The organism is Acidovorax sp., assembly GCF_046339755.1.
Classification (GTDB): domain Bacteria; phylum Pseudomonadota; class Gammaproteobacteria; order Burkholderiales; family Burkholderiaceae_C; genus Acidovorax.
Genome location: NZ_JBKDTZ010000129.1, coordinates 1 through 55,515 on the forward strand (window position 1 = coordinate 1; position 55,515 = coordinate 55,515).

At 68.4% G+C, this 55,515-nt stretch carries 51 protein-coding genes; 19 read left to right on the forward strand and 32 right to left on the reverse strand.

All coding sequences use genetic code 11. From position 1 onward, the window contains the following. Window positions 1-95 precede the first annotated feature (95 nt). Together ACK59X_RS10065 and ACK59X_RS10070 are read left to right on the forward strand one after the other, a co-directional pair. Entirely contained in the window at window positions 96-920 is an 825-nt protein-coding gene (locus ACK59X_RS10065) for an undecaprenyl-diphosphate phosphatase (RefSeq protein ID WP_409956996.1), read from the forward strand. Window positions 921-1,112: 192 nt separating this feature from the next. Beyond that, a complete protein-coding gene (locus tag ACK59X_RS10070; protein WP_409956998.1) occupies window positions 1,113-2,438 on the forward strand; it encodes a diguanylate cyclase domain-containing protein in 1,326 nt (441 codons plus the stop codon). A gap of 16 nt (window positions 2,439-2,454) precedes the next feature. Here ACK59X_RS10070 and ACK59X_RS10075 read toward each other — a convergent pair whose 3' ends face one another. The 8 genes from ACK59X_RS10075 to ACK59X_RS10110 form a co-directional block, all read right to left on the reverse strand. After that, on the reverse strand, window positions 2,455-3,960 hold the full coding sequence (locus tag ACK59X_RS10075) for an FAD-binding oxidoreductase (RefSeq protein WP_409957000.1): 1,506 nt from the start codon (window positions 3,958-3,960) through the stop codon (window positions 2,455-2,457). 105 nt (window positions 3,961-4,065) lie between these two features. Further along, the gene (locus ACK59X_RS10080) at window positions 4,066-5,871 is read right to left on the reverse strand and encodes a diguanylate cyclase domain-containing protein (protein ID WP_409957002.1); all 1,806 of its coding nucleotides are present in this window, start codon (window positions 5,869-5,871) and stop codon (window positions 4,066-4,068) included. Window positions 5,872-5,876: 5 nt separating this feature from the next. Next, entirely contained in the window at window positions 5,877-7,640 is a 1,764-nt protein-coding gene (locus tag ACK59X_RS10085; protein WP_409957004.1) for a diguanylate cyclase domain-containing protein, read from the reverse strand. A 246-nt stretch (window positions 7,641-7,886) separates the two neighbouring features. Next, window positions 7,887-9,623, reverse strand: a complete 1,737-nt coding sequence (locus tag ACK59X_RS10090; RefSeq protein WP_409957006.1) for a diguanylate cyclase domain-containing protein — start codon at window positions 9,621-9,623, stop codon at window positions 7,887-7,889. 91 nt (window positions 9,624-9,714) lie between these two features. After that, on the reverse strand, window positions 9,715-11,205 hold the full coding sequence (locus tag ACK59X_RS10095) for an oxygenase MpaB family protein (protein WP_409957008.1): 1,491 nt from the start codon (window positions 11,203-11,205) through the stop codon (window positions 9,715-9,717). After that, window positions 11,202-12,026, reverse strand: coding sequence for a carotenoid biosynthesis protein (locus ACK59X_RS10100; RefSeq protein WP_409957010.1), 825 nt, complete (start codon window positions 12,024-12,026; stop codon window positions 11,202-11,204). The genes ACK59X_RS10095 and ACK59X_RS10100 overlap by 4 nt, the downstream gene beginning before the upstream one ends. A gap of 227 nt (window positions 12,027-12,253) precedes the next feature. Then, window positions 12,254-13,072 carry an alpha/beta hydrolase gene (locus ACK59X_RS10105; protein ID WP_409957012.1) on the reverse strand — a complete coding sequence of 273 codons (819 nt, stop codon included), beginning with the start codon at window positions 13,070-13,072 and terminating at the stop codon, window positions 12,254-12,256. 56 nt (window positions 13,073-13,128) lie between these two features. Continuing rightward, window positions 13,129-13,956, reverse strand: coding sequence for a peptidase (locus tag ACK59X_RS10110; protein WP_409957013.1), 828 nt, complete (start codon window positions 13,954-13,956; stop codon window positions 13,129-13,131). 280 nt (window positions 13,957-14,236) lie between these two features. Here ACK59X_RS10110 and ACK59X_RS10115 point away from each other — a divergent pair, with 280 nt between their 5' ends. Then, window positions 14,237-15,448, forward strand: a complete 1,212-nt coding sequence (locus ACK59X_RS10115) for an alpha/beta hydrolase family protein (RefSeq protein ID WP_409957015.1) — start codon at window positions 14,237-14,239, stop codon at window positions 15,446-15,448. A gap of 43 nt (window positions 15,449-15,491) precedes the next feature. Here ACK59X_RS10115 and hpaR read toward each other — a convergent pair whose 3' ends face one another. Next, window positions 15,492-15,953, reverse strand: a complete 462-nt coding sequence (gene hpaR, locus ACK59X_RS10120) for a homoprotocatechuate degradation operon regulator HpaR (protein ID WP_409957017.1) — start codon at window positions 15,951-15,953, stop codon at window positions 15,492-15,494. Window positions 15,954-16,107: 154 nt separating this feature from the next. Between hpaR and ACK59X_RS10125 the strand changes: the two genes are divergently transcribed. From ACK59X_RS10125 to ACK59X_RS10160, 8 genes are all read left to right on the forward strand, one after another. Next, window positions 16,108-16,782, forward strand: coding sequence for a fumarylacetoacetate hydrolase family protein (locus tag ACK59X_RS10125; RefSeq protein WP_409957019.1), 675 nt, complete (start codon window positions 16,108-16,110; stop codon window positions 16,780-16,782). Then, entirely contained in the window at window positions 16,779-17,564 is a 786-nt protein-coding gene (locus ACK59X_RS10130) for a fumarylacetoacetate hydrolase family protein (RefSeq protein ID WP_409957021.1), read from the forward strand. Before ACK59X_RS10125 ends, ACK59X_RS10130 begins: the two co-directional genes overlap by 4 nt. A gap of 4 nt (window positions 17,565-17,568) precedes the next feature. Then, on the forward strand, window positions 17,569-19,026 hold the full coding sequence (gene hpaE / locus ACK59X_RS10135; RefSeq protein ID WP_409957023.1) for a 5-carboxymethyl-2-hydroxymuconate semialdehyde dehydrogenase: 1,458 nt from the start codon (window positions 17,569-17,571) through the stop codon (window positions 19,024-19,026). A gap of 2 nt (window positions 19,027-19,028) precedes the next feature. After that, a complete protein-coding gene (hpaD, locus tag ACK59X_RS10140; RefSeq protein ID WP_409957025.1) occupies window positions 19,029-19,946 on the forward strand; it encodes a 3,4-dihydroxyphenylacetate 2,3-dioxygenase in 918 nt (305 codons plus the stop codon). Between the two features lie 10 nt (window positions 19,947-19,956). Further along, complete coding sequence (locus ACK59X_RS10145; RefSeq protein ID WP_409957027.1) at window positions 19,957-20,412, forward strand: 5-carboxymethyl-2-hydroxymuconate isomerase; 456 nt, start codon at window positions 19,957-19,959, stop codon at window positions 20,410-20,412. A gap of 6 nt (window positions 20,413-20,418) precedes the next feature. Further along, a complete protein-coding gene (gene hpaH, locus ACK59X_RS10150) occupies window positions 20,419-21,222 on the forward strand; it encodes a 2-oxo-hept-4-ene-1,7-dioate hydratase (RefSeq protein WP_409957029.1) in 804 nt (267 codons plus the stop codon). 10 nt (window positions 21,223-21,232) lie between these two features. Next, complete coding sequence (gene hpaI, locus ACK59X_RS10155) at window positions 21,233-22,045, forward strand: 4-hydroxy-2-oxoheptanedioate aldolase (protein WP_409957030.1); 813 nt, start codon at window positions 21,233-21,235, stop codon at window positions 22,043-22,045. Window positions 22,046-22,153: 108 nt separating this feature from the next. Beyond that, window positions 22,154-23,137 (forward strand): Bug family tripartite tricarboxylate transporter substrate binding protein, encoded by a 984-nt coding sequence (locus ACK59X_RS10160; RefSeq protein ID WP_409957032.1) that lies wholly within the window; start codon window positions 22,154-22,156, stop codon window positions 23,135-23,137. An 18-nt stretch (window positions 23,138-23,155) separates the two neighbouring features. On the opposite strand, the gene mutS is transcribed toward ACK59X_RS10160, so the two are convergent. The 3 genes from mutS to ACK59X_RS10175 form a co-directional block, all read right to left on the reverse strand. Further along, a complete protein-coding gene (gene mutS / locus ACK59X_RS10165; RefSeq protein WP_409957034.1) occupies window positions 23,156-25,777 on the reverse strand; it encodes a DNA mismatch repair protein MutS in 2,622 nt (873 codons plus the stop codon). Between the two features lie 98 nt (window positions 25,778-25,875). Further along, window positions 25,876-27,402, reverse strand: a complete 1,527-nt coding sequence (locus ACK59X_RS10170; protein ID WP_409957036.1) for a carotenoid oxygenase family protein — start codon at window positions 27,400-27,402, stop codon at window positions 25,876-25,878. 28 nt (window positions 27,403-27,430) lie between these two features. Then, entirely contained in the window at window positions 27,431-27,889 is a 459-nt protein-coding gene (locus ACK59X_RS10175) for a DUF2141 domain-containing protein (protein WP_409957038.1), read from the reverse strand. Window positions 27,890-28,260: 371 nt separating this feature from the next. On the opposite strand from ACK59X_RS10175, the gene ACK59X_RS10180 reads away from it, so the two are divergent. Genes ACK59X_RS10180 through ACK59X_RS10190 form a run of 3 tightly spaced genes read left to right on the forward strand, consistent with a single transcriptional unit; the run spans window position 28,261 to window position 34,680 of the window. Further along, complete coding sequence (locus ACK59X_RS10180; protein WP_409957040.1) at window positions 28,261-30,837, forward strand: putative bifunctional diguanylate cyclase/phosphodiesterase; 2,577 nt, start codon at window positions 28,261-28,263, stop codon at window positions 30,835-30,837. Beyond that, window positions 30,834-33,404 (forward strand): putative bifunctional diguanylate cyclase/phosphodiesterase, encoded by a 2,571-nt coding sequence (locus ACK59X_RS10185; protein ID WP_409957042.1) that lies wholly within the window; start codon window positions 30,834-30,836, stop codon window positions 33,402-33,404. Before ACK59X_RS10180 ends, ACK59X_RS10185 begins: the two co-directional genes overlap by 4 nt. A gap of 37 nt (window positions 33,405-33,441) precedes the next feature. Continuing rightward, window positions 33,442-34,680 carry an FAD-dependent monooxygenase gene (locus ACK59X_RS10190; RefSeq protein WP_409957044.1) on the forward strand — a complete coding sequence of 413 codons (1,239 nt, stop codon included), beginning with the start codon at window positions 33,442-33,444 and terminating at the stop codon, window positions 34,678-34,680. A 5-nt stretch (window positions 34,681-34,685) separates the two neighbouring features. On the opposite strand, the gene ACK59X_RS10195 is transcribed toward ACK59X_RS10190, so the two are convergent. Next, on the reverse strand, window positions 34,686-35,039 hold the full coding sequence (locus ACK59X_RS10195; protein ID WP_409957046.1) for a MerR family transcriptional regulator: 354 nt from the start codon (window positions 35,037-35,039) through the stop codon (window positions 34,686-34,688). Beyond that, window positions 35,026-35,865: an ornithine carbamoyltransferase gene (locus ACK59X_RS10200; protein ID WP_409957047.1), complete on the reverse strand. Its 840-nt coding sequence runs from the start codon at window positions 35,863-35,865 to the stop codon at window positions 35,026-35,028. Before ACK59X_RS10200 ends, ACK59X_RS10195 begins: the two co-directional genes overlap by 14 nt. 126 nt (window positions 35,866-35,991) lie before the next feature. Between ACK59X_RS10200 and ACK59X_RS10205 the strand changes: the two genes are divergently transcribed. Beyond that, entirely contained in the window at window positions 35,992-36,453 is a 462-nt protein-coding gene (locus ACK59X_RS10205; RefSeq protein WP_409957049.1) for a hypothetical protein, read from the forward strand. A 32-nt stretch (window positions 36,454-36,485) separates the two neighbouring features. Here the strand turns inward: ACK59X_RS10205 and ACK59X_RS10210 are convergent, their stop codons facing one another. The 9 genes from ACK59X_RS10210 to ACK59X_RS10250 all read right to left on the reverse strand — a co-directional run bounded on the left by ACK59X_RS10210 (window position 36,486) and on the right by ACK59X_RS10250 (window position 44,344). Then, complete coding sequence (locus ACK59X_RS10210; protein WP_409957051.1) at window positions 36,486-36,614, reverse strand: hypothetical protein; 129 nt, start codon at window positions 36,612-36,614, stop codon at window positions 36,486-36,488. A 143-nt stretch (window positions 36,615-36,757) separates the two neighbouring features. Then, the gene (locus ACK59X_RS10215) at window positions 36,758-37,951 is read right to left on the reverse strand and encodes an MFS transporter (RefSeq protein WP_409957092.1); all 1,194 of its coding nucleotides are present in this window, start codon (window positions 37,949-37,951) and stop codon (window positions 36,758-36,760) included. A gap of 168 nt (window positions 37,952-38,119) precedes the next feature. Next, window positions 38,120-39,007, reverse strand: a complete 888-nt coding sequence (gene kynA, locus ACK59X_RS10220) for a tryptophan 2,3-dioxygenase (RefSeq protein ID WP_409957053.1) — start codon at window positions 39,005-39,007, stop codon at window positions 38,120-38,122. A 3-nt stretch (window positions 39,008-39,010) separates the two neighbouring features. After that, the gene (gene kynU / locus ACK59X_RS10225; RefSeq protein ID WP_409957055.1) at window positions 39,011-40,318 is read right to left on the reverse strand and encodes a kynureninase; all 1,308 of its coding nucleotides are present in this window, start codon (window positions 40,316-40,318) and stop codon (window positions 39,011-39,013) included. A gap of 27 nt (window positions 40,319-40,345) precedes the next feature. Further along, entirely contained in the window at window positions 40,346-41,002 is a 657-nt protein-coding gene (kynB, locus tag ACK59X_RS10230) for an arylformamidase (protein ID WP_409957057.1), read from the reverse strand. An 86-nt stretch (window positions 41,003-41,088) separates the two neighbouring features. Continuing rightward, the gene (locus tag ACK59X_RS10235; protein WP_409957059.1) at window positions 41,089-41,421 is read right to left on the reverse strand and encodes a YkgJ family cysteine cluster protein; all 333 of its coding nucleotides are present in this window, start codon (window positions 41,419-41,421) and stop codon (window positions 41,089-41,091) included. An 88-nt stretch (window positions 41,422-41,509) separates the two neighbouring features. Continuing rightward, on the reverse strand, window positions 41,510-42,190 hold the full coding sequence (locus ACK59X_RS10240; RefSeq protein ID WP_409957061.1) for a hypothetical protein: 681 nt from the start codon (window positions 42,188-42,190) through the stop codon (window positions 41,510-41,512). A gap of 11 nt (window positions 42,191-42,201) precedes the next feature. Next, window positions 42,202-43,110 (reverse strand): ornithine carbamoyltransferase, encoded by a 909-nt coding sequence (argF, locus tag ACK59X_RS10245; protein WP_409957063.1) that lies wholly within the window; start codon window positions 43,108-43,110, stop codon window positions 42,202-42,204. A gap of 37 nt (window positions 43,111-43,147) precedes the next feature. After that, window positions 43,148-44,344 (reverse strand): aspartate aminotransferase family protein, encoded by a 1,197-nt coding sequence (locus ACK59X_RS10250; RefSeq protein WP_409957065.1) that lies wholly within the window; start codon window positions 44,342-44,344, stop codon window positions 43,148-43,150. Window positions 44,345-44,564: 220 nt separating this feature from the next. Here ACK59X_RS10250 and ACK59X_RS10255 point away from each other — a divergent pair, with 220 nt between their 5' ends. Beyond that, a complete protein-coding gene (locus tag ACK59X_RS10255; protein ID WP_409957067.1) occupies window positions 44,565-44,900 on the forward strand; it encodes a DUF3579 domain-containing protein in 336 nt (111 codons plus the stop codon). Between the two features lie 175 nt (window positions 44,901-45,075). Here ACK59X_RS10255 and rpsT read toward each other — a convergent pair whose 3' ends face one another. Next, entirely contained in the window at window positions 45,076-45,375 is a 300-nt protein-coding gene (gene rpsT, locus ACK59X_RS10260) for a 30S ribosomal protein S20 (protein WP_007848982.1), read from the reverse strand. 285 nt (window positions 45,376-45,660) lie between these two features. Between rpsT and murJ the strand changes: the two genes are divergently transcribed. Together murJ and ACK59X_RS10270 are read left to right on the forward strand one after the other, a co-directional pair. After that, a complete protein-coding gene (gene murJ / locus ACK59X_RS10265) occupies window positions 45,661-47,226 on the forward strand; it encodes a murein biosynthesis integral membrane protein MurJ (RefSeq protein ID WP_409957069.1) in 1,566 nt (521 codons plus the stop codon). Window positions 47,227-47,289: 63 nt separating this feature from the next. Beyond that, window positions 47,290-48,141: a SirB1 family protein gene (locus tag ACK59X_RS10270; RefSeq protein ID WP_409957071.1), complete on the forward strand. Its 852-nt coding sequence runs from the start codon at window positions 47,290-47,292 to the stop codon at window positions 48,139-48,141. Window positions 48,142-48,183: 42 nt separating this feature from the next. Here ACK59X_RS10270 and ACK59X_RS10275 read toward each other — a convergent pair whose 3' ends face one another. Both ACK59X_RS10275 and ACK59X_RS10280 read right to left on the reverse strand, forming a co-directional pair. Then, window positions 48,184-49,029, reverse strand: coding sequence for a plasmid replication/partition related protein (locus tag ACK59X_RS10275; protein WP_409957073.1), 846 nt, complete (start codon window positions 49,027-49,029; stop codon window positions 48,184-48,186). Between the two features lie 77 nt (window positions 49,030-49,106). Further along, window positions 49,107-50,180 (reverse strand): transporter, encoded by a 1,074-nt coding sequence (locus tag ACK59X_RS10280; RefSeq protein WP_409957075.1) that lies wholly within the window; start codon window positions 50,178-50,180, stop codon window positions 49,107-49,109. Window positions 50,181-50,353: 173 nt separating this feature from the next. Here ACK59X_RS10280 and ppk2 point away from each other — a divergent pair, with 173 nt between their 5' ends. Then, on the forward strand, window positions 50,354-51,268 hold the full coding sequence (ppk2, locus tag ACK59X_RS10285; RefSeq protein ID WP_409957077.1) for a polyphosphate kinase 2: 915 nt from the start codon (window positions 50,354-50,356) through the stop codon (window positions 51,266-51,268). 145 nt (window positions 51,269-51,413) lie between these two features. On the opposite strand, the gene ACK59X_RS10290 is transcribed toward ppk2, so the two are convergent. From ACK59X_RS10290 to ACK59X_RS10315, 6 genes are all read right to left on the reverse strand, one after another. After that, window positions 51,414-51,794, reverse strand: coding sequence for a histidine kinase (locus tag ACK59X_RS10290; protein ID WP_409957079.1), 381 nt, complete (start codon window positions 51,792-51,794; stop codon window positions 51,414-51,416). Further along, complete coding sequence (locus tag ACK59X_RS10295) at window positions 51,791-52,318, reverse strand: GAF domain-containing protein (RefSeq protein ID WP_409957093.1); 528 nt, start codon at window positions 52,316-52,318, stop codon at window positions 51,791-51,793. The genes ACK59X_RS10290 and ACK59X_RS10295 overlap by 4 nt, the downstream gene beginning before the upstream one ends. A 62-nt stretch (window positions 52,319-52,380) precedes the next feature. Beyond that, window positions 52,381-53,385, reverse strand: coding sequence for a GlxA family transcriptional regulator (locus ACK59X_RS10300; RefSeq protein ID WP_409957081.1), 1,005 nt, complete (start codon window positions 53,383-53,385; stop codon window positions 52,381-52,383). Continuing rightward, window positions 53,367-53,996 carry a DJ-1/PfpI family protein gene (locus ACK59X_RS10305; RefSeq protein WP_409957083.1) on the reverse strand — a complete coding sequence of 210 codons (630 nt, stop codon included), beginning with the start codon at window positions 53,994-53,996 and terminating at the stop codon, window positions 53,367-53,369. The genes ACK59X_RS10300 and ACK59X_RS10305 overlap by 19 nt, the downstream gene beginning before the upstream one ends. A 34-nt stretch (window positions 53,997-54,030) precedes the next feature. Continuing rightward, window positions 54,031-54,813, reverse strand: coding sequence for a carbon-nitrogen hydrolase family protein (locus tag ACK59X_RS10310; protein WP_409957085.1), 783 nt, complete (start codon window positions 54,811-54,813; stop codon window positions 54,031-54,033). 17 nt (window positions 54,814-54,830) lie between these two features. Further along, window positions 54,831-55,388 carry an isochorismatase family protein gene (locus ACK59X_RS10315; protein ID WP_409957086.1) on the reverse strand — a complete coding sequence of 186 codons (558 nt, stop codon included), beginning with the start codon at window positions 55,386-55,388 and terminating at the stop codon, window positions 54,831-54,833. Window positions 55,389-55,515 lie beyond the last annotated feature (127 nt).

The following is a 55,515-nucleotide window of genomic DNA, read 5'->3' on the forward strand; positions in this document are numbered from 1 at the left end:
GTTGGTTATGGCGGTTTTTTGGGCGCGGGGCGGGGGGGGGGGGCCTGGTATAATCGGCAGCTTTTGACGGCCCTGTGGGCCAAAAGGACGCACGCGTGGACCTCGTTTTGCTGGCCAAGGCCGCCCTCATGGGCGTGGTCGAAGGCCTGACCGAATTTCTCCCCATCTCCTCCACCGGCCACCTGATCCTGGCGGGCTCCCTGCTTGGTTTCGACGATGCCAAGGCCAAGGTCTTCGACATCGCCATCCAGACCGGCGCCATCTTTGCCGTCATCCTGGTGTACTGGCAGAAGATCCGCGCCACCCTGGTGGCCCTGCCGCGCGAGCGCAGCGCGCAGCGCCTGGTGCTCAACGTGCTCATCGGCTTCCTGCCCGCGGTGGTGCTGGGCCTGCTGCTGGGCAAGGCGATCAAGGCGCACCTGTTCATCCCGGTGGTGGTGGCCAGCACCTTCATCCTGGGCGGTTTCATCATCCTGTGGGCCGAAAAGCGCCCGGCCACGGCAACCCGCGTCCACGAGGTGGACGACATGACGCCGCTCGATGCGCTCAAGGTCGGTCTGGTGCAATGCCTGGCCATGGTGCCCGGCACCAGCCGCAGCGGCGCAACCATCATCGGCGGCATGCTGCTCGGGCTGTCGCGCAAGGCGGCCACGGACTTCTCGTTCTTCCTGGCCATGCCCACGCTGATCGGGGCCGGGGTGTACAGCCTGTACAAGGAGCGCGCGCTGCTGTCGGCGGCCGACATCCCGATGTTCGCCACCGGGCTGGTGTTCTCCTTCATCAGCGCCTGGCTGTGCGTGCGCTGGCTGCTGCGCTACATCAGCAGCCACAGCTTCGTGCCGTTTGCCTACTACCGCATCGTGTTCGGCATGGTGGTGCTGATCACTGCCTGGGGTGGGTGGGTGCGCTGGGCCGAGTAGAGATGCTGGTGGTCATGCCGTGACCATGCCGAGGCCGGGAAGGTGATAAGCTGTAATGATGAGGGCGTGCCAACACTCCTTCCGCGGGGGGTGAAATGAATGTTGGCGCGCCATAGCGGTTGCGCTGTCGTGCAGCGCCGACCGCGCTTTCGCTTGGCCACCAGATGATCCTTGCCCCGGGACTTTCGCTACATGACGCCAGATGAGCCAGAAAGATTGCGCCGCCGTGCCAGGCACACCGACTGGTCCAAGGAAGAGTTGCTCGAACTGATCACGAAGAGTGCGGGTGCTACCCTGGCCGCCGTGGACCGGAACCTGCAGATGGTCTACGTGAACGAGGAGTATGCGCGCTGGTTCGGCAGCACACCCGAACTCCTGGTGGGCAAGACCATCATCGACCTGTATGGCGAAAGCGATGCGGCGCGTTTCATGCCCTTCGTCGAGCGCGTGCTCAGCGGTGAGCGGGTGCAGTACCAGCGGCTGCTGCGCACCCCCTACGGCTTCGACGAATGGCGCACCATCTGCCTGACGCCCTGGCCTGCACGCAATGGCGTCATCGACGGCTTCATCACGACCGCGCTCGATGTGCACGAACTGCAGGTGACCATGAACGCGTTGCGCGCCGCCAACCAGCGGCTGTCCTCGCACATGGAAAACAGCCCCCTTGCGGTGCTCGAAATGGACCAGGATCTGCGCCTGCTGCATTGCTCGCAGCGCGCGGTGCAACTGATGGGCTGGCTCCCCCTGGCACACCTGGAGGGGCGGTCGCTCACGCAACTGCTGGGCCACACTGCGGACGAAGGCCTGCACGAGGCACTGCAGCGCCTGCAGGAAGGCCAGGAAGCGCAGAACCGGGCGGAGACCTCCTTCACGCGCCAGGATGGTGCCGAGGTGCACTGCGAGTGGTTCAACTCCGCGCTGACCGACGCCGAGGGGCGCGTGACCTCCATCATGGCCCTGGTGCAGGATGTCTCGGCCAAGATCCAGATCGCGCGCCAGCAGCAGTACCTGGCCAACCACGATTCACTGACAGGGTTATACAACCGCGCCGCCTTCCACAGCCGCCTCGACCAGGCGCTGGCCCGGGTGCGCCACAACGCCGCAGGCTCGGTGGCGCTGCTGTTCATCGACCTCGATGGCTTCCAGCGCGTGAACGACACGGAAGGCCACCGTGCGGGCGACGAGGTGCTGCGCATCGTCGCCCGGCGGCTGGCCGCCACGGTGCGCGGCGAGGACACCATGGCACGGCTGGGCGGCGACGAGTTCCTGGTCATGCTCGACCGCGAGGTCACGCGCGACGTGACCGATGGCATCGGCCAGCGCATCATCAATGCGCTGCACGAACCCATGTGGGTGGATGGGCGCGCGCTGCACATCGGCGCCAGCATCGGCGTGGCAATGCACCCTCCGCTGGAAGGCGAGACCGACGCCCTCATGAACCGCGCCGACCAGGCCATGTACGCCGCCAAGCGTGCCGGCAAGGGGCGCCTGCACTACGCCCAGCCGGCGCTGCAGTGAGCGCCCGCACCCCGCCTTACCCCTGCTTTGGCAGGCGGATGCTCTGCTGGAACTTGAAGAAATTGCTCGGGTCGTACTCCTGCTTGGCCTGCTGCAGGTTCGGGTAGGCCGGGCCCCAGTAGGCATTCTCGAAGTCCTGCAGGCTGGCGTCGGGGTAGTTCTGGTACACGTGCCCGTTGAGGAAGGGTTGCACCAGCTGCATGAACCCGGCCAGCCAGGCCTCGGTCTGCGCGCGCTCGGCCGGGTTGCGCCAGAACACGTCGACCACCAGGTCGGCATCCACGCGGCGGTGGATGAAGGCGCTGGCCTCGACGGGATAGCGGTTGATCGCGCCACCGTAGGGTTCCAGATAGGCCAGCGACCACTGGTTGGGCGAGGTGAGGAAGTAGTCGATGATGGCCTGCCAGTCGGCGGTGGCCAGCGGGCTCGCGATGTAACCCGAGGCCTTGCTCTCTGCGATGCCGTCGGGCAGGTTCTCGGGCAGCGAGTAAGGGTGGTCCTCTAGCCAGACGTTCATGTCCGGGTAGGTGCCGGTCTGGTCCACCAGCAGCTGGGCGCTGGGTATGGCCATCAGCGGCGCGATGGCCTGAAGCCCGGCCTCGCGCGTACCGCAGAACATGCCCTGCACCATGGCCACCGGCTGCCCGTTGTGGTAGCCCAGGTTCATCATGTAGCCGAGGGCGTCGGGCGCGCCGCTCTGCATGTAGGCCTGCTGCATCATGGTGAGCACATTCGCACCCTGGCTGATGTCCCAGCCGATGGACCAGGCCCAGACCGTGTCCAGTGGCGCCATGCTGTAGGTCACCTGCAGCAGCACGCCGAAGTTGCCGCCCGTGCCCCCGCGCATGGACCAGTACAGCAGGGGGTTCTCGGTTTCGCTGGCCGTGACGATGCTTCCATCGGCCAGGGCCACCCGCAGAGACTCCACCAGGTCGCTCTGGATGCCGAAGCGCCGCGAGGTGTAGCCGTAGCCGCCACCCTGCACGAAGCCACCCACGCAGACACTGCCGCATGCGCCCGTGGGCACGTGCCAGCCGGTGTGGTTCATGGCGCCATTGAAATGGTCGAAGTCGGTGCCAGGCAGCACGTGCACGCGCGCGTTCGGCGGGTCGAGCACCACGCCCTTCATGTCGCTCAGGTCCACCACCATGCCGTTGTTGACCGAGTAGCCGGCCGTGCTGTGGCCGCCACAGCGCACGGCCACGGCCACCTTGTACTTGCGCGCCACGGCCAGGCATTCGAGCACGTCGTTTTCGACCGCGCAGTAGACGATGATCTTGGGAAACGACTGGAAAGCCGGGTTGGATTCCTGGCGCGCCGCGTTGTAGTCGGGGCTGGTCGGCAGCACCACCCTGCCGACCAGCGCGTGCTCGAGCTCGGCCAGCGCATGCAGCGCGACGGCCGGGTCCGCCGGGCCTTCTTCGGCCGCGCAGGACGGGTCGGCCACAGAGGCCGCAAGGGCGTGGAATTGCGCGATGCGCGCAGCTTTGGCGATGCGGGCGGGGCTTTTGCGATGGGCCATGGCACAGGGTCCGTTGGGGAGTTGCGAGACCTTCTGTGTAACTGAAGGCCTGCCTTTTGACCAGCAATGGATGTCCCCAGGCGCCACGGGATGGCGCGCACCCGGCTACGCCGAAGACAGGGCCAGGTCGCCGGTATTGCGGCGCAGGCAGAACTTGCCGCTTTGCTTGCCGTTGTACATGGCGGCATCGGCCAGCTTGAGCAGGCCGGCGGCATCGCTGCTGTCGTCGGGCGCGATGGCATAGCCCACGGTCAGGCCCACGTGGACCTGGATGCTGCCGAGCGAGAACGGCAGGCGGAAGGCGTCGAGCAGCTTGAGCCCCAGCTCCTGCGCCTGCTGCGCACTGCCCAGGTGGCCGGCCATCACCACGAACTCGTCGCCGCCCAGGCGTGCGACCACATCGCTTTGCCGCACATGGCCCTGCAGGCGGCGCGTGACGGCCACCAGCAACTCGTCACCGACATCGTGGCCATGCTGGTCGTTCACGGGCTTGAAGCCGTCGAGGTCCATCATGTAGACGGCCAGCAGGTCGTCCGGGCCGCTGCGCTGCAGGGCGGCCGCGAGGGCCATGTTCAGGCCCCGGCGGTTGGGCAGGCCGGTAAGGGGATCGGTGTGCGCCAGCGAGTGCATGGCGTCGCGCTCGCGGTTGGCGTGCAGCGCCTCCAGATGCAGGGCATGGGTGCGCAGTCCCAGCACGCGCATGAACAGCAGCATGTCGATGGTGGCACCGAACTGGAAGGAGTGCAGCGTCCAGAAGTTGACCGGTACCCAGCCGTTGATGACGCCGATCATCACCGCGGTGGTCACGAAGTAGATCAGCCACGCCGCCAGCAGGCTGGTGCCCACGCCGTCGCCTGCGAGGGCCTTGCGCACCGCGCCCGGGATGCCCATGAGCGCGGGCACCAGGCCCAGGATGCTGACGATGGCGGCAATGGCGCGGGTGCTCAGCACGTCCAGGCTGTAGGCAATGCCCAGCACCACGCACAGCACGGCGCCGCAGCGCATGGCGCGCAGGAAGCGGCTCTTGGGCCGGTCCCCCGCCAGGGCCTGGCTGATGAACAGGAAGGACCCGCAGGTGGCCAGCAGCGCCGACAGGCCTGCCGCATGCTCGGTGAACCACAGGCTGTTGCTCCACAGGTACTGCCGGCCAATGCCGAACAGGTGCAGCGAGAACATCAGGCTGCCCGTGATCAGCATCGCATAGAAGATGAACAGCGGCTCGCGCAGGCTGGTCCACTGGGCCAGGCTGTAGATCAAAAGGCACAGCGCCAGGCCCGTGAGCACGCCCTGCAGCATCTGTTCGTCCACTGCCGTGGCAAGCATGGCCGACGACTTGTTGAGCGTGATGGGCAGGATCATGGCCGCCCGGGTTTCCACGCGCATCAGCAGCTCGTAGGTCTGGCCGGGCAGGAACTCGAGCGCCACGGCGTGCGAGCGGCTTTGCAGCGGCCGCTGCGAGTACGGCTGCAGGCTGCCCAGCACGACGTGCCTGGTCACGTGGCCAGCGCTGAGAACGTAGATATCGACCCGGTTCAGGTCGGGGTGGTTGATGTCCAGCGTCCAGCGGCCGTCGGAGGTCAGGTGCACCGCCAGCGGCGCGCGCAGCCAGATGGCGTCCGAGCGCACGCCCAGCGTGGCGCCCCGGGAGGGCGGGGGCACGAAGTCATCGGCACGGGCCTGCACCTCCTCCAGGCCGAGCTTGAGCGTGGGGTCGGAGAGCATGCGCACCGCCGGCCATACCTCGATCGACGCAGCGCTGTCGTGCAGCACCAGGGGCTGCGTCGAATGGGCCTTGCCTGCGCCGGCCAGCAGGCCCAGCAGCAGCACCAGGCATGCAGCGGCCCTCCACCAGCTGCGCAGTGCGGGCAGCGGGTGGGTGTGGGTAGGGGTGTGGTGCAGCAGGGCTCGCATGGTCGTCAGGAGGCGAGGGCAACGGCGCCATCGCCACGCAGCAGGCAGTGCTTGCCGGTCTGCTTGCCCTTGTACATGGCGGCGTCGGCCTTGCCGATGAGCTCGCGCACATCCTTGCCATCGAAGGGGGCCAGCACGTAGCCGATGGTCAGGCCCACATGCAGGCGCAGGTTGCGCAGCGCGAACGGCTCGCTGAACGCATGCAGCAGGCCTTCACCGATCTCCCGGGCCTGCTCGGGCCGCGTGAGCTGGGGGGCCAGGATGATGAATTCGTCGCCGCCCGGGCGGGCCACCAGGTCGGTCTGGTGCCGTACGTTGGCCGACAGGCGCTGCCCCACCGCCACCAGCAGTTCATCGCCCATATCGTGGCCGTGCGTGTCGTTGACGGGCTTGAAGCCGTCCAGGTCCAGCAGGAACACCGCCACCATGCGCTCGGGCGCGCACTGCTGCAGGGCCGAGTTCAGCGCGATCTGCATGCCGCGGCGGTTGGGCAGGCCCGTGAGCGGGTCGGTGTGGGCCAGCGAGCGCATGGCATCGCGCTCGCGCAGGGCATCCAGCGTGGCCCGGCGCAGCTCTTCCGAGCGCAGTCCCAGCACGCGCAGGAAGAGCAGCATGTCCACCGCTGCACCGAACTGGAAGGCATGCTGGGTCCAGAAATTCACCGGCACCCAGCCCTGTACCAGGGCCGCCATCACGAGGGCCGCGATACCGTAGACGGTCCACGCCACCAGCAGCGTCGTACCGATGGGATCCTTACGGCGTGCCAGGCGCAGCGCGGCGGGCAGGCTCAGCAAGGTCGGCGCCATGCCGAACACACTCATGAAAATGGTGGCTGCCTTGACGCTCAGCAGGTCGAACGCGAAGGCCAGGCACACGACGGCTGTGAGTACGGCGCCGCCCTGCATGGTGCGGGCATAGCGGCCGTGCGGGGCGTCGCCCGCCATGGCGTGCCGGAGAAAGAGGAAAGAACCTGCCAGCGCCACCAGACCGAAGATGATGGCCCCGTGCAATTCCATCCACACACTGCCCGGCCAGAGGAACTGCACGCCGATACCGAAGAACTGCAGGGAAAAGCCGGCACTGCCCAGCACCACCAGCGCATAGCAGGCGAACAGGCGGTCGCGCTGGCCCACCCACTGGAGCAGGCTGTACAACAGCAGCCAGAAGGCCAGGCCGTTGAGCAGGCCCTGCAGCATCTGCTCGCGCAGCGCCATCTTCAGGCGGTAGGGGGCTTCGCTGACCGTGATCGGCAGGATCATCGGCCCTGGCGTGCGCACACGGATCAGCACCTCGTACGCCTGCCCGGCATGCAGGTTCAGGGCCAGGCCCGGCGTCCTGCTGGCGCCCGCGGCCTTGCCGGGCGTGCGCAGGTAGCCCAGCAGCGCCTGTTGCAGCACCTGTCCATTGCTGGTCAGGTAGATGTCGACCTCCTGCAGGGAGCCGTAGTCGAGGTTGACGATCCACTGGTTCGTCGGGGTCTCTGGCACGGCCAGCGGAATGCGCAGCCAGATGGCCTCCTTGTGCGCTCCGATCGAGCCGCCGCGGCGGGCCGGCGCTTCGAACCGGTCGAGCCTTTGGAGCATGTCGCTGGCTGTGAGCTCGCGCGAGGGATCGGCCTGCAGGGTGGCCACGCTCCAGGCGTCCAGGCTCTGGGTGTCGGGGCTGAGCACCAGCGGCGTGGCGGCACGCGCCGGCAGCCCCGGGAGCATGAGCAGGCACAGCACCGCCACGGCCGCCATCGAACGCATGAACCCGTGCAGCACGCTCATGGGGTGTCCACAGGGCTGGCCAGCCGCCCAGGGCCTGCCTTGCACCATCGGGGTGGCGCTGGCAGCCGGTGCCAGGCATCGGCAATGCAAAGGAGCGGAGCGCTGGACATGGTGGTCAGAGGGCTGAGCGCAAGGTCGGTGGCGGCAGGCCTTGGTGGCTTGGGCTGACCAGTATGCCTCTGGAACGGGATCCCCGGGCACACAGCGTGCCAACCAGGGGGGCGGGGCTCGTGAGGCGCATGGGCATCAGGCCGGCAGTGCCACGCTGGCATCGTTGCGGACCAGGCAGTGCTTGCCGCGTTGCTTGCCCTGGTACATGGCGGCGTCGGCCAGGCGGATCAGTTCGCGGGGCTCGGCGGCATCGATGGGGGCCAGGGCATAGCCGATGGTCAGGCCCACGTGCATCTGCAGGTGGCTCATCACGAACGTTTCCCGGAACGCATGCAGCAGCGCGTTGCCCAGGTCCTCGGCCTGCTCGGCGCGGACCAGGTCGGCAGCCATGATGATGAATTCGTCACCCCCGAGGCGCGCCACCACGTCGGTCTTGCGGCGCACATGGTCCTGCAGCCGGTGGCTCACGGCCACCAGCAGGTCGTCGCCCACGTCGTGGCCGTGCAGGTCGTTGATGGGCTTGAAGCCGTCGAGGTCCAGCAGGTACACCGCCACCAGGCGGTTGGGCGCGCACAGCGAGATGGCCGAGTTCAGCGCCAGCTGCAGGCCGCGCCGGTTAGGCAGTCCCGTGAGCGCATCGGTATAGGCCAGGGCCCGCATGGCGTCGCGCTCGCGCAGCGCGTCGTCGGCGGCGGCGCGCAGCGCGTCGGTGCGCAGGGCCAGCACGCGCAGGAACAGCAGCATGTCCACCGTGGCGCCGATCTGGAAGGAGTGCAGGGTCCAGAACGACAGCGGGGCCCAACCCTGCACCAGGCCCACCATCACGGCCGCGGCCACGAAGTAGGCGATCCAGGCGGCCAGCAGCGTGGTGCTCACGGTGTCGCCCTGGCGCACCCGCTTCAACGCCAGCGGCAGGCTCAGGAGCGAGGGCAGCGGGCCGAAGATGCTCAGGAAGGCCGTGGCCTGCCGGGTGTCGATCAGGTCGGTGAGGAAGGCCAGGCCCACCAGGCCGCACAACACGGCCCCGCCGCGCATGATGGCCAGAAAGCGGCTGCGCGTGTCGTCTCCCACGAGCGCATAGCCCATGAACAGGAACGAAGCCCCCAGGGCCAGCAGCCCGGCGGCGCTGGCGGCGTGGACCTCCATCCAGTGGTTGTTGCTCCAAAGGAACTGGCTGCCGATGCCGAAGAACTGGATCGAAAAGCCGGCGCTGCCGGTCACCAGCAGGGCATAGAAGAGGAATAGCTTCTCGCGCTGGCTGGCCCATTGGGTCAGGCTGTAGACCACCAGGCACAGGGCCAGGCCGGCCAGCAGGCCCTGCAGCATCTGCTCGCGCAGGGCCAGCGGCAGGAGCACCGGGGCCTTGCTGACCACCAGCGGCACGATCATCGCGCCTCCGGTGCGCACGCGCACCAGCAGCTCGTACTGCTGGCCGGGCTGCAGGTTCAGCATCATCGACGGCGTGCGTCCGCGCAGCGGCCGGTCGGAGAAGGGGCGCAGATTGCCCATCAGGGCCTGCTGGACCACCATGCCCTGCGATGTGAGGTAGACATCGACCTCGTTGAGCACAGGGTAGTCGATGCTCAGGATCCAGGGGTGGGCCGGCGCCTGGGCCACCGACAGCGGCACGCGCAGCCACACCGCATCCTGGCGCACGCCCAGGGTGCCTTCCGCCCCGGTGGGGCTGGTGAACTCGGGCAGGCGCGCCAGCATGTGCTGTACCGTGAGCTGCCGGCTGGCGTCGGGCAGCATGCGCACATGGGGCCATGCGTTCACCGAGGGCTGTTGCTCGTCCAGCACCAGCGGCTGAGCGGCCGGCGCTGCCGCTGCGGCCAGCGCCGGCCAGATCAGGACCAGGCCCAGCCATGCCATCCACCGCCGCCATGCGCCGCACCACGCAGGCGGTCGGCTTGCGCGTCGTGCCGGCACGCGGCCGGTGGCAGTGGGGCGGCGGGCCATGGGGCTACGCTGTCTCCTGCGCGGTGGCTGCAGGCTGGGAGGCCGTGGCCGCCGGGCGGGCGCTGGTGGCCAGCTTCAGGCTCCAGGTGCCGTGCGTGGTCAGGCGGTCCTCGACGCGGTTGATCCATTGGGGCATATCGGGGTCGTCGCTCCAGCTGTGCACCACCCCGTCCACCTGGTTGAGCAGTTCGCTGGGCAACTGCAGTGGCCGGGTCTGGCTCATCAACACACGGCTCATGAAGTGGTAGCCCAGGATGCGCGTGAGCGTGCGCACGATGGAAAAGCGCGGCAGCACCAGGCGCAGCACCCAGTCGATGGCGCGGGCCACCAGCAACACCCCCCAGAACAGCAGGGCCGAGGACCAGGGCACGGGCTGGGTCAGGCCCAGGTCGCCCGCCGTGGCCTTGCCGCACAGGAAGCGTGTCATCAGCTGCGGAAAGGGCTTGGCGATGTTCCAGGGGATGGAGTTGGCCATGGTGGCCATGAGTGCCTGGCCCAGGCCGGGGCGCGGGTCGGGCGTCACCGGCTCGGCGCGGCCGCGCGCCTGCATGCGGGCCATCAATTCCTTGCCCTGGTCCATGGTCTCGACCATCAGCTCACGCTTGATGCCAAGGATGTGGCCCACCACGTTCCATGCGTGCAGGTAGGCCTCTTCATCGTGCTGCGGCAGGCCGATGCCCAGGCGGCGCATGCTGCGCAGGAACACATAGCCAAAGGTGAGCAGCGTGTAGGCCAGCTCTTCCTGGTTGCAGGGCAGGCCATGGCGCTTCACGTCCCAGCCACGGGCGAACAGCATCTGGTACATGGTCGGCCGGCCGGGCAGGCCCTTGAGCGCCCCCAGTTGGCCCGCGCCCACCATGTCGCCCTGCGCCTGCAGGTCATGGATGGCGGCTTCGGGCGTACCTCGCAGGATCAGGTTGCGGATGGTCGCATGGATCAGGCGCACCTTGAGGATCTGCGCCACCCCCGCGCCGTCCGGGCGGGTCAGCCCGCCGTGCATCATCACGGGGAAGATCATCGCCGCCGTGGAGCGGATGCGGTACTCGGTGTGCTGCTCCAGCTGGCCCGCGGTGTGCAGCACGCTGGAGAGGTCTGGGATCACATAGCACTCGGGCAGGCTGGCGCAGAACAGCAGAATGCACGAGAGCGCGCCATGGTCGAAGAAGATCTTCTCGGCGCGCTCAATCTTCCTGGCGTCCGCCCAGTCGGGCAGCACCTGCCCGGCAGCCAGGTAGTCCTGCAGAGCCTGGGCCAGGGAGTCGTCCACACCGGGGCCGGTGGCCGTCCAGCCGTCGATGCTGGCATTGGTGGTCCACTCGCCGAACAGGCGGTTGACGGTGGCTATGCGCTCCCATTGCGGGGCATCGACCGGCGGCATGCCCGCAGGCCAGGGGCCCAGGATGGCGGCGATGGTCTCGTCGGCCAGCGGATCGGCATGCTGCTGCATGGAGGCCAGGGCCGCATCGGAAATGGCAGGTGGGGGTGTCGTGCTCATCGGACGGCCTTCAACTGGTTGCGCCAGCGCTGCAGGCCGGCCAGGGCGCACCGCAGCGGGATGCCCATGGCAAACGGGGCGATGGACTTGATTTCCACCGGGTGGCCCAGGAACACCTGGAACACCAGACCGGCGCTGTAGATGCCCAGCGGCACGGTGGCGTGGCGCGGCAGGAAGTTGACCGAACCGGCCTTGAGCGGCATCTTGCGCGTGGCGAAGCGGAATGCGCACAGGATGCAGAAGCTGACGAAGACCCAGCCGAAGAAGCCCTGTACCGTCTCACCGAACCAGGCACCATCGGTCTTGGTCATGATCCAGGCCTTGAGCACGTACACCAGGTAGGGATCAGCCCCCAGATCAAAGGCGGTGACGATCATCGCTGCCAGGAACGAGAGGAACACGGCATTGCCCACCCCGGGAGCCCCATCGACCGGCGCCTGCCAGACGATGAGGTTGCTGATCACATAGCCCGCATAGGTCAGCGCGAACCACATCATCGGGATGACCACCGGCACGCCGACGAAGCGCAGGCCCAGCACCTCGGTATAGGTGTAGCTGCCAAAGAACCAGCCGTGGGTGCTGCCCATCTGCTCGGCGAACCAGCCAAGGGAGACCGATATCGCCAGGAAGCGCAGCGCGGCGGACGCCCCAAGTAGCCGCGTGGCACTGACCCAGGTGGCGGCGAACATCAGCACCGAGGCAATGGCGACGGCCAGGGTGACGGCTTTACCCGGGCCGATGGAGGTGTAGATCAGCCCGGCGGATACCAGCCCGAAGATCAGCACCGGCAGGCGGACAGTCAGCAAATTGGAAGCAGGCATGAATCATGTACACGCTGTTACAAACCCCCAGTGTAGGGGATTGTTGCGACACATCCCCCGCTTTTTTTGACCTGAGAATCCGCCAACAGCGCGCTTTTCCCCCTCTATTTAACGGTTCACGCATTGTGGTGCCAACTGCGTGGACCCGTGAATAGACAGGAAGGATTAGGATGCGCCCATTCAGGGGGCGCTCCATGTGTAAAAGGCCCCTCCGGTTGCAGGAGGTCCTAGCCGCGCGCCGCCACCGCGGTCAGGTTCAGCAGCGAGGCCTCGATGGCCGCGGCCGTGGCCTGGGGCTGCTCCATGGGAAACAGGTGGCTGCCATCGAGCATCATGGTGCGCCCTTCGGTGATGCGCAGCGTCATGGCCATGCCCACCTGCTTCATTTCTTCGGAGTCGCGCCCGCCGATGAATGCGGCAGGGCATTGCAGCGGGTGCCTGGCCAGCAGCCGGCCCAGGTTGTGGGGCAGGGTGTTGTAGATGGCGGTTTCCACCGCGCGGTCGAAGCCCAGCACGCGCTTGCCGTCCTGATCGGCCAGGCCATGGGTGATGTAATCGAGCAACACCTCGGGGTGCCAGCGCGCAAATGCCTTCTTGCGGCGAAAGTGTTCCAGCGCCTCGTCGTTGCTCGCCCAGGTGTTGCGGCGCTGCCGGCTGATCTTGCCGGGCGAGATGGAGCCCACCACCTGCGTGCGCTTGGCCACATCCAGGGCATTGGCGCGCCAACCACCGATCAGCGGCGAGTCGATCAGCAGCACGCCGCGCACCAGATGCGGGTGGCGCGCCGCGGCCATGACGCTCAGGAATCCGCCCAGCGAATGCCCCACCAGGAACACCGGCTCCCCAAGGCGCTGGACCTGCTCCGTCGCGAAATCCGCCAGGTGCTGCACAAGGTGCGGCCAGTTGTTGGACACCGGGTACTCCGGCTCGTGCCCGAAGCGCTCCACGGCGCTGATGTCGAAGCCGCGCTGGCGCAGCAGCTTGAAAAGAAGGCGGTAGGTACCCGCGGGAAAGCTGTTGGCGTGCGAGAAGACGATGGGGAGCATGGGCGGGGAACGGGGAAGGTGCGCGGCGGCAGGTCTGCCCGGTGGGCACCACCTTCCTAGATGAGCTTGTCCAGGTGGTTGGTGATCTTCTTGAGCGGCTTGCTGCGCGACGGGTTCACCATGATGGGCACGGCCGTGTCGCCGCCGCCCCAGGCCGGGTCCTCGATGCTGTCGAACACCTGGCGCAGCTTCTGTCCCCAGCTGTCGTGCAGCATGCGGAAGTAGGGGTTGTGCTCGTCGATGCAGATGATCTTGTCGGTGGCGAAGCGGTCCACCTCATAGACCACCAGGTCCAGCGGCAGGCCCACCGACAGGTTGGACTTGAGCGTGCTGTCCATGGACACCAGGGCGCACTTGGCGGCCTCGTCCAAGGGGGTCTCGGGGGTGAGCACGCGGTCGAGCACGGGCTTGCCGTACTTGGACTCGCCGACCTGGAAATAGGGCGTCTCGGACGTGGCCTCGATGAAGTTGCCGGCCGAGTACACCTGGAACAGGCGCATGCCCTCGCCCTTGATCTGGCCGCCGAAGACCATGGACACGTTGAAGTCCACCCCGGAACGCTTGAGGGCGGCGCCATCGCGCTCGTGCACGTGGCGCACCGCGGCGCCCAGCACGCGCGCGGCATCGAACATGCTCTTGGCGTTCCATATGGTGATCGGCTCTTCCTCGTCGCGGTCGATGATCTGCTCGGTCTGCAGGATCTCGCGCACCGACTGCGAAATGGACAGGTTGCCGGCCGACAGCAGCACCATGAAGCGGTCTCCCGCCTTCTCGTACAGCATCATCTTGCGGAACGAGCTGATCTGGTCCAGGCCCGCATTGGTGCGGGAATCGGACAGGAAAACCAGCCCGGCATTGAGTTTGATGGCGACGCAGTACGTCATGGAGGCTTAAGTCGGCAAAAAGGAGTGCATGGTGGGGCGCCTTCGGTGGCGCAAGGAGCGCTGCGGCCAGCGCCGCCTGGCGTTTCAAAAAGCATAGCAAACGCGCCAATCGGCGCCGCAGCAATGCCTGATTTTATGGCCAATCCTGCGGGCCGGGCATTTCGGCGGGTGAAGCAGCCCTCCGTGGGGCCATCTCCGACGCCGCCACGGCGTGATTTCTGACAGGGCCCGACGGGGCGATCTTTACTATCATTCACAATTCACACCTGAAAGCAGCATCTTGTTCCATATCCCTACCCTTGCAAGCCCTGCGCTCCTGGCGCGCAGCGTCGTATTGGCTGCGGCCGTTTCGCTGACCGCCTGCGGTGGCGGGGACAGCAAGAACGATGAGGGCGGCGCAGGCGGCACCACCCCGCCGCCGGTGGCCACGGCCGGCGAGCTCAAGTCGGCCGCGCTGCTCAACACGATCACGCCGGCGCAGATCATCGAGGCGCTGGGCAAGGACGCCTCCAAGGTCCAGGGCATCGTGCCGCGCTACTCCGTCACCTCCTATCGGCTCGAGTACATGACCGTCGACGCCCAGGGCAAGGAGGTGCGCGCCTCGGGCCTGGTCAGCGTGCCGGTGAAGGCCGCGGGCGCCAGAAGCCCGGTGCTGGGCTACCAGCACGGCACCATCTTCAAGAGCGCCGAGGCGCCCAGCAACAACGCCGTGGGATCCGAGGTGGCGGTGGTGATGGCCTCGCTGGGCTACATCGTCGTGGCGCCGGACTACGTGGGCTACGGTGTCTCCAAGGGCACGCCCCACCCTTACCTGTTGTCGGCGCCCACGGCCGCGGCCACGCTGGACATGCTGACGGCCGCCCGCACCTGGCGCGGCCAGGGCAACGCGGTCGACAACGGCCAACTGTTCCTCACCGGCTATTCCGAAGGCGGCTATGCCACCATGGCCGCGCACCGCGCCCTGCAGGCCGGCAATGCGCCCGAACGCCAGGCCCTGCGCATGGTGGTGGTGGGGGCCGGTCCCTACAACGTGCAGGCCACGCTCGATGGCCTGGTCAACGTGGTGCGCGACCGCGAGCCCGTGCTGGGCGCGCTGATCAACCCCGGCTTCCTGCGCTACCTGGGTGGCAGCGTGCAGCGCGAGGTGCGCCGCGCCCTGCTCAAGGCCCTGCTACCCGACGATGCCGACGTCACGTTCGACAACCAGTTCATCGACAACTTCCTGGCCGACGACACCCAGGCCGTGGCCCGCGTGAGCAACGTGCACGACTGGAAGCCCCAGGTGCCCGTGCGCCTGTACCACGGCCGCGACGATGTCACCGTGCCCTATGGCAGCTCCGTCACCACCTTGCAGGCCATGCGCGCCCAGGGCGCGGGCGACCTCGTGACCCTGACCGACTGCCCGGCCGTGCCGTCCAGCCACATCGGCTGCGTGCCGCCGTTCATGAACTACATGCTTGGCCAGCTGGCCCCGCTGGCGCAAGACCTCTGATTGATCCCTCCACGAACGCCGCCCCCGGGAGCGGGCGGCGTTCTCAGCCTTCCTCGCCCCCGGGCGCTTCGCCCAGGCGCGCGATGACCGCATCGAGCGTGGCATACAGCTGCGTGATGAACTCCACCCCCATCTCCTCTTCCAGCGCACGGTAGGTCGCCTCGATGGTCGGCGCGAGCCTGGCCGCCAGCGCCTTGCCCTCAGGGGTGACCGACACCATCACCCGGCGCTGGTCGTGTTCGAGCCGCTCGCGCAGCACCAAGCCCAGGTCGGCCATGCGCGCCAGGATGCCGGCCAGGCTCGGGCTCGACAGGCGGCAGATGTCGCCGATCTGGCGCGGCTCCAGCGGGCCGTGGTCGAGCAGGGCGCGTACCACACGCCATTGCTGCTCGGTGAGGCCCACTGAATGCAGGATGGGCCTAAAGCGCGCAAACACGCTCTCGCGCGCCTGCAGAAACAGGAGCGGCAGGTTGCGGTGGACCAGTTGCGGTGAGGGGGAATCCATGGGGCGAAATCATCCTTGATGGCGGGTGGCACGGCAGCCCTGGTGCAAACCCGGAGAAAAAGAAGCGGGCTGGCCGTTGACTTACTCGCATGTTAGTAAATAAACTACTCACATGTTAGCAATGTACCAGGCCCCGCAGTGTGCTCCAGGCCGGATGGAGTTCGACACCGCACCCTTTCGCCTGTCCGGCATCGTCTATGGCGCCTTGCTCAACCACCTGCCCGCCATCGCCGCGCTGGGAGATGCCGTCCACCAGCCGCCCTACAAGGCACCGGCCGCGGCGCCCGTGCTCTATGTGAAACCGCGCAACACGCTGGCCGGGCATGGCGACGCCATCGTGGTGCCGCAGGATGCGCCGGAACTCGAAGTCGGCGCCAGCCTGGGCATCGTGATCGGGCGCACGGCCTGCCGCGTCGCCGAGCAGAATGCCCTGGCGCACGTGGCCGGCTACACCATCGTGGGCGACATCAGCATGCCGCACACAGTGTTCTACCGCCCTTCGATCCGCTTCAAGGCGCGCGACGGCTTTTGTCCCATGGGCCCGCGCGTGGTACCGCGCGGTGAGATCGCGGAGCCCGATGCGCTCGCAGTGCGCGTGGAAGTCGATGGCGCCCTGGTGCACGCCACCACCACGGGTGAGCGCCAGCGTTCAGTGGCCCGGCTGCTGGCCGAGGTCAGCGAGTTCATGACCCTCTCGCCGGGCGACGTGCTCCTGCTCGGCGCCTCCGCTGGGGCGCCGCGCGTGCGCGCTGGTCAGAGGGTGCGCATCGAGATCGATGGCCTGGGCCAGCTCGACAACCATTTCATCGCCGAAGGAGGCACGCCATGAAGCGGGCACGGGTTGCCTACGCAGGCGCGATCCATGAGGCCATGCCCTTCGATGCGCAGCACATCCGCATGGCCGATGGCCGCGTGGTCGCCGAGGACGCCGTGGTCTGGCTGCCGCCCTTCGAGGTGGGCACCACCATCGCGCTGGGTTTGAACTACGCCGACCATCTCAAGGAACTGTCGGGTGAGCTCACCGTCACCGCCAAGGACGAGCCGCTGGTCTTCCTCAAGGGCCCGGGCACGCTGCTCGGCCACCGCGGCCAGACGCGCCGCCCTGCGGGCGTGGCCTTCATGCACTACGAATGCGAGCTGGCCGTGGTGATCGGCAAGACCGCATGCAAGGTGCGCCAGGCCTATGCCCTGCAGCATGTGGCCGGCTACACCGTGTGCAACGACTACGCGACCCGCGACTACCTGGAGAACTGGTACCGGCCCAACCTGCGCGTGAAGAACCGCGATGGCGCCACCGTGCTCGGCCCCTGGTTCGTGGACGCGGCCGACGTGCCCGATCCGCACGACCTGGCGCTGCGCACCCTGGTCAACGGCCAGGTGAAGCAGCAAGGCCACACCGGCAACATGGTGAACGGCATCCCCGCGCTGATCGAGTACCTCAGCAGCTTCATGACCTTGCGCGCGGGCGACGTGATCCTGACCGGCACGCCCGAAGGCGTGGTCAACGTCGATGTGGGCGATGAGGTGGTGACCGAGATCGACGGCATCGGCCGCCTGGTCAACACCATCGTGGGCGACGCGGCTTTCAACATCAATACCCTGGAGACCTGACCCCATGCGCATCGACCACCTGATCGCCGGCAAGCCCGTGCCCGGTCGCGAGTACTTCGAGACCGTCAATCCTGCCACGCAAGAGGTGCTGGCCGAGGTGGCCAGCGGCGGCGCGGCCGAGGTGAACGCGGCCGTGGCCGCCGCCAAGGACGCCTTCCCCGCCTGGGCCGGCCTGCCCGCACCCGAGCGCGCCAAGCTCATCCGCAGGCTCGGCGACCTGATCGCGGCCGAGGTGCCACAGATCGCGGCCACCGAAACGCGCGACACCGGCCAGGTCATCGCTCAGACCGGCAAGGCGCTGATCCCGCGCGCGGCCGACAATTTCTACTACTTTGCCGAGATGTGCACGCGCGTGGACGGCCACACCTACCCCACGCCCACGCACCTCAATTACACGCTGTTCCACCCCGTGGGCGTGTGCGCGCTGATCTCGCCGTGGAACGTGCCCTTCATGACCTCGACGTGGAAGGTGGCACCGGCGCTGGCCTTCGGCAACACGGCGGTGCTCAAGATGAGCGAGCTGTCGCCGCTCACGGCCGCGCGCCTAGGCGAACTGGCGCTCGAAGCGGGCATCCCGGTTGGCGTGCTCAACGTGGTGCACGGCTTCGGCAAAGAGGCGGGCGAGCCGCTGTGCGCCCACCCCGACGTGCGCGCCATCTCGTTCACCGGCTCCACGGCCACGGGCAACCGCATCGTGCAGGCCGCGGGCCTGAAGAAGTTCAGCATGGAACTGGGCGGCAAGAGCCCCTTCGTCATCTTCGACGATGCCGACCTGGACCGCGCGCTCGACGCCGCCGTGTTCATGATCTTCTCGAACAACGGCGAGCGCTGCACGGCGGGTTCGCGCATCCTGGTGCAGAAATCGATCTACGCCGACTTTGCCGAGAAGTTCGCGGCGCGCGCCCGGCGCATCACCGTGGGCGACCCGATGGATGACCAAACCACCATCGGCCCCATGATCAGCCCGGCCCACCTGGCCAAGGTGCGCAGCTACATCGAGCTGGGTCCCAAGGAGGGCGCCACGCTGCTGTGCGGCGGGCTGGAGGCGCCGGACCTGCCGGCCCATCTGAAGAAGGGCAACTTCGTGCGCCCCACCGTGTTCGCCGACGTGGACAACCGCATGAAGATTGCGCAGGACGAGATCTTCGGCCCCGTGGCCTGCCTGATCCCGTTTGCCGACGAGGCCGAGGCCATCCGCCTGGCCAATGACACGCAGTACGGCCTGTCGAGCTACGTATGGACCGAGAACATCGGCCGCGCCCACCGCGTGGCCGCGGGCATCGAGGCCGGCATGTGCTTCGTCAACAGCCAGAACGTGCGCGACCTGCGCCAGCCCTTTGGCGGCACCAAGGGCAGCGGCACCGGGCGCGAGGGTGGCACCTGGAGCTACGAGGTCTTCCTCGAGCCCAAGAACGTGGCAGTGTCTCTGGGCGGCCACCACATTCCACACTGGGGAGTCTGAACATGGGCACCCTTGCCCTCGCGGCCAAGATCACGCATGTGCCGTCCATGTACCTGAGCGAGCTCGACGGACCGCGCAAGGGCTTTCGCCAGGCCGCCATCGACGGCCATGTGGAGATCGGCCGGCGCTGCCGCGCACTGGGCGTGGACACCATCGTGGTGTTCGACACGCACTGGCTGGTCAACGCCAACTACCACATCAACTGCGCGCCGCGCTTCGAGGGCGTGTACACCAGCAACGAGCTGCCGCACTTCATCAGCAACATGGGCTATGCCTTCCCCGGCAACCCGGCGCTGGGGCAGCTGCTGGCACAGGCCTGCTGCGCCCAGGGCGTGGAAACGCTGGCCCACCCTGCGACCACGCTGGCGCCCGAGTACGGCACCCTGGTGCCCATGCGCTACATGAACGCGGACCAGCATTTCAAGGTGGTCTCGTTCTCGGCCCTGTGCCAGGTGCACTACCTCAATGACAGCGCGCGCCTGGGCTGGGCCATGCGCCAGGCCATCGAGCAGCAGTACGAGGGCACCGTGGCCATCCTGGCCAGCGGCAGCCTGAGCCACCGCTTCGCGCAGAATGGAACGGCGCCCGACTTCGCCACGAAGATCTGGAGCCCCTTCCTCGAAGCCCTGGACCACCGCGTGGTCGAGATGTGGAAGCAGGGCGACTGGGCCACCTTCTGCGCCATGCTGCCGGAATACGCGGCCAAGGGCCATGGCGAGGGTTTCATGCACGACACGGCCATGCTCATGGGCGCGCTGGGCTGGTCGGACTACACCGGCCGCGCCGAGGTGCTCACGCCGTACTTCGGCGCCTCGGGCACGGGGCAGATCAATGCCGTGTTCCCGGTCACGCCGCAGACGGGTGCCGCCGTGCCGGGGCCGCAGGCCTCGGTCGGGCAGCCATCGGCCAGCCGGCTGTGAGGAGCGTGCCATGCCGCACCTGGTGATCCTGTACACCCCCGACCTGGACCGGCCCGCGGAGCAGGGCGGCAGCGACATGGGCGCGCTGTGCCGGGCCCTGGCCACCGCCATGCGCCGGCAGATGGACGAGGCGGGCAAGCCGGTGTTCCCCACCGGTGGCATCCGCGTGCTGGCCTACCCGGCGGCCCACCATGCGGTGGCGGACGATGGGGATGCCGCCCCCGCTGGCGGCCCATCGCCGGGCTACGGCTTCGTCTACCTCAACCTGCGCATGGGCCGGGGCCGCAGCGCCGCCACGCAGCAGGCCGTGGGGCAGGCCCTGTCGGACGTGGCCAAGGCGCATTTCGCGCCACTGCTCGCGTCGCGCCCTGTCGGCGTCACCCTGCAGATCGACGAAGGCCCCGAAGTCTTCGACGCCAAGCACAGCTCCCTCCACCCCCTGTTCAACAAGCCTGCACAGGGCTGACCATCCATGCTTTCCAACGACACCATCACCGCCCTGGCGCAGCAGCTCTACCAGGCGCGCAAGCAGCGCGTACAGCTGCGCCACTTCTCGGCCCAGCACCCCGGCATGACGATCGAAGACGGCTATGCCATCCAGCGCGCCTGGGTGCAGCTGGAGCTGGCCAACGGCCGCGCTATCCGGGGCCGCAAGATCGGCCTGACCTCGCGCGCCATGCAGCAGGCCAGCCAGATCACCGAGCCCGACTACGCGCCGCTGATGGACGACATGTTCTTCGACGCCGGCGGCGACATCCCATTCGAGCGATTCATCGCCCCGCGCGTCGAGGTGGAGCTGGCCTTCATCCTGGCGCGGCCGCTCCAGGGCCCGGGCGTGACGCTGTTCGACGTGCTCTCGGCCACCGACTACGTGGTGCCGGCCGTGGAGATCATCGACGCGCGCATCGAGCAGTTCGACCGCGACACCAAAGCCATGCGCAAGGTGTTCGACACCATCTCGGACTTTGCTGCCAATGCCGGCATCGTGCTCGGCGGGCGGCCCGTGAAACCCATGGACGTGGACCTGCGCTGGGTGGGCGCCATGCTCTACAAGAACGGCGTGATCGAAGAGACGGGCCTGGCGGCCGCCGTGCTCAACCACCCGGCCACGGGCGTGGCCTGGCTGGCCAACAAGATCGCGCCGCACGGCGAACGGCTCAATGCGGGCGATGTGGTGCTGGCCGGCTCGTTCACGCGGCCCGTGGCAGCTGTGCAGGGCGACAACTTCCATGTGGACTACGGGCCTTTGGGTTCGGTCTCGTTCCGCTTCGTGTGAGGGGCGCACCATGCAGCAGATCCCCGAGAACCATTTCCGCAACGCGTTGCGCGCGGGCCGGCCGCAGATCGGCCTGTGGGTCGGCCTGGCCGATGCCAATGCCGCCGAGGCACTGGCCGGCTGCGGCTTCGACTGGCTGCTGCTCGACGGCGAGCACGCGCCCAACGACGTGCGCACCGTGCTCGACCAGCTGCGCGCCGTGGCCCCGTACCCGGTGCAGCCCGTGGTGCGCCCGGTGCAGGGCGATGTGGCCCTGGTCAAGCAGTACCTGGATGTGGGCGCGCAGACCCTGCTCATCCCCATGGTGGACACGCCCGAGCACGCCGCGCTGATGGTGCGCGCCATTCGCTATGCGCCGGAGGGCGTGCGCGGCATGGGCGCCGCGCTGGCCCGCGCCTCGCGCTGGAACCAGGTGGAGGACTACCTGAACCGCGCCAACGGCCAGATGTGCCTGCTCGTGCAGGCCGAGACACCGCTGGCCCTGCAGAACCTGCAGGCCATTGCCGAGACCGAGGGGGTGGACGGTGTCTTCTTCGGCCCGGCCGACCTGTCCGCCTCCATGGGATACCGGGGCCAGCCCGGGCACCCCGCGGTGCAGCGCGCCATCCTGGACGGCATCGCCACCGTGCGGCGGGCCGGCAAGGCCGCCGGCATCCTCATGGCCGACCGGGCGCTGGCGCAGACCTACCTGGACGCCGGGGCCCTGTTCGTCGCCGTGGGGGTGGACACCACGCTGCTGGTGCGCGCCGCGACCGAGCTGGCCGGGCATTTCGCCAGGGGCCCGGCCCTCCAGGCCGTGTCGGGCGTGGCAAGCCCGTACTGAGTGCGCCGCATGCCAGCCCATCGCCACAACTTCAATTTAGCCAATGAGCTAGTTAATTAATTAACTTGAATAGTGCTTTTCAGTCAACCACCCGTGAGGAGACAAGCCATGCCAACGATCCGTTTCACCCGCCGGTCCACCCTGTGCGCCGCCGCCGCGCTTGCCATCGCCTGCCTGGCCCCGGGCGCCAGCGCCCAGGACAAGCGTCCGCTCGAATGGGCGGTGGGCATGGCGCCCGGCGGCGGCACCGACATCGTGGCCCGCACCGTGGCCGACCAGATGGCCAAGACCCTGGGCCAGCCCATCGTGGTGGTCAACAAGCCCGGTGCCGCGCACAACATCGCGGCGGACTACGTAGCGCGGTCGTCCTCACCGGGCAACCTGCTGCTCACGGGCGACTATGCGGTGCTGGCCACCAACCCCTGGCTGTACAGCAAGCTCAGCTACAACGTGGACAAGGACCTGGCGTCCGTGGGCATGCTGGTGCGCTTTCCGCTGATCCTGGTGGTCTCGCCCAAGCTGCCGGTGCGCAACTTCCAGGAGTTCGTGGCCTGGGCCAAGGCCCAGCCGGACGGCGTGAACTTCGCCTCGCCCGGCGCCGGCACGCCGCACCACCTGGCCATGGAGCTGCTGCGCCAGCGCACGGGCCTGAAGATGACCCACGTGCCCTACCGCGGCGTGACCCCCGCCATCCAGGACATCATGGGTGGCCAGGTGCCCTTCATGTTCGTCGAGTCGGCCGGCGGCATGCCCAACATCACGGGCGGCAACCTGCGCGCCATCGCCGTGGCCAGCGCCAAGCGCATGGAGACCCTGCCCGAGGTGCCCACGCTGAGGGAGCAGGGCGTGAAGGATTTCGAGGCCTTTGCCTGGCAGGGCCTGTCGGTCAACGCATCCATGCCCGCGCCCGAGGTGCAGCGCTTGAATGCGGCCCTGCAGCAGGCCCTGAACTCCACGCCGGTGAAGGCCCGCTTCCAGACCCTGGGGGTGGAGGCCGTGCCCGGCACCGCCGAGGAAATGAACGCCTACGCCAAGGTCGAGCGTGCCCGCTGGGGTCAGCTCATCAAGGATATCGGCCTGAAGATCGAGTGATGCCCCCGGTCCAAACGGTCAGCCCGCCAGCTTCTTGAGCTGGTACAGCGCATCGAGCGCCTCGCGCGGGCTCAGCGCATCGGGGTGGATGGTGGACAGCAGGGCCTCGACCGGGCTCGCGCCCGCGCTCTCGGGCATGGCCGGCACGGCGAACAGGTCCACCTGCAGCTCGTCCTCGCCCGCGCGTTCTTCCAGTGCGGCCAGGGCATGGCGCGCGTGGTTGAGCACCGGGCCGGGCACGCCCGCGAGCTTGGCCACCTGGATGCCGTAGCTGCGGCTGGCGGGGCCGGGCTGGATCTCGTGCAGGAAGATGATGTCAGCGCCCGCCTCGGCCGCACTCACATGCATGTTGACGGCATGCCTGGCCTTGGCGGGCAGCTCGGTCAGCTCGAAATAGTGGGTGGCGAACAGCGTGAAGGCGCGCGTCCTGTCGTGCAGGTGCGTGGCGATGCCGCTGGCCAGGGCCAGGCCGTCGAAGGTGCTGGTGCCGCGGCCGATCTCGTCCATCAGCACCAGGCTGTGCGGCGTGGCGGCGTGCAGGATCTGCGCGGCCTCGGTCATCTCCAGCATGAAGGTCGACTGCGCATTGGCCAGGTCGTCCGCAGCGCCGATGCGGGTATGGATGGCGTCGATGGGCCCCAGGCGGCAGGCGCTGGCCGGCACGTGGCTGCCCATGCTGGCCAGCAGCACGATCAGCGCCACCTGGCGCATGTAGGTCGACTTGCCGCCCATGTTGGGGCCGGTGATGACCTGCATGCGCGTGTTGGCATTGAGCCGCGTGTGGTTGGCGATGAAGCTGCCGGCCGATACCTCGGCCAGCCGTGCCTCCACCACCGGGTGGCGGCCGTCCTCGATCTCGATGCAGGGCTCGGCCACGAACTGCGGCGCGCACCAGTTCAAGGTGAGCGAGCGCTCGGCCAGCGTGCACAGCACGTCCAGCGCGGCCAGGGCCTGGGCCAGGGGGGTAAGGGCCGGCACATGGGGCTGCAACTGGTCGAGCACCTGCTCGTACAGCCATTTCTCGCGCGCCAGCGCGCGCTCGCTGGCGGACAGGGCCTTGTCCTCGAAGGTCTTGAGCTCGGGCGTGATGAAGCGCTCGGCGTTCTTCAGCGTCTGGCGGCGGCGGTAGTCATCGGGCACCTTGTCCAGGTTGCTGCTGGTCACCTCGATGTAGAAGCCATGCACCTTGTTGAACTGCACGCGCAGGTTGGCGATGCCGGTGCGTGCCTTCTCGCGCGTCTCCAGGTCCAGCAGGAAGTCGTCGCAATTGGTCTGGATGGCACGCAGCTCGTCGAGCTCGCTGTCGAAGCCGGTGGCGATCACGCCGCCATCGCGCACCAGGGCCGCGGGCTCTTCGGTGATGGCGCGCAGCAGCAGCTCGGGGCAGTCCACCGGCGGGTGCAACTGGCCGAAGATTTCGGCCAGGTAGGGCTCGGCCGCCTGGCCGGCCTGCGCCAGCAGGGCCGCCTTGTGCAGGGTCTTGCACAGGGCCACGAGTTCGCGCGGGCGCACCTGGCGCAGGGCGATGCGCGCGGTGATGCGCTCCACATCGCTCACGCCCTTGAGCTCGCCGCGCAGCGTCGCCCAGGGGCCGCTGCCGCCGCCCGCGCCTGCGGCACCGCGCAGCGCGGCGGTGGCGGCCAGGCGCCGGCGCGCGGCCGTGCGGTCACGCGGGGGCTCCAGCAGCCAGGTCTTGAGCAGGCGGCTGCCCATGCCGGTCATGCAGGTGTCGAGCAGCGAGAACAGGGTGGGGGCATCCTCGCCGCGCAGGGTGCGCGTGATCTCCAGATTGCGCCGCGTGCTCGCCGGCAGGTCGATCAGGTCGTCGCCGCGCTGCACCTGCACGCTGTGCACATGGGTCAGGGTGCGGCCCTGGGTGTGCTCGGCATAGGCCAGCAGGCCGGCGGCGGCGGCATGGGCCTGGGCCAGGTCCTGGGCGCCCCAGGCCTGCAGGCTGGCAGCGCCCAGGTGCTCGAGTAGCTTGCGCTCGCCCAGCGTGGCATCGAATTGCCAGTCCGGCCGCGGGCCCATGGGGCAGGTGAAGGCGCCGCCCTGGCGCAGCACCTGCAGCTGCTGCTCGAAGCGCTCGGTCACGCCCGCGCTGTAGATGACTTCGCTGGGCGCCACGCGGGCCAGCCAGGTGCCCACCTCGTCCTGGGTGCACTCGGCCAGGTAGACCCGGCCCTGCGTCACGCTCAGCCAGGCCAGGCCGCAGCGCGCGCGCGGGCCCTGGTGCACCGCCATCAGCATGGATTCGGCCTTGTCCGAGAGCAGTTCGGTATCGGTCAGCGTGCCGGGCGTGACCACACGCACCACCTTGCGCTCCACCGGTCCCTTGGCCGTGGCCACGTCGCCCACCTGCTCGCAGATGGCGACCGATTCGCCCATCTTGATCAGCCGGCCCAGGTAGTTCTCCAGCGCATGGAACGGCACGCCGGCCATGATGACGGGCTGGCCGCCGGACTGGCCGCGCTGGGTCAGCGTGATGTCCAGCAGGCGTGCGGCCTTTTCCGCATCGGCATAGAACAACTCGTAGAAGTCGCCCATGCGATAGAACACGAGCGTGTCCGGGTGCGCAGCCTTCAGGGTGAAGTACTGCTGCATCATGGGGGTGTGGGCGGAAAGTTCGGTCTGTGTCATCTGGGTCCAGGACAGGGGCACCCCGGGGTTCTGCGGGGGGCTCCGAGTCTATCGCGCAGACCGGCCCGCCAAGATGGCGGTGACATGCAGGCCCACCGTCACGCCAGGATGAATGTCCCGTGAAAGCCCAGGGGCACAGCCCGGTCCATGCTGCCCTGGGCCAGTGGGCCCTGTGCCAGCAGGCGCGCGTCGAACACCGACAGCAGGGTGCGCCGGCTGCGCAGGTCCAGCGCCGTGCCCACCAGCCAGCCCTCTGCCTCCTTGCCGCTGCCGCTGCGGGCGGGGATGAACACATGCTCCTCGACCATCACGTCGGCGCCGTAGCGGTAGCGGTCCACCTTGCCGCTGTCCAGGTCCAGCCGGGTGATGCAGTCGAAGCCCGGGCGGTTCGACACCGCCACGCGCTCGGCCATGAAGAGTTGCTTGTTGCGGCGGCCGACGAAGCGCGGGTCGATGCGGGGAAACTCGGCGTGGTGCGCCTGCAGCGTCTGCCGCGCGCGGCCGCTGCGCGTGTCCAGTTCGACCCGGGCCACGGCATGCGCAGGTTCGCCCCCGAACTCTCCGCGCATCAGCGCGCGAAAGCCCTGGATGACGGAGGAGGCATCCGCCGAGCGGACGTAGTCCAGGTGGATGACGCCCTTGCCGTCCTCCCAGGCGTTGCCAGTATGGAACAGGAAGCCGGAGGGCAGTTCCATCCACTGCGGCTGGTTGAGCCGGTCCTTGTGCAGCACCAGCGCACGCATGCCCAGCTCCGGCTTCCAGACATGGCTGTTCATGAAGGTGTTGCCCGCCTGGGCCCGGTCCCGATCGAAGATGAGCGGGGGCAGCAGGAACACCAGGTGCTGTTCGGTCACCGCGAAGTCGTGCACCATGGCCATGTCCGGCACCTGGAGCGTGGCGGTGCGCACCTGGCCCCGGGCCGAGACCTGGTAGATGGACAGCAGGCCATGCATGCTGCTCACGCCGAAGTTCCACAGGCTGCCGTCGGCACCGATCTTGGGGTGGGCCGAAAACGGCATGCCCGCGTGTTCTGGCGTCCAGGTCTTGAGGCCGCCGGTTTCCAGGGTGCCGGCATCGAACAGGGTGGCCGAACCGCCCTCCCACAGGGCCAGGGTCTCGCCCGCGTGGTGCACCACGCTGGTGTTGGCCACATTGCCGGCATCGGCCGACGCCATCGGGCTGCCCCCGGCCACCTGGGTGCCGAAGCTGTGGTGCAGGCGCCGGCCGGCGGCGTTCTCGGCCACGAACTTCTGCGTGCGCAAAAAGCGCCCCTGGTGCTGCAGGCCCTGGTCGCTGAAGCGGTACTGCTGGATCATGCCGTCGCCATCGAACCAGTGCTGGTAGCGCACATCGCCCAGGCTGTGCTGGGCCGGGCCGTTGCGCAGCAGGGTGCCGCGCAGGTCCCGGGGCAGCTTGCCGCGCAGTTGCATGGGCTGGGGCGCGAGGTCGGCCTGCAGGCCCTCGAAGCCCAGGGTCCAGGGCGCGCGGCTGCGCTGCTGGTTGAAGGCGCCCAGCGTGGCCCCGGCTTCGGGGCTGCCATCCGCGTGTGCGGCAAAGGGCAGGGCGGCGAGCGAACTGCCGGTGGTTCCCAGGGCCAGGGATTGGCAAAACAGGCGGCGTTCCATGGTGTGATGTCTCCTTGGCGCGGCGCGCTCAGCGCAGCTGGAGGGTGATGGTGGTGTCCTGCTGCAGCTCGATGGCCGCATCCTGGAAGCGCGGCGGGCCCATGTTGCCCTGGGCGTCGCGGCTGAAGCCGGTGCGCTCCTGGGGCATGCCGACCAGGTTGGTGTCGAGCTTGCCGTTGCCGTTCTCGTCCTGGTAGACCGACAAGGCATAGCTGCCGGCGGGCAGGTCGCGCAGCACCAGCACCGCCTTGTCGCCCGACACGGGGGCCACGCCGCTTTGCACCGCCTTGCTGAACTGCAGCCAGCCGTCTGCCGCGCCGTAGAGCGCGCCCAGCACCGGTCCCTTGTCGGCCTTGGTGTTTTTCACCTCCACGGTGAGGTCCAGGGCATGGGCGCTGCCCAGCGCCAGGCAGGCGCCGGCCAGGGCCAGGGTGCGTGCCGCACGCGGGAGGGAGGGGGCGGCCAAGGGCCGGAAAGCCATCGTCATGTACAAATCTCCAGGGTGGGGTGGAGACACCGCGTCTCCAGTGCCCGCACTCTAGGAAGGCCCTGTCCAGGCGGCCACCGGCATGCGACGAAGTGGCGCCGGTGGGGCGCGAAAGGGGCTCCAGGGGGCGCAGGTGGGGGACAGCCTGCTCCCGTTGCCGGGCACCGGCCTGGCGGTGTGCGGGCGCGTGCACAAAATAAGCGCGCCATGGCGGCAGAACGTGGGAACATGCGCCTGTGCCTGCGGGGCCACCCCCTGCCCAAATGGGTGTCCCATTTGTTACGTTTTGACATACTTTGCGGTGTACATTGGTGGCTGCCGCCGCCATGGCCATGTGCGGCCCATCGTTTGCGAGAGGTTTCAGAGCGACTGTGATTTCTGCCGAACTCCTGACCGATCTGTTTGCGGGTGCCAGCGAAGACTTCGTGGAGTCTTCGGCGCAGGCGCGCCTGCAGGCCCTGCTCGATGCCGTGCCCGTGGCACTGATGGAATTCCGCCCCCAGAACGGGCGCCTGCTCCTGCGCGCGGCCAACGCTGCGGCGCGGCGCATGCCGGGCCTGGGGGGCGTGCGCGCCAGCGGCGCCGATGCGGTGGATGTGTTCGACCTGCTGGCCAATACCAACCTCGTGGACCAGCTGCAGACCGTGGCGCGCACCGGCATGCTGCTCGAATGCCGCCAGGTGGCGCGCGAACCGGGGCGGCTGCTGGTGGCCTGGGACGTGTCGGCGCGCCGGCTCGACAACGGCTCCATCGTCGTCACCGTGCGCGATGCCAGCGAAGCCGAGAGCCTGCGCACGGCCCTGGCCGCTGCCGAGCATGCACTGCAGGACGTGCGGCGCGAGCTGCGCGAGCAGACGGACGTCTTCAACACCATGGAAAGCCTGGCCCAGACCGGGCACTGGCGGCGCATCGAGGACCCGGGCGAGACGGTGCTGCTGTGGTCGCCCGGCCTGTGCGACATCGCTGGCGTGGAACGCCAGGAATGGGTGAGCCCCGAGCGTGCCGTCAGCGGCATCCTGGCCGAAGACCGCCATGTGTTCGAGACTGCGCGCGAGCGCGGCACCGGTGCCGACGTCGAGTACCGCTGGAAGCGCCCGGACGGCGAGATCCGCTGGATGCGCTCGCGCGTGCGCCGCCTCACGGCCAAGGACGGCATGCGGGTGGACATGGGCGTGGTGCAGGACGTGACCGATGAGCGCCGCGCCGCCGAGCAACTGCGCGAGCAGCTGCTGTTCATCCAGCGCATTGCCAGCCGCATTCCGGGCTTCATCTACCAGTACCGCCTGCACCAGGACGGCATCACCAGCGTGCAGTACATCAGCGACGCGGTGCGCGACTTCATGGGGGTGGAGCCGCACGAGGTGACGGCCGACCACGGCGTGCTCTCCAACTGGGTGCTGGCCGAGGATGTGCCGGCACTGCAGCGCTCGGCCCTGCAGTCGGTGCGCCGGCTCGTGCCCTGGCAGTGCGAGTACCGGGTGCGCATGCCCGATGGCAGCATCCGCTGGCACATGACGAACGCCATCCCCCACCGCGAGGCCGATGGCTCGGTGGTATCGCATGGCTTCACCATGGACATCACCGACCGCAAGCGCGCAGAACAGGAGATCGAACGCCTGGCGTTCTACGACGCGCTCACCGGCCTGCCCAACCGGCGCCTGCTGCTGGACCGCCTGCAGCGCTCCATCGCCGCCTGCCAGAGAAGCCGCAACCTGGGGGCCCTCTTGTTCATCGACCTGGACAACTTCAAGGATCTCAACGACACCCTGGGCCACGACATGGGTGACCAGCTCCTGTCCCAGGTTGCCACCCGCCTGGTGGGCAGCGTGCGCGAAGCCGACACCGTGGCGCGATTTGGCGGCGACGAATTCGTCGTCATGCTGGACAACCTGAACCCCGAACTGCCCGACGCCGCCGCCCAGGCAGAAACCGTCGCCGAAAAACTCCTGGCCAGCCTGAACCAGCCCTTCGCCCTCGGGGGCCAACAGCACTACAGCACCCCCAGCATCGGCATCACCCTGTTTGGCGACGAACGCCTGTCGGTGGACGAACTCCTGAAGCGCGCCGACCTCGCCATGTACCAGGCCAAGGCCGCAGGGCGCAACACCCAGCGCTTCTTCGACCCGGACATGCAGGCCGCCGTCAACGCCCGCTCCAACCTGGAAGCCGACCTGCGCCAGGGCCTGGCAAGAAACGAGTTGCTCGTGCACTACCAGCCCGTCGTGGACCACCAGGCGCGCCTGGTGGGCGCCGAAGCCCTGGTGCGCTGGCGCCACCCCCAGCGCGGCATGATCAGCCCCGGCGACTTCATCCCCCTGGCCGAACAGACCGGCCTCATCCTCCCCCTGGGCCAATACGTGCTGGAAACCGCCTGCAGGCAACTGCACCGCTGGGGCCAGAACCCGGCCACCGCCCACCTGTCCATCTCCGTGAACGTCAGCGCCCGCCAGTTCCGCCAGCCCGGCTTCGTCGCCCAAGTGCTGGGCACCTTGAAGGACTGCCAGGCAAAGCCCCAGCTCCTGAAGCTGGAACTCACCGAAAGCCTGCTCCTGGGCGACATCGAAGACACCATCGTGCGCATGGAGCAACTCAAGGCCGAAGGCGTGGGCTTTGCGCTCGATGACTTCGGCACCGGCTACTCCTCCCTGTCCTACCTCAAGCGGCTGCCGCTGGACCAGATCAAGATCGACCAGAGCTTCGTGCGCGACGTGCTGAGCGACCCCAACGACGCGGCCATTGTGCGCACCCTCCTGGCGCTGGCCAAGAGCCTGGACCTGCAGGTGGTGGCCGAGGGGGTGGAGACGACAGGGCAGCTGGGCTTCCTGCGCTTGCATGGCTGCGAGGGCTTCCAGGGCTATCTGTTTGGCAGGCCTGTGCCGGTGGACCTGTTCGAGCGCGAGCACCTGGGCGATGAGGTCTTGCCTCCTGCCGGAAAGGCAGCCCCATGAACAGCCCCCAGGCACAGCACGCCGCCATGGTGGCGCCTGCGGGCGCCAGCACCGCCGTGCTGTGGGTGGACGGCGACGCGCACCATGCCCAGGCCGCCATGCAAATGCTGGCCCAGCGCTGCCCGGGCTGGCGTGTGGTGCACAGCCCCTCGGCGGACGCGGCCTCGCTGCTGCTGGCCGCGCAGACCTGGGATGCGCTGGTGCTGTGCCTGGACCCGGGCCTGCTGGAGTTGCCCAGCCTGCTGGAGCTGTGCGCGGGCCGCCCGGTGCTGCTGTGCCTGGACCCTGCGCAGGAGGCGCTGGCCGCGCGGGGCTTTCGCGCCGGTCTGGGCGACTACGCCCTGCGCTCCCCCGACGGTTGCAGCCACCTGGGCGAGCTGGTGCACCGGCTCACGGCCCTGGCCGGCCGGCACGGCCCGGTGGCGCAGCCAGGCGCGCAGCCCATGCGCACGGTGGATGCGCGCATCTGGCACGAGGCACTGAGCCTGCTGCAGGAGCAGCGCCACGGCCTGCAGGTCACGCTGGCCAGCATGAGCCAGGGCATCTTCAGGACCGGGCCGGACGGGCGCATCACCATCTACAACCAGCGTGTACTGGAACTCCTGGACTTGCCCGAATCGCTGATGGCGGCCCGCCCCACTTTGGCCGAGCTGACGCAGCTTCAGGCCCAGCGCGGCGACTTCGGCGCCGCCTTCAACCTGGTGGACCACCGGGGGCGCGACTATGTGGCCCGTTCCGCGGTGGACCCTGCGCCCGAGGTCTACTGGCGGACCACGCGCGAGGGCCGCACGTTCGAGGTGCGCACCACCCGCCTACCCGACGGCGGCATGGTGCGCACCTTCACCGACGTGAGCGACTACGTGCGCGTCCAAAACGAGCTGCGCGAAAGCGAGGCGCGTTTCCGCAGCCTCAGCGACCTGTCTTCCGACTGGTACTGGGAGCACGATGCACAGGGGCGCTTCAACCAATTGGCGGGCGACCTGAGCGTCAATGGCATCCCCCTGTCCACGGTGATGGGCCGCACCCGCTGGGAGATCGGAGCCCTCAACATGGCCGAGTCCGACTGGGACGCCCACCGCGCAGTGCTGGCGGCCGAGCAGCCGTTTCGCGACCTGGAACTGCAGCGCCAGCGGCCCGATGGCAGCATGCATTGGATCTCGGTGAGCGGCGTGCCCGTGTTCGACGCCGAGGGCGTGCTGCGCGGCTACCGCGGCGTGGGCCGCGACATCACCGAGCGCAAGGAGGCCGAGCTGCAGATCGAACGGCTCGCGTTCTTCGATGCGCTCACCGGCCTGCCCAACCGGCGCCTGCTGATGGACCGCCTGCAGCGCGTGACCGTGTCGGCCGGGCGCGGCCATGCCCATGGCGCGCTGCTGTTCATTGACCTGGACAACTTCAAGGACCTGAACGACACGCTGGGCCACGACACCGGCGACCAGCTGCTGGTGCGTGTGGCCCGGCGCCTGCTGGCCTGCGTGCGCGCCAGCGACACCGTGGCCCGCTTTGGCGGCGATGAGTTCGTGGTCCTGCTCGACGGCCTGCACAGCGATGTGGCCCATGCCAGCAGCGAGGCCGCGGCCATTGCGCAGAACATCCTGGCAGCCCTGGGCAAGCCCTACGACATGGAGGGCATCAGCCACCACAGCACGCCCAGCATCGGCATTGCGCTGTTCGGCCAGCGCCCGTCCACGCCGGACGAATTGCTCAAGCACGCCGACCTGGCCATGTACCAGGCCAAGGCGGCGGGCCGCAATACGCAACGCTTCTTCGACCCCGATATGCAGGCCGCCGTGAGCATGCGCGCGGCGCTGGAGGCCGACCTGCGCCGCGGCCTGAACCAGCAGGAATTCCTGCTGTACTGCCAGCCCGTGGTGGACGGCTCCGGCAAGCTGCTGGGTGCCGAGGCCCTGGTGCGCTGGAACCACCCACGCCGCGGGCTGGTGCTGCCCGGCGAGTTCATTCCCCTGGCCGAGCAGACCGGGCTCATCCTGCCGCTGGGCCAGTGGGTGCTGCAGGCTGCCTGCGCACAGCTGGTGCAGTGGTCGCGCAGCGCGCTCACGCGCCCGTTCTTCCTGTCGGTCAACGTGAGCGTGCGCCAGTTCCGCCAGCCCGATTTCGTGACCCAGGTGTTGGGCGTGCTGCAGGCCAGCGGCGCCAACCCCGAACGCCTGCGCTTCGAGCTGACCGAAAGCCTGCTGCTCACCGACGTGGAGGACAGCATCGCGCGCATGGAGCAGTTGCGCCGCCACGGCGTGGGCTTTTCGATGGACGACTTCGGCACCGGCTACTCGTCCCTGTCCTACCTCAAGCGCCTGCCGCTGGACCAGCTCAAGATCGACCAGGGCTTTGTGCGCGACCTGCAGACCGACCCCAACGATGCCGCCATCGTGCGCACCATCCTGGCCCTGGCGCGCAGCCTGGATCTGTCGGTCGTGGCCGAGGGCGTGGAGACGCCGGGCCAGTTCGAATTCCTGCAGCGCCACGGCTGCCAGGCCTTCCAGGGCTACCTGTTCGCCCGCCCCATGCCGGCCGAGATGCTGGAGCGGGCCCTGCTGCCTGCGCCATGACAAAGCCCCGGCCTGGCGTGCGGGCGACAATCGGCCCATGAAAAAACAGGGGTTGGTGGCCGGTGGCGGCATCGGTGGGATGGCGGCGGCGCTGGGCGCGTCGCGCGCGGGGTGGGAGGTGCGGCTGTACGAGCGTGCCGCCGCCTTCAGCGAGGTGGGCGCGGGCGTGCAGCTCGGGCCCAATGTGGTGCGCCGCCTGCAGGCCTGGGGCCTGCAAAAGGCCCTGCAGGAGGTGGCCGCGTTCCCCACCCGGCTGCAAGTGCGCAGCGCAACTGGTGGGCGTGAACTGGCCGAGCTGCCGCTGGGGAATACGGCCATCGAGCGCTACGGCGCCGCCTATGCCACCATCCACCGCGCCGACCTGCACGGCCTGCTGCTGGCCGCCGTGGGCAAATACACCGATGCCCAACTCAACCTGGGCCAGGCCATCGAAGGCTTCGCCGACGGCAGCACCGCGCGCACAGCCATCCCCGGTGCCGAGACCGCCATCACCGTGCGCACCAGCCTGGGCAAGGAGGTCGAGGGCGACGCGCTCATCGGCGCCGACGGGCTGTGGAGCCGCACCCGGTTGCAACTGCTGGGCGATGTGCCACCGCGCCCCACCGGCCACCTGGCCTACCGCGCCCTGGTGCCGCAAGGCGCGCTGCCCAGCAGCCTGCGCACCCAGCAGGTCACCGTCTGGCTGGGCCCGCGCCTGCACGTGGTGCAGTACCCCGTGCGCCGGGGCGAGTTGCAGAACCTGGTGGTCATCATCGAAGGGCCGGCTCCGGCCGACCTGCAGCACTGGGACCATGCCGCCAACGCCGCGGACCTGGAGGGCGCCCTGCAGGATGCCTGCCCTGCGCTGCGGCATGTGGTGGACGGCGTCGCCGCAGCGGGCACCGGCTGGCGCCTGTGGCCGCTGTCCGACCGCCCGCCCGTGCGCAATGCCGGCGAGATGGCCCAGGGCCTGGTGGCGCTGCTCGGCGATGCGGCCCACCCCATGGTGCCCTACCTGGCCCAGGGGGCCGGCATGGCCATCGAGGACGCTGCCGAGCTGCAGCGGGCGCTGTCCATGCACGACCTGGAAGTGCCGCTGCGCCTCACGCGCTATGCCCTCAACCGCTGGCAGCGCAATGCCCGCGTGCAGGCCCGCGCCCGGCGCAATGGCCGCATCTTCCACGCCGTGGGCCCCGTGCGCTGGGGGCGCGACGCCTCGCTGCGCCTGCTGGGCCAGCGCTTGCTGGACCTGCCCTGGCTTTACCGGGGCGATGGCTCGGTGGCCAGTTCGCTCTGACCCCTTCAGGATGCAGCCAATGGGCAGTCTGCCAACACCCGCTCGGCAAGCGTCTGTCGCAGCGCCTGCAGTGCGGCAATACGGGCGTCGATCTCCAGCAGCTTGGCAGACAGCACCTCGGTGATGGCCGGTGCCGGGTCCGGTGCATCCCAGATGGCCGGCAGCCGGTCGCCGATCTCGGCCAGCGTAAAGCCCAGCTGCTGCGCCGTGCGGATGTACTGCAACAGCATCAGCGCCTCTGGCGGGTAGTCGCGGTAGCCATTGGGCAGGCGCTGGGCGCGTATCAGGCCTTGCTGCTCGTAAAAGCGCAGGGCCTCGCGGCTCAGGCCCGCAGCCGCGGCGAGTTCACCGATCCGCATGGTGCGCCTCCTCGCCCAGGGCCCAGCGGATCACCGCCATCTGCACCGGCAGCAGCAGCTCCTTCTGGGCGTAGCCCACGAAGCCCGGGTAGTCCACCGGGTCCACCGCCAGCTCGCGCCCCAGGGTGAAGGGCGGCGTGGGCAGCAGGGCGGGCTGGCCCAGGGCCGCCAGATGCTCTTCGGTCAATGGCACCAGATCGGCCTGTGTGGTGGCGTCGGCCTGGGCGCTTGCGGGCCAGCTGTCGGTGACCACCACGTCCACCGGGCCGCGCAGGGCCGAGGGCTCCACGAAGGCCACATGGGGCAGCACCTCGTGGAAGCGCCGGTGGCACACCTGCACCAGCCCGAAGCCCAGTACCTGCGCCAGATCGTGCCACGAGCGGAACACATTGGTGCTTGGCCCCCACAGGCACACGCGGGCTTCCTGCAGTGGTTTGACGCGCGTCTGCACATGCCAGGCATCGGTCAGCACCTCGCAAGGGTGGCCCTGGGCCGACATCGCGTTGACCACGGGCCGCCGCGTCGCCGCCGCAAAGGCGGACAGGCGCGCGTGGTCGGACTCGCGCACCACATACAGCGCATAGAACGGGTCCAGGTAGCCGGCCAGGTCGCCCACGCGCTCGCCGGTCTTGAGCAGGTTGGGCAGCTCCGTGAACGCCAGCCCCAGGCGCCGGAAGGCCTCGATGAAGGTGGTGCGCGTGCGGATGCCGTTGCCCTCGAAGGACCAGGCCACCGTGCCCGACAGGCGCGGCGCTGGGGCCTCCACCAGGGACCAGATGTGGCGTATGTCGGCAGGCTGCAGCTCGCCCAGCTGGATCAGGTTCATGCGCAGGGGATTCCCGGTTGGCGCTGTCGGCGAGCGGAGCGCGAAGAAGAAAGAAAGTGCTTGACCCTGAAGCGTACTTCAAGGTGGAAGCTTGGGGCCTTGTTCCACCCGATACCCCCTGCTGCCATGCCCATTCCCGCCTTCACCCCCGCCCGCTACCGGGCCACCGTGCGCGCCAGCGCCTGGTACGACCTGCTCGTCACCTGGCCCTTTGCCCTGCCGTGGACCTTTGCCTGGCTCTACGGCCTGCTGGCCTCGGCATCCACCGCGCTCGCGCTGCCGGGCACCATGCACCCGCTCGATGCCACGCACATGCTGCTGGCCAACCTGCTGGGCTCGGTGGTGGTGGTCTGGTCCATCGCGCGCATCGCGGCGCCCGGCGTGCTGCTGGGCCGGCTCGACGGTCTGGCGCGCTTCCTGTTCGCGGCCTGGCAGATCTACGCCGTGGCCCACGGCGCCAGCGCCATCGTGCTCGGGTTCACCGTGTTCGAGCTGTTCTTTGGCGTGCTGCAGTGGTGGCGCGTGGCGGGCGCGGGCGGCGCCGCATGCCCGGCCAAACTCAGTGCCCGGGTGCGGGCAGCCGCTTGAGCGGGGCCATGCCGATGGCCAGGAACAGGTTCTTACCGTCCGCCGCGCTCGTTTTCCTTGTCCTTCTTGCCTTGGTCGTAGTGCCACTTGATGGCGAAAAACATGCCCGTGCCGAACACGAGAACCTTGAACACAATGAAGACCACGGGGACCCAATCCATTTTTTCCTCGCCATGAGTTGGCACTATCTGCCGCGATCGTAGCAAGCCAATGGACAGGTGGCCCTGGACATTTTGTCCCAGGGGCGGCGGTGGTCCGCTCCACCGAGCGCATTGCGGCGCCTGGCATGCCTGCCCGCCCGAGGTCAATGCACGGACGTGGACGCGGGCGCGGGCAGCAGCCGAAACGACAGCACGCCAGCCGCCAGCAATGCCGAGATGGTCAGCATCACCACCACGTAGGGATCCACCCCACGCGCCGTGGCCAGGGATGCCGCCAGCCCCGTGAGCCACTGCATCAGCGCCACGCCCAGGAACAGCGCCATGGTGAACACCGCCATGGCGCGCCCGGTCATGGCGGCCGGGTAGGCCGAGCGCACATCCGAGTACTGCAGCACCATGTAGCCCGAGAGCAGGCCCACCGCAATGGCGCCGCCCACGTCCAGCCACTCCTGGTGCAGCAAGCCGATGAGCAGGAACAGGCCGCAGAGAACCACGGTGAAGCCCGTGATCCAGCGCCTGCGGTGCGCTGGCCCCGGGTCCAAGCGGCCGAAATACGCCGGCGTGAACAGCGACACCAGCGAGGTGACCATGGCCACATTGCCGCTGGCCACCAGCGAGTAGCCGTGCCGCTCGATCAGGAGCGGCCCGAGCCACAGCCCGCGCAGCGTGAGGAAGGAGGCGTAGGTCGTCAGCGCCAGCAGCATGATGCCGGCCGTGTGCGGCAGCAGGAACAAGGCGCCGAAGCCGCGCACGGCAGCACCCCAGGATTCGCGCTGTGCGCCAGCGGCGTGCGGGGCCTGGGCGGGCTCGTGCACCTGCCACCAGATCAGCAGCCAGGCCAGCGCCGCCAGGCCCGCCAGCACCGCGAAGCTCATGCGCCAGGAGGAATGCTGCACCAGCCAGGCCAGCGGCGTGCCGGTGAACAGCATGCCCAGCCCGCCGATGCCCATGGCCACGCCCGACACCATGGCAAAGCGTGCTGGCGGAAAGTAGCGCGCGATGAACACCGTGCACACCAGAAAGGCCGGTGCGCAGCCGACGCCGATCAGCACCTGCCCGAGCAGCACGGTGCCATAGCCCGGCGCCAGCGCCGACAGCAGCGCGCCCGCGATGGTGAGTGGAAACGCCATCAGCAAGGTGCGCCGCACACCATACAAATCGATCCCCACGCCCATGAACAGCTGCATGCCGCCGAAGGCAAAGGCAAAGGCCCCGGCGAACGCGCCCAGCGCCTGCGCCGAGAGCCCGAACTCCGCGCGCAGCCCGGTGGCGATGATGGCCGTGATGGTGCGAAAGGCCTGGCTCAGCGCAAAGCCCGAGACCAGGGCCAGCAGCATGGCCCAGGCAACCCGGGGGGCAAGCAAGGGGGCGGGCGGGGCGGCGTCTGCGGACTGGGGCGGCAAGGAATGGTCTCCGGGAGGGCACGCACGGTGCGTGGCCTCCATCGAGGGTACACGTTGCGCGGGCAATGCGCTGTCCCCCATGCGGAGGATGCGCGCCTGCCGTCACAGGTCCGTGCGCAGCTTCCAGATCTCGGGGAACAGCACCACGTCCAGCATCTTGCGCAGGTAGCTCACGCCGCCCGTGCCACCGGTGCCGCGCTTGAAGCCGATCACGCGCTCCACCGTGGTCACATGGCGAAAGCGCCACAGGCGGAAGGCGTCTTCGAGGTCGGTGAGCTCCTCGCCCAGCTGGTACAGGTCCCAGTGCTTGTCGGGCGCGCGGTACACGGTGAGCCAGGCCTGCTCCACGCCCTCGCTCTCCACATAGGGCTGGGTCCAGTCGCGTTCGGTGTGGCTGGCGGGTACGGCAATGCCGCGGCGCGCCAGCAGGCGCAGCGCCTCGTCGTAGAGCGAGGGCGCTTCGTAAGCGGCCTGGACCTGGGCCAGCAGGTCGGCGCGGTGCTCGTGCGGCTTGAGCATGGCGCGGTTCTTGTTGCCCAGCGCAAACTCGATGCTGCGGTACTGGTAACTCTGGAAGCCGCTCGATTGGCCCAGGTAGGGCCGCATGGCGCTGTACTCGGGCGGCGTCATGGTGGCCAGCACGTCCCAGGCGTGCACCAGCTGCTCCATGATCTTGGAGACGCGCGCCAGCATCTTGAAGGCCATCTGCAACTCATCCTGCGCGATGTGGCCGATGGCGGCGCGCAGCTCGTGCAGCATGAGCTTCATCCACAGCTCGCTGGTCTGGTGCTGCACGATGAACAGCATCTCGTCGTGCGCCGGCGACAGCGGCTTCTGCGCCGTGAGGATGGCGTCGAGCTGCAGGTAGTCGCCATAGCTCATGCTCTTGCTGAAGTCGAGCTGGGCGCGCTCCTCGTGCACGATGGATTCAGGCTTGCCGCTGGCGGGGGCCTCGGCTGGCGTTGCAGGGGTGTGGGAGAAGGGGCACATGGCTCAGGTCACCGCATGGATCTGGTTGAACTCGGGGCGCCGCCACTCGCCGGTGTCGAGCACCTGGCGCAGGTGCTCCACGGCGTTCCACACATCCTCGTAACCGACGTACAGGGGCGTGAAGCCGAAGCGCTGGATGTCCTTGTGCGGGCCCTGGCCGCCATCGCCCTTGCGGAAGTCGCCGATCACGCCGCGCGCGATCAGCGCCTGCACGATGGCATAGGCACCGCTGCCCTGGCCGTCCAGGCCCTGGCCCTCGTCGCGCGTCAGGCACACCTGGGAGCCGCGCTGGGCGTGTTCGCGCGGCGTGGCCAGGCCCAGGCCGTGGCCCGCGCAGCGCTCTTCCACCAGCGCGATGAACAGATCGGTCAGCGCCAGCGACTTGGCGCGCAGCGCAGCCATGCCGCCCAGGGGCTGGGCCGCGTCGAACACGTCCAGCCCGCACTGCAGGGCCGACAGGCTGATGATCGGCTGCGTGCCGCACAGGTAGCGTGTGATGCCCGGGGCCGGCCGGTAGTCCGGCGTGAACTGGAAGGGTGCCGCATGGCCCCACCAACCCGACAGCGGTTGCCCGACGCGGTCGGCATGGCGCGGGTGCACCCAGGCGAAGGCCGGCGCGCCGGGGCCGCCGTTGAGGTACTTGTAGCCGCAGCCGATGGAGAAATCGGCGCCTGCGCCGTTCAGGTCCACCGGCACGGCGCCCGCGCTGTGCGCCAGATCCCACACAGTGAGGATGCCTGCTGCATGCGCGGCCGCGGTGATGGCCGCCATGTCGTGCATGGCGCCGGTGCGGTAGTTCACATGGGTGAGCATCAGCACGGCGACATCCTGCGTCAGCGCGGCGGCGATCTCCTCGGGCTCCACCAGCACCAGCGTGAGGCCGCGCTCCCTGCACAGGCCCTCGGCGATGTACAGGTCGGTCGGGAAGTTGCTGCGCTCGCTCACCACGCGCTTGCGCGCGGGGCTGTCCTCGCGCGCGATGTTGAGCGCGGCGCTGAGCACCTTGTAGAGGTTGACCGAGGTGCTGTCGGTGCAGACCACCTCGTCCTTGCCGGCGCCGATGAAGGGCGCAAGCTGGTTGCCCAGGCGCTGGGGCAGGTCGAACCAGTTCGCGGTGTTCCACGAGCGGATGAGGTCGGTGCCCCATTCGCGCGTGACCACGTCGGCCACGCGGGCGGCGGCCGCCTTGGGCAGCACGCCCAGGGAGTTGCCGTCCAGGTAGATCACGCCGCCTGGCAGGCTGAAGGGCCCGCGCAGCGGGGCCAGGGGGTCTTGCGCGTCGAGCGCGCGGCAGTCTTGCAGTGTGGTCATGGGGGTCGCGGGGGAAAGTCGTGGAAATCAGGGCAGGGCGCGCAGTACCGCCCGGACCGGGGAGGCATCGGCCGTGGCGAGCTTGAGCGGCAGGGCGATCAGCTCGTAGTCGCCCTCGGGCACGCCGTCGAGCACCAGGTTCTCGAGCACGCGCAGGCCGCGCCGGCGGATCACCTGGTGGCTGTCCAGCGTCTTGCTGTCGGCCGGGTCGATGCTGGCGGTGTCGATGCCCACCAGGAGCACGCCCAGGTCGGCCAGGCGCGCGATGGTGGCCGGCGCGTAGGCGGCCAGCGCTCCGTCCCAGCGGTCCACCGGCATGGCGTCGTAGGTGCGCACCAGCACGCGCTGGGGCAGGGTGGCGTCCACCGCGTGGGCAATGTGCTCCCACTCGATCAGCGGACCGCGGCCGATGCAGTGGATCACGCGGCAGGGGCCGAGAAAGGCCTCCAGCGAGACATCACCGATGGCGGCGCCGTTGGCGTCGTAGTGCAGCGGCGCGTCGGCATGTGCGCCCACATGGGGCGAGAGGGTGATGGCGCTCACGTTCACCGGGCAACCGGGCCCGATGGTGGCGCACCACTGCTGGCTGTAGGCCGTGTCGCCGGGGAACACCGGGCTGCCCGCATGCACGGGCGGCGAGATGTCCCAGAGCTGGCGTGCGTTGGGAGTGTGGCTGGCTTGCATGGGACAAAGTTTGCATGTCCCGTCAAACCCGTGGTGTCGGTTAATTCCAACAGCAGGGGGATTTTTTGTTGAAGCCTAAACTAATTTCAGAAGATCAGACCTTCTTCAAGAGGCGGCAGGCCGTGGCGTGTGCGCGCCTTGTTGCAGGCATAGTCGCCGGCTTCGAACTCGCGGCAGGGCGAGGGCCGCCATTCGTAGATGCCGCAGGCCACTTTTTCACCCACCTTGCCGGTCAGCGCAGCGCAGCGGATGGGCACGTGGTCCGTGCCGCGCATGCGGCAGGTGCTGCCATTGACCTCCATGGCCAGGCCGTTGGGCACAGTGCCGCCCATCTCCTGCATCTCGTAGACGGCAAAGTCCACGCGGAAGCTGGCGCAGCAGGCGCCACAGGTCAGGCAGGGGTGGGCGGAGTCGGACATTCAAGAGCACGCCTGGGTCGGCGGTGGATTCGGATCGGGGGGCTCGAATGGTAAGGCAGGCAGCGTGCCAATCATCCGCACAGGGCATTCAGCCGTACAGCCTGCCTTGCGCCAGCGCATCCAGGGCATGGGTCAGGTTGGTGCGTGCCTGCGCCTCGAATCGCCCATGGAACCAATCGGTGCCATAGATGCGCGGGCGTTCCAGAAAGCCCCGCAGCACGGCGCTGCGGCCCGCCACATAGCGCGGCCAGCGCACGAAAAAATACTCGCGCCGCACATTGCGCTCGAACTGGCGGTACACCGCGTCGTTCTGCCCGAGCACGGCCAGATCGATGTCGACGACCCACTGCGCGTCGCCGCTGAGCGGGCCTGGGTTGTGGCGCGTGTCCAGGATGAACTGGTGCACGGCCTGCACCAGCGCGGTCGGCAGGCCTTGTGCCGTCAAAAAGCGGCTGGCCCAGTCGGCGCTCTTTTCCTCGTTCAGGCGGCCCCAGGGGCGGTAGACCGCGTCGTGGAACCACAGCGCCAGTGCCACGGCATGCGGCTGCTGCAGCGCGCAGGGGTGTTCGGCCTGCAGCGCCTGCAGATGGCGCAGGCAGGCCCACAGGTGCGTGGTGTCATGGTAAGCGCGCGGCCAGAGCGCCCAGGCCAGCACCAGGCGCCGGCCCTCGCTGTGCCAGGCGGGCGTGTCGCGGCCCAGGGCCTGGCCCAAGTCCTGCCACTGCGCCAGCAGGTCGGCGCAATGGGCGGGCTGGCGGCGCCAGGGCATGGGCAGGAAACTCAGGCGACCTTGCCAAGCAACAGGTACTCCATCAGCGCCTTCTGGACATGCATGCGGTTCTCCGCTTCATCCCAGACCACCGACTGCGGGCCATCGATGACATCCGCTTCCACTTCCTCACCGCGGTGCGCCGGCAGGCAGTGCATGAACAGCGCGTCGGCCTTGGCAGCGGCCATCATCTCGGCGTCCACGCACCAGTCGGCAAAGGCCTTCTTGCGTGCTTCGTTCTCGGCCTCGTAGCCCATGCTGGTCCACACATCGGTGGTCACCAGGTCGGCGCCCTTGCAGGCTTCCAACGGGTCGCTGAAGAACTGGCAGCTGCCGGTGGTGGCACCGGCCAGTTTCTGGTCCACCTCGTAGCCGCGCGGCGTGCTCACATGCACCTTGAAGCCCAGCAGCGCCGCCGCTTGCAGCCAGGTGTTGGCCATGTTGTTGCCATCGCCCACCCAGGCCACCGTCTTGCCGGAAATCGAGCCACGGTGCTCGATGAAGGTGAAGATATCGGCCAGGATCTGGCAGGGGTGGTACTCGTTGGTCAGGCCGTTGATCACCGGTACGCGCGAGTTGGCGGCAAAGCCCTCGATCTTGCTCTGCTCGTAGGTGCGGATCATCACCAGGTCCACCATGCGGCTGATGACCTTGGCGCTGTCCTCGATGGGCTCGGCGCGGCCGAGCTGGCTGTCGCCCGTGGTCAGGTGCACCACACTGCCGCCCAACTGGTACATGCCGGCCTCGAAACTCACGCGCGTTCGGGTGCTCGCCTTCTCGAAGATCATGGCCAGCGTGCGGTCCACCAGGGGGTGGTGCTTTTCGTAGGACTTGAACTTCTTCTTGATGAGCGCGGCGCGCTCGAACAGATAGGCGTACTCGTCGGCGGTGAGATCGTTGAACTGCAGGTAGTGTTTCATGGCAATGCGGCGGCGCGCTCAGGGCGCGCCTTGGGTTTCATTCGGCCAGCAGGGCTTTGACCAGCGGGACCAGCTTGGCGACGATCTCGTCGGCCTCGGCGGTGGACAGGATCAGTGCAGGCACCAGGCGGATCACCTTGTCGGCGGTCACGCTCAGCAGCAGGCCGGCCTCGGCCGCCTGGGCCACCAGCACGCCGCAGGGCTTTTCCAGCTCCACGCCCAGCATCAGGCCCTGGCCGCGCACTTCCTTCACGCCGGGCAGGCTGCCCAACTCGCGCACCAGCGCGGCCTTCAGGTGGTCCCCCACGGTAGCCGCATTGTGCAGCAGTCCGTCCTTCTCCATGATGCGGATGGTTTCCACGCCGGCACGCATGGCCAGCGGGTTGCCGCCGAAAGTGGTGCCATGGTTGCCCGGCTGCAGCACATTGGCGGCCTTGGGGCCGGCCACCACGGCGCCGATCGGCACGCCCGAGCCCAGGCCCTTGGCCAGCGGCATCACGTCGGGCACGATGCCGGCCCACTGGTGGGCGAACCACTTGCCGGTGCGGCCCATGCCGCACTGCACTTCGTCGATCATCATCAGCCAGCCGCGCTCGTCGCACAGCTTGCGCAGCTGCTGCAGGTACTCCACCCGCATCGGGTTGATGCCGCCTTCGCCCTGGATGGTCTCGAAGAACACCGCCACCACGTTGGGGTTGCCCTCGGTGGCCTGCTTGATGGCCTCGATGTCGTTGAGCGGCACGCGGATGAATCCCTCCACCAGCGGACCGAAGCCGTTGTGGATCTTGGGGTTGCCCGTGGCCGACATGGTGGCGATGGAGCGGCCATGGAAGGCCTTTTCGTAGACCACGATCTCGGGCTTGGCGATGCCCTTGTCCACGCCGTACTTGCGCGCGATCTTCAATGCCGCCTCGTTGGCCTCCAGGCCCGAATTGCAGAAGAACACGTTGCTCATGCCCGACAGCTCCACCAGCTTGGCCGCCAGGGCTTCCTGGCCGGGCACGTGGTAGTAGTTGGACGAATGGATGATCTGGCTGATCTGGTGCTGCAGCGCGGGCACCAGCTCGGGGTGGTTGTGGCCCAGCGTGTTCACGGCAATGCCGCCCAGGCCGTCGAGGTATTCCTTGCCGTTGACGTCCCACACGCGGCAGCCCTGACCGCGGGCCAGCGCGATGGGCACGCGGCCATAGGTGTTCATCACGTGGGGCGAGGCGGCCTCAATGAAAGCGGTCATGCAGAAATCTCCTGGCGGTGCGGTGTAAAAACGAAGCACGATTCTAGGGGCCATGCGATGACCCGCTGTTGACGATTGCGCATCACTGCAATGCGGGTTGGCGGCCTTGTGCGGCGGTAGGGAATAGAGAGGTAGCTCTTATATAAGAGTTAGAATTCGTGGTTGCAGTGCAGCATGCAGTGATCCTGCGGTTGCAGACTGTCCATTACACTTCGACCCGATGGTTTCCCCCACCTCCAAAGAGATCTTCATCCAAGGCGTCACCCAGGACGGAAAGACTTTCCGGCCCAGCGACTGGGCCGAGCGTCTGGCGGGGGTGATGAGCAGCTTTCGCCCCGGCGGAGCGCGGCCGGGCAGCCACCTGAGCTATTCGCCCTGGTGCATTCCCACCACCTTCGATGGCGTCAAGTGCGTGGTCGTGCACCGCGACCTGCGCGACCACGAACCCATGGCCTGGGATTTCGTCATGAACTTCGCGCGCGACAACAACCTGCAGGTGGCCGAAGCCTGCCTGGTGCCGGATGCGCCAGTGCTGCCGCCGCCTGCCAAGCCCTGAGACGGGGGCAAGTACCCAGAATGCATGAAGGCCCCTCGGGGCTTTTTTTGTGCCTGAAGAACAGTGGCAGAAACGAAAAAACCGCCCGAAGGCGGTTTTTTGCTTTTTTGCTGGCAGCGCACCCGTTACAAACGGCGAACGGCGCGGGCCGTCCGGGCTGTTTGCCTGAAGAGGGTCAGGCGGCCAGTGCCAGGGCTTTCACCTTGGCAGACAGACGGCTCTTGTCGCGAGCAGCCTTGTTCTTGTGGAAGATGCCCTTGTCGGCCACGGAGTCCACCACGGCTTGCATCTTGGCGAACAGTTCGGTCGCCTTGGTCTTGTCGCCGGTCAGAACAGCCTTTTCGACGTTCTTGACCGCGGTACGGTATTTGGAGCGCAGCGAGGTGTTCGCGGCGTTGAGTTTCGTGTCCTGACGGACGCGCTTGCGGCCCGACGCCAGGCGCGGGTTCTTCTTCTTGGGTTTAGCGGATGCCATGTGTGTATTCCTTGGAGTCTGTGGATGTTGCCAGCAAAGCCGACGATTATAGCCCAGATGGCCAAGCTGGCCTAGAGGGCCGTCTCTGCACCATCTGCGGAGGGGGGTGGTAAGCAAGCGGGTGCAACACAGGCCGCCGCTTCGCCGCCGCCTCGCAAACTTCATCCTGTGCTCACAGGGGAGGCTCAGACTGCAGCTTTCATTCCACATGGAGGTTCCTTGGCACCCCCCTTGTCCACTCCGCCGGCCGGCGCCATGCCCGTGCCAGCGCATACACTCCCGGCGGTGTCCTTGCTCAAAGCCGCTTCCACCGTCTCCCTGCTGACCCTTGCCTCCCGCGTGACGGGCCTGGCGCGCGACCTCCTGATGGCCTCCTTCTTCGGGGCCAATGCCCTGACGGACGCCTTCAACGTCGCCTTCCGCATTCCCAACCTGTTCCGCCGCTTCTTCGCCGAGGGGGCCTTCAGCCAGGCCTTCATTCCGGTGCTGGCCACCAGCAAGGCGCAGCAGGGCGAGGACGCCACGCGCGTGCTCATCGGCAACGTGGCCACGGCCCTGGCCTGGGTGCTGCTGCTGACCTGCGTGCTCGGCGTGGTCGGCGCCCCGGTGCTGGTCTGGGCCCTGGCCAGCGGCATGCGCCAGAGCCCCGAGGCCTACGACGCGGCCGTGCTCATGACGCGCTGGATGTTCCCCTACATCGGCTTCATGTCGCTGGTGGCCCTGTCGGCCGGCATCCTCAACACCTGGAAGCACTTCACCGTGCCCGCGGCCTCGCCGGTGCTGCTCAACCTGTCGATGATCGGCGCGGCGCTGCTCGGCGCGCCGCAGCTGGAAGCGCGCGGCATCGAGCCCATCTACTCCATGGCCGGCGGCGTGCTGCTGGGCGGTGTGCTGCAACTGGCGGTGCAGATCCCGGTGCTGGCGCGCATGGGCCTCTTGCCGCGCATCGGCCTGGGCTGGCGCGCCATCCGCACGGCCTGGGCCGACCCGGGCGTGCGCAAGGTGCTCTCGCTCATGGGGCCCATTCTGCTGGGCGTGGGCGTGGCGCAGATCTCGCTCATGATCAACACCCAGATCGCCTCCTACCTGGCGCCGGGCAGCGTGACCTGGCTGTTCTATGCCGACCGGCTGATGGAGTTCCCGACCGCGCTGCTGGGCGTGGCCCTGGGCGTGGTACTCACCCCGCAGCTGACGGCCGCCAAGGCTGCGGGCGACGCCGAGAAATACTCCGCCATGCTCGACTGGGGCCTGCGCATCGTGGTGCTGCTGGCCGTGCCCTGCGCGGTGGCGCTGCTCACCTTCTCCGAGCCGCTGGTGGCCACGCTGTTCCACTACGGCAAGCTGGCCGACAGCGACGTGGGCCAGATCGCGATGGCCCTGTCCGGCTACGGCGCGGGCCTCTTGGGCCTGGTGGCCATCAAGGTGCTGGCACCGGGCTACTATGCCAGCCAGGATGTGCGCACACCGGTGAAGATCGCCATCTCGGTGCTGGTCATCACCCAACTGCTCAACATAGCGCTCGTGCCCTTCATCGCCCATGCGGGCCTGGCCCTGTCCATCGGCCTGGGCGCGCTGATCAACGCCCTGTGGCTGCTCATCGGCCTGTTGCGCCGCGGCAGTTACCAACCGCAACCGGGTTGGGGCCGCTTCATCCTGCAGGTGGTGGCCGCCACGGCCTTGCTGGCGTTGCTGCTGGTGTGGTCGTCGCACCATTTCGACTGGGTGGCCATGCGCAGTGCCAAATGGCAGCGCATAGGCCTGCTGGCTGCGATCATCGGGGCTTCCGCGCTGCTGTACTTCGGCGCCCTGTGGGCGGCGGGGCTCAAGCTGCGCAGGATGCTCCGACGGTGACAAGCCCGTACATCGTGACTTTTGCCGCTTGACGCGGCGGGGGCGGAACCGTACAACCATGCCATGCCACTGAGTCTGACCGTACCCACCTCGCTGGAGTACTTCGCATCGCTGGTGCAGAGCGATGACCATTTCCCCCTGCTGGAGGCCGCGGCCAGCCTGGCGCAGGACGAGTACCCCGAATTCGACGTGCAATTGCTGCTGGGCGACATGGACCAGCTGCAGGCGCGCATCAAGCGCCGCCTGCCGGCCGATGCGCCCGCACTGCAGCGCCTGCGCACGCTCAACCAGTTCTTCTTTGCCGACATGGGTTTTGGCGGCAACGTCAACAACTACTACGACCCCGAGAACAGCTACCTCAACGCCGTGCTGCGCACGCGCCGGGGCATTCCCATCAGCCTGGCCGTGCTGTGGATGGAGCTGGCCCAGGGCCTGGGCCTGCATGCGCGCGGCATCGCCTTTCCGGGGCATTTCATGGTCAAGGTGCTGCTGCCCAAGGGTCAGGTGGTGCTGGACCCGATCACCGGCCAATCGCTGAGCCGCGAGGAGCTGGGTGAGCGGCTCGAGCCCTACAAGCGCCGCAACGGCCTGATCGACGACTACGACGTGCCGCTGGGCCTGTACCTGCAGGCCGCCACGCCGCGCGACATCATCGCGCGCATGCTGCGCAACCTCAAGGAGGTGCACCGCACCCAGCAGGACTGGCAGCGCCTCATTGCGGTGCAGGACCGCCTGATCGTGCTGCAGCCCGAGGCCTGGGGCGAGTGGCGCGATCGCGGGCTCGCGCACGCCGAGCGCGGCAACCTGCCCGAGGCCATCTTCGACCTGGAGACCTACCTGCACCACGCGGAGGATGGTCTGGACCTCGACCACATCACCGAGCGCCTCGTCGCTCTGCGCAGCGCCAACGAATAGGCGCTCCATCCAGCGCCGAGCCGGATGGATGGGCCATGGGGCTCAGGCCTGCAGGCGTGCCAGCTCGGCGCGCAGGGCCTCGTTCTCGGCCGTGAGCTCGGCCACACGCAGGCGCAGGGCCCGCACTTCGTCGTCGCCGCCCGCCGGTGCCTGCTGCGAGGGGGCGTCTTTCTCCGCCTCCTTGTCCTCGCGCGGCTTGCGCTGCTTGGCATCGCGCACGCGCTTGGCCGCCTGCTTGAGTTCGTCCTTGCCGCCCTTGGCGGCCGCCACCTGCTCCTCGGCAGGCAGGGTGGCCACGTTGGCCGCCGTGGCCAGCGAGATGGTGCCCGATTTGACAGCAGCCACCAGCTCGGGCGCCGCCTGCTTCTGGATCTTCTCGATGGCCACCACCTGGCTGGCGCTTAGGCGGGCCGCGCGCGCAATGGCTTCGCGGCTGCTCAGGGTTTCGGAGGGTTGGTCCGGCCCGGGCGCGGGCGGCGGCGGTGCGGCCACCGGGCCGTCGGAGGACCAGGGCAGGTCGGCTTCGTCCACGGTTTCCGGGGGCGTGGCCGCAGCGCGGGCCTTGCGCGCGGCCACGATCTCGCGCTTGCGCAGCGCCAGCACGCCGCGCTGGAAGTCCGACACGCTGCGCCGGCCCAGGTGCTGGTCGATCATCCACAGGTGCACGTCTTCCATGCTCTGGAAATGCGTGTTCTGCACGGTCTGGAAGGGCAGGCCGTGTTTCTGGCAGATGCCGTAGCGGTTGTGGCCGTCCACCAGCACGTCACCCCACAGCACCAGGGCATCGCGGCAACCCTCGGCCAGCAGGCTGCGCTCCAGGGCATCGTGCTCGTCGCGGGTCAGGGGATCGATATAGGCTTTGAGTTCTTCGTTGACGACGATGTTCATGGCGCGCGGAAATCCGGAAGGCAGCTTGGCAAGGGGCGCGATTGTAATGGGCTGCCTCTTCCCGCCTTTCCACGGGCCTACCGGTCCCGGGGGCCACGCAGGGCGATCCAGGCCGCTACCGGCATGAACACCACCAGCAGGCCCACGATGATCCAGAAGCCGTGCGGGCTGTCCGCCAGCGGCACGCCACCCACGTTCATGCCCAAGAGGCCGGTCAGGATGTTGATGGGCAGGGCCAGCACCGTCACCACCGTCAGCACGAACAGGCTGCGGCTGTTGGCCTCCTGCACACTGGCGGCCACTTCTTCCTGCAGCAGCTTGATGCGTTCCTGCAGGCCCTGCATGTCGCGCAGCACCACCGAAAACTCCTCGGTCGAGTCGCGCAGCTCCTGTGCGTCCTCGTCGCCCATCCAGGCCGGCGGGTTCTGCAGCAGGCGGAACAGGGCCGCCGGCTCGGGTGCCAGCAGGCGCTGCAGGCGCACCAGCAGCCGGCGCAGCACCCCGAGGCGGGCACGCTTGTGGTCCAGGCGGCCGGCGAGCAGCTCGTCCTCGATATCGTCGATGCGCTGCGTCACGCCGCGCACGATGTCCACCAGCCCCCCGGCCTGGGTGCGCATGAGCTGTTCCAGCAGCGCCACGCTGGAGCGCGGCGAGTGGCCGTTGCGCACGGCCGTGCGCAGCGCGTCCACCGAGCGCAGGGGGTGGGCGCGGGCCGTCACCACCAGGTGCGGCGCCACGCTGATCCACAGCGTGGCGATGTCGAAGGGCTCGAAGGCGAAGTCGAAATGCGCGTCGTTGAGCACGGCGATCAGCGTGTCGTCGTCGCGCTCGATGCGGGTGGAGTGCGAGCCTTCCTTGAGCGCCTCGAAGAATGCATCGGGCAGGCCGGCGTGGCGTTCCATCCAGCGCATGGCCTGGGTCTGGCTCAGGTTGAAGTGAAGCCAGAGAAACGGATGGGGGGCCGCATCATCTGCCGATTCGGCGGATGAGCCGCCTGGTTCCTGTGCGTGCGCTTGCAGCCACTGCTCGGCCTGGACCGAGTCGATGGGCTGCGCCGGGCCCGTGCCGTCCATGCGGTAAGCGCAGATCAGGCCTGCTGCATCGCCGCCGTAGTTCAGGCCGACGGCTGCGCCGGCAACGGGTGTATTCATGGAAAAAGGCGGCGTTGCGCCGGCCGCGAACGCAGCCGCAGCACGAGGTACCGGAACATGCCTGCAATGGTGCAGTTACCAGATGACAGTGATGTGACACTTCATGTGGGTGTCATGCATCTGTCACCATGCGGACGCATGATGGAAGGACTTCATTTGCCTCGTACAAAGCCATGTTCCAGAATGCCCCCATCGATGCCCAGGACCTGATGCAGCGCATTGCCAACGATCTGATCGACAGCTACGACGAAGAGCTGGAGCTGGAGATCGAGGACCGCAACGTGGACGGCATCGGCGACCCGATGCCCACCGACAAGCATGCGCGCCAGCAGTACTTCAAGGAACTGTTCCGCCTGCAGGGCGAGCTCGTGAAGCTGCAGGACTGGGTGCAGCACAGCCGCCAGAAGGTGGTGATCCTGTTTGAGGGGCGCGATGCGGCCGGCAAGGGCGGCGTGATCAAACGCATCACCCAGCGCCTGAACCCGCGCGTGGCCCGCGTGGCCGCACTGCCGGCACCGAACGACCGCGAGCGCACGCAGTGGTACTTCCAGCGCTATGTGGCGCATTTGCCCGCGGCCGGTGAGATGGTGCTGTTCGACCGCAGCTGGTACAACCGCGCCGGCGTCGAGCATGTCATGGGCTTTTGCACCGACGAGGAGTACGAGGAGTTCTTCCGCACCGTGCCCGAGTTCGAGAAGATGCTCGTGCGCTCGGGCATCACGCTGGTCAAGTACTGGTTCTCCATCACCGACGAAGAGCAGCACCTGCGCTTCCTGGGCCGCATCCATGATCCGCTCAAGCAGTGGAAATTGAGCCCCATGGACCTGCAAAGCCGCATCCGCTGGGAAGCCTATACCAAGGCCAAGGAAACCATGCTGGAGCGCACCCACATCCCCGAGGCCCCGTGGTGGGTGGTGCAGGCCGTAGACAAGAAGAAGGCCCGCCTGAACTGCATTGCGCACCTGCTGTCGCAGTTTCCTTACGAAGACGTGCCGCACCCGCCTGTGGTGCTGCCCGAGCGCGTGCGCAACCCCGAGTACCTGCGCCAGCCCGTTCCGGCGAGCATGTACGTCCCGGATAATTACTAAGCACCCCCTGAGACGCTTCGCGTCTTCACCCCCCTCCGGAATCGCTGCGCGATTCGGGAGGGGGACGCTCCCAGCGCGGCGGGGCGGCCCTTGCGCGGGAGCACTGGCCTTGGCAGCGCGCTATCGACGGTTGCGCGCTCGTATCTCAGGTGTTCTTCAGTAGCTCAATGGTGGAGATCACGTCCTTCACCTTGAAGGGCTTGAGCAGCACGCGGCGCACGCGCAGGGCCTTCATCTGGTCGGCGGTGTGGGCGTCGACCTGGGCGGTGGTCACTGCCACGGGCACCGAGGCTGCCACGGCCAGCTGCGCGTTGCGTACCTGCTCCAGCAGCTCCATCGCCTCCTTTTGCTCTTCGAGCGAGACGATCAGGCCCGCGTAGTCGCGCTGGGCCAGTTGCTGCTGTGCCACGCGCACGCTGGCCACCTGGCGCACCTCGGGCAGGGACAGCTGGCGTGCGGTGGAGACGATGATGCTGCCGGTGAGCATGCTGGGTTCGACCAGGAGGATGCTGCGCGCGCTGTTCATGCACTGACGGCCGCGTCGTTGGCAGGGCCTTCGGGGGCTGCGCGCCGCACCAGTTCGTCCACTGCCAGGTCGCGCAGCGAGGCCAGGATGGCCAGGTCCACCCGGTCCAGCTCGCGTGGCTGCTGGTCGATGATGCACAGCGTGCCGATGCTCTCGCCGCTGGGCAGCTTGAGCGGGGCGCCGGCGTAGAACTGGATGCCCGGGCCGCCGGTTACCAGCGGGTTGTCGGCAAAGCGCTGGTCCTGTGCAGCGTCGGGTACCACCATGGTCTCGTCCTTGAGGATGGCATGGGCGCAGAACGAGATGTCGCGTGCCATTTCCCGCGTATCCAGTCCCACCTTCGCCTTGAACCACTGGCGCTCGGCGTCGATCAGCGAGATCAGCGCGATGGGCATGTCGAATTCCTGTGCCGCGAAGGCCACGATGCGGTCGAAGCGTTCTTCGGGCGGCGTGTCGAGGATCAGCAGCTGGCGCAGGGCCTGCAGGCGCTCGTCTTCGTTGGCAGGGGTGGGCGGCTCTTGCATGTCGATCAGGCAATCCAAATGCACGGAATGCCATTATGTTCCGCGATGGTGCAAGCCTGCGCTCAGTGGCGGGTTGCCGCGTCCCGGGCCGGGGTGCCGGGTCGCCCGAACTGGTGCCAGGCGCGGCGCAGCTGCGTATCCGAGCTGAAGCCCGCCAGTGCTGCCGCCTGGGTCACGTTGTGGCCCGACTGCAGGGCCGCCTCGGCGGCGGCCAGGCGGATGCGGCGCAGGTACTCGAGCGGCGCAATGCCCGCGTGCTCCAGAAACAGCCGGTTCAGGTGCCTGGGCGAGGTGTGCGCCACCTCGGCCATGGCGGTCACGTTCCAGGCGGCCTGGGGCTGTTGGCCCACGGCATCCTGCACCCGGTGCAGGGCCCCGTGCAGGTGGTTGCGGTGGTGCAGGAAGGGCGAGAGCTCCGGGTCCTGCGGGCCGCGGCGCAGGGCCACCACCATGGTCTGGGCCACCTGGGCGGCAATCGCCGGGCCGCAGGCGTCGGCGATGCGGTAGAGCATCAGGTCGATGCCGGTGGTCACGCCGGCGCTGCTGTGCAGCGCACCATCGTGCACGAAGACCCGGTTCGCCACCACGTCGCAGTGCCGGTCTACCTGGGCCAGTTCGTCCAGGTGCTGGTGGTGGGTGGTGGCGCGCCGGCCGGCCAGCAGCCCGGCGTGGGCCGCCAGCACGGCGCCCGCGCAGATGGTGACCAGTTCCAGCCGGCCTGCCACCAGGCGCATGCCGCGCAGCCAGTGCAGCAGGTCGCGCGCCTCGCTGTTGTCCACTGCGATGGCCTTGCCCGGCAGGCCCACCAGCACCACCCAGGCCGGCTCGGGCAGGGAGGCGGGCAGGGGCTCCAGCCCGGTGAGCATGGCGCCCACCGAGGTCACCGCCTGGGGCGTGGGGGCCGTGAAGTGCTGCACGAAGCGCTCGGGCTGGCCCTGGGCACGCAGCAGCTGGTTGGCGATGCGCAATGCCTCGGCCGGGCCGGCCCAGTCCAGCACCAGGCTGCCGGGCAGCAGCGCGAAGTAGACGTGGATGGGGTCGGCAGTGTTCAGGGCTCGGGGTTCCATGGCGTTTCCATCTGGCGGGCGGTGCGCTCGGACAGCGCCCGGCCCGCCAGGCGTGTGACCAGATGCAGGCTCATGTCGATGCCGGCGCTGATGCCTGCCGACGTGACCAGCGCACCGCGGTCCACCCAGCGCACATTCTCCCGCACCTCGAGCGCCGGGAACTGCGCACGCAGGTCGGCAATGTCCTCCCAGTGCGTGGTGGCCGGTCCTTCGATCAGCACGCCGGCCGCCGCCAGGATGAAGGCGCCCGTGCAGACCGAAGCCGTGATCTGTGCACCCGCGGCGGCCCGGGCCACCCAGGCGCGCGTTTCGGAACAGGCGGCCGCGGCATCGACCACGCCGCCGGGGACGACGAGGATGTCCGGCGCGGCTGCCGTGGCGAAGTCGGCATCGGGCAGCACCCGCAGGCCGGCGCGTGCCTGCACGGGTGCCATGCTGCGCGCCACGCACTGCACTGCAAACGCAGCGGGCGCGCCGGGCTGCAGGCGCTGCTGCATGCGGCAGGCGGTGGTGAAGACTTCGTAGGGGCCGCCCAGGTCCAGGGCCTCGACATCGTCGAAGACCAGGATGGAGACCTGCAAGGGGCGTGGGAGGGGGGAAGCGGTGGTCATCGGTGCGAAAGGTCCAGACAAGAGAACGAAAGGGTCAGCCCGCCGAAGCACGCTCGGCGAACACGTAGCGCGGGTAGGTGCTCCGGGCGGCAGCGGCAAGCTCCAGGTCCACGTTCACGGTGCAGAACGGCTGCTCCACCGTGGTCCGTGCGAGCAGGGCGCCATCGGGACTGATCGCCCAGCCTGCGCCACCGTAGGTGCCGGCGGCGGTGTCCACCCGGTTCGACGAAAGGCTGTAGGCACCTGTGCGCACGGCGGCCACAGTGCCCACTGCCAGCCACTTGGCGGTGGTCGCGGCGGCGGTGGCGCGCGGTGTGAGGAGGGCCTGAACGCCCAGGTCGGCATAGCCGGCATGCGTGTCCAGCGCCCAGATTTCTGTGCAGATGCTCAGGCCGAAGTCCAGGGTGCCGGCCTGGAAGCGGGGAAATCGGGCGTCGCCGCGCTCGAACCAGGTGGCCTCCCAGCCACCGGGCTCCTGGGGCAGGTAAAACTTGCGCCGCAGCGGCTGGTAGCCCCCCTCGGCAGACCAGATGAACCCTTGGTTGTAGTGCCGTCCCGCCACGGTGACCGGGCGGGCGCCCACCACCCACACAGCGCCCAGTTCGTTCAGCCGCGCCATCCAGGCATCGCTCAGCGCCACGGCCGCCGCCCATCGCCCCGGGTCGAAGGGGGTGGATTCCCAGACAGGCTCGACAAAGGCGAATTCGGGCAGCAGCACCAGTTCGGCACCTTCATGTCGAACATGGGTGGCCAAGGCTTCCCAGGCCGGTTCGAGCAGCGCAGGCTGGTAGGGCAGTTCACAGACGGTGGCGCGCATGGCGGTCTCCTGCCGTCTCAGCGGACCGCGGCCAGGGCCTCGTCCACCGTGCGCAGCGTGGCAAAGCGGCCGGCCAGCACGGTGGCGGTGCGGGCCTTGATGTCGGCGGCGCTCAGGGTGCGGCCATCCGGCTGCTCCATGTCCCAGGTCAGTGTCGCCTCGGTCACGAAGTCCACCTCCCAGCCCAGGTCCGAGGCGTGGCGCGTGGTGGTCTCGCAGCACTGCTCAGTGCGGATGCCGCTCACGATCAGGCGCCGGATGCCGTTCTCGGTAAGCCAGACCGGCAGGGCCGTGCCGACCAGTGCGCTTTGGCGCGACTTGGTGAAGGTGGCGGCCGCGTCGAAGGCGGCCAGGCCGTCCAAGGGCCGCACATGGCCGGACTCGATGGCAAACGCATTGCCGGCCTCGGCCGGGCCGTCGCTGTGGAAGATGCGCACCAGGGGAATGCAGCGCGCCACGCATCCCTCGATCAAGGCGTTCTGCGCGGCCAGGTAGGCCGGCAGGTCGCGTTCGGTGAAATAGGGGCGCTGGCGGAAGGATTCCTGCACGTCAATCACAATCAGACAGGTATTCATGGTCGTGGCCTTGGGGTTTGGGTTGCAATGGCCTTATCTTTGCTCTACAGCATCGCCCAGTCCCTCCAACCCTGGACATCTATCGATCAGTTTCTGCCATGATTTTCGGTTTGGGCGGCGGCTTGGT

Excerpts from the sequence above, each read along its gene's own strand:
- ACK59X_RS10250 (WP_409957065.1), bottom strand. The coding sequence starts at position 44,344 with ATGACCGCTTTCATTGAGGCCGCCTCGCCCCACGTGATGAACACCTAT.
- ACK59X_RS10075 (WP_409957000.1), bottom strand. The coding sequence starts at position 3,960 with ATGGCCCATCGCAAAAGCCCCGCCCGCATCGCCAAAGCTGCGCGCATC.
- ACK59X_RS10090 (WP_409957006.1), bottom strand. The coding sequence starts at position 9,623 with ATGGCATGGCTGGGCCTGGTCCTGATCTGGCCGGCGCTGGCCGCAGCG.
- ACK59X_RS10255 (WP_409957067.1), top strand. The coding sequence starts at position 44,565 with ATGGTTTCCCCCACCTCCAAAGAGATCTTCATCCAAGGCGTCACCCAG.
- ACK59X_RS10215 (WP_409957092.1), bottom strand. The coding sequence starts at position 37,951 with ATGCTGCTGGCCCTGGTCTCGGGCTTTGCGCTGAGCCAGGCCTTTCGC.
- ACK59X_RS10315 (WP_409957086.1), bottom strand. The coding sequence starts at position 55,388 with ATGAATACCTGTCTGATTGTGATTGACGTGCAGGAATCCTTCCGCCAG.
- ACK59X_RS10145 (WP_409957027.1), top strand. The coding sequence starts at position 19,957 with ATGCCGCACCTGGTGATCCTGTACACCCCCGACCTGGACCGGCCCGCG.
- ACK59X_RS10105 (WP_409957012.1), bottom strand. The coding sequence starts at position 13,072 with ATGCTCCCCATCGTCTTCTCGCACGCCAACAGCTTTCCCGCGGGTACC.
- ACK59X_RS10305 (WP_409957083.1), bottom strand. The coding sequence starts at position 53,996 with ATGACCACCGCTTCCCCCCTCCCACGCCCCTTGCAGGTCTCCATCCTG.
- ACK59X_RS10300 (WP_409957081.1), bottom strand. The coding sequence starts at position 53,385 with ATGGAACCCCGAGCCCTGAACACTGCCGACCCCATCCACGTCTACTTC.
- argF (WP_409957063.1), bottom strand. The coding sequence starts at position 43,110 with ATGAAACACTACCTGCAGTTCAACGATCTCACCGCCGACGAGTACGCC.
- rpsT (WP_007848982.1), bottom strand. The coding sequence starts at position 45,375 with ATGGCATCCGCTAAACCCAAGAAGAAGAACCCGCGCCTGGCGTCGGGC.
- hpaD (WP_409957025.1), top strand. The coding sequence starts at position 19,029 with ATGGGCACCCTTGCCCTCGCGGCCAAGATCACGCATGTGCCGTCCATG.
- ACK59X_RS10080 (WP_409957002.1), bottom strand. The coding sequence starts at position 5,871 with ATGCGAGCCCTGCTGCACCACACCCCTACCCACACCCACCCGCTGCCC.
- hpaR (WP_409957017.1), bottom strand. The coding sequence starts at position 15,953 with ATGGATTCCCCCTCACCGCAACTGGTCCACCGCAACCTGCCGCTCCTG.
- ACK59X_RS10310 (WP_409957085.1), bottom strand. The coding sequence starts at position 54,813 with ATGCGCGCCACCGTCTGTGAACTGCCCTACCAGCCTGCGCTGCTCGAA.
- kynA (WP_409957053.1), bottom strand. The coding sequence starts at position 39,007 with ATGTGCCCCTTCTCCCACACCCCTGCAACGCCAGCCGAGGCCCCCGCC.
- ACK59X_RS10160 (WP_409957032.1), top strand. The coding sequence starts at position 22,154 with ATGCCAACGATCCGTTTCACCCGCCGGTCCACCCTGTGCGCCGCCGCC.
- ACK59X_RS10190 (WP_409957044.1), top strand. The coding sequence starts at position 33,442 with ATGAAAAAACAGGGGTTGGTGGCCGGTGGCGGCATCGGTGGGATGGCG.
- hpaE (WP_409957023.1), top strand. The coding sequence starts at position 17,569 with ATGCGCATCGACCACCTGATCGCCGGCAAGCCCGTGCCCGGTCGCGAG.
- ACK59X_RS10125 (WP_409957019.1), top strand. The coding sequence starts at position 16,108 with ATGGAGTTCGACACCGCACCCTTTCGCCTGTCCGGCATCGTCTATGGC.
- ACK59X_RS10175 (WP_409957038.1), bottom strand. The coding sequence starts at position 27,889 with ATGACGATGGCTTTCCGGCCCTTGGCCGCCCCCTCCCTCCCGCGTGCG.
- kynB (WP_409957057.1), bottom strand. The coding sequence starts at position 41,002 with ATGCAAGCCAGCCACACTCCCAACGCACGCCAGCTCTGGGACATCTCG.
- ACK59X_RS10280 (WP_409957075.1), bottom strand. The coding sequence starts at position 50,180 with ATGAATACACCCGTTGCCGGCGCAGCCGTCGGCCTGAACTACGGCGGC.
- hpaI (WP_409957030.1), top strand. The coding sequence starts at position 21,233 with ATGCAGCAGATCCCCGAGAACCATTTCCGCAACGCGTTGCGCGCGGGC.
- ACK59X_RS10195 (WP_409957046.1), bottom strand. The coding sequence starts at position 35,039 with ATGCGGATCGGTGAACTCGCCGCGGCTGCGGGCCTGAGCCGCGAGGCC.
- ACK59X_RS10235 (WP_409957059.1), bottom strand. The coding sequence starts at position 41,421 with ATGTCCGACTCCGCCCACCCCTGCCTGACCTGTGGCGCCTGCTGCGCC.
- ACK59X_RS10200 (WP_409957047.1), bottom strand. The coding sequence starts at position 35,865 with ATGAACCTGATCCAGCTGGGCGAGCTGCAGCCTGCCGACATACGCCAC.
- ACK59X_RS10170 (WP_409957036.1), bottom strand. The coding sequence starts at position 27,402 with ATGGAACGCCGCCTGTTTTGCCAATCCCTGGCCCTGGGAACCACCGGC.
- hpaH (WP_409957029.1), top strand. The coding sequence starts at position 20,419 with ATGCTTTCCAACGACACCATCACCGCCCTGGCGCAGCAGCTCTACCAG.
- ACK59X_RS10240 (WP_409957061.1), bottom strand. The coding sequence starts at position 42,190 with ATGCCCTGGCGCCGCCAGCCCGCCCATTGCGCCGACCTGCTGGCGCAG.
- ACK59X_RS10085 (WP_409957004.1), bottom strand. The coding sequence starts at position 7,640 with ATGAGCGTGCTGCACGGGTTCATGCGTTCGATGGCGGCCGTGGCGGTG.
- ACK59X_RS10070 (WP_409956998.1), top strand. The coding sequence starts at position 1,113 with ATGACGCCAGATGAGCCAGAAAGATTGCGCCGCCGTGCCAGGCACACC.
- kynU (WP_409957055.1), bottom strand. The coding sequence starts at position 40,318 with ATGACCACACTGCAAGACTGCCGCGCGCTCGACGCGCAAGACCCCCTG.
- ACK59X_RS10185 (WP_409957042.1), top strand. The coding sequence starts at position 30,834 with ATGAACAGCCCCCAGGCACAGCACGCCGCCATGGTGGCGCCTGCGGGC.
- ACK59X_RS10205 (WP_409957049.1), top strand. The coding sequence starts at position 35,992 with ATGCCCATTCCCGCCTTCACCCCCGCCCGCTACCGGGCCACCGTGCGC.
- ACK59X_RS10290 (WP_409957079.1), bottom strand. The coding sequence starts at position 51,794 with ATGAACAGCGCGCGCAGCATCCTCCTGGTCGAACCCAGCATGCTCACC.
- ACK59X_RS10100 (WP_409957010.1), bottom strand. The coding sequence starts at position 12,026 with ATGCCTGCTTCCAATTTGCTGACTGTCCGCCTGCCGGTGCTGATCTTC.
- ACK59X_RS10095 (WP_409957008.1), bottom strand. The coding sequence starts at position 11,205 with ATGAGCACGACACCCCCACCTGCCATTTCCGATGCGGCCCTGGCCTCC.
- ACK59X_RS10275 (WP_409957073.1), bottom strand. The coding sequence starts at position 49,029 with ATGAACATCGTCGTCAACGAAGAACTCAAAGCCTATATCGATCCCCTG.
- ACK59X_RS10110 (WP_409957013.1), bottom strand. The coding sequence starts at position 13,956 with ATGACGTACTGCGTCGCCATCAAACTCAATGCCGGGCTGGTTTTCCTG.
- ACK59X_RS10130 (WP_409957021.1), top strand. The coding sequence starts at position 16,779 with ATGAAGCGGGCACGGGTTGCCTACGCAGGCGCGATCCATGAGGCCATG.
- ACK59X_RS10210 (WP_409957051.1), bottom strand. The coding sequence starts at position 36,614 with ATGGATTGGGTCCCCGTGGTCTTCATTGTGTTCAAGGTTCTCGTGTTC.
- ACK59X_RS10270 (WP_409957071.1), top strand. The coding sequence starts at position 47,290 with ATGCCACTGAGTCTGACCGTACCCACCTCGCTGGAGTACTTCGCATCG.
- ACK59X_RS10295 (WP_409957093.1), bottom strand. The coding sequence starts at position 52,318 with ATGCAAGAGCCGCCCACCCCTGCCAACGAAGACGAGCGCCTGCAGGCC.
- ppk2 (WP_409957077.1), top strand. The coding sequence starts at position 50,354 with ATGTTCCAGAATGCCCCCATCGATGCCCAGGACCTGATGCAGCGCATT.
- mutS (WP_409957034.1), bottom strand. The coding sequence starts at position 25,777 with ATGACACAGACCGAACTTTCCGCCCACACCCCCATGATGCAGCAGTAC.